General features: G+C 66.4%; 56 protein-coding genes, 1 tRNA gene and 1 pseudogene. 45 read left to right on the forward strand and 13 right to left on the reverse strand.

Annotation, left to right across the window (positions count from 1 at the left end; genetic code table 11):
* The 4 genes and pseudogenes from GVL12_RS26475 to GVL12_RS04815 form a co-directional block, all read left to right on the forward strand.
* Positions 1-185 (forward strand): annotated as a pseudogene (locus tag GVL12_RS26475) (group II intron reverse transcriptase/maturase); the annotation flags it as partial.
* An 87-nt stretch (positions 186-272) separates the two neighbouring features.
* On the forward strand, positions 273-1,196 hold the full coding sequence (locus tag GVL12_RS04805) for an ABC transporter permease (protein ID WP_159911529.1): 924 nt from the start codon (positions 273-275) through the stop codon (positions 1,194-1,196).
* 1 nt (position 1,197) lies between these two features.
* On the forward strand, positions 1,198-2,208 hold the full coding sequence (locus tag GVL12_RS04810; RefSeq protein WP_159911530.1) for an iron chelate uptake ABC transporter family permease subunit: 1,011 nt from the start codon (positions 1,198-1,200) through the stop codon (positions 2,206-2,208).
* Complete coding sequence (locus GVL12_RS04815; protein ID WP_159911531.1) at positions 2,205-2,963, forward strand: ABC transporter ATP-binding protein; 759 nt, start codon at positions 2,205-2,207, stop codon at positions 2,961-2,963. The genes GVL12_RS04810 and GVL12_RS04815 overlap by 4 nt, the downstream gene beginning before the upstream one ends.
* 206 nt (positions 2,964-3,169) lie before the next feature.
* Here the strand turns inward: GVL12_RS04815 and queA are convergent, their stop codons facing one another.
* Entirely contained in the window at positions 3,170-4,273 is a 1,104-nt protein-coding gene (queA, locus tag GVL12_RS04820) for a tRNA preQ1(34) S-adenosylmethionine ribosyltransferase-isomerase QueA (protein WP_159911532.1), read from the reverse strand.
* 134 nt (positions 4,274-4,407) lie between these two features.
* Positions 4,408-5,673, reverse strand: a complete 1,266-nt coding sequence (locus GVL12_RS04825; RefSeq protein ID WP_159911533.1) for an HD-GYP domain-containing protein — start codon at positions 5,671-5,673, stop codon at positions 4,408-4,410.
* A 151-nt stretch (positions 5,674-5,824) separates the two neighbouring features.
* Between GVL12_RS04825 and recG the strand changes: the two genes are divergently transcribed.
* From recG to GVL12_RS04845, 4 genes are all read left to right on the forward strand, one after another.
* Positions 5,825-7,945, forward strand: coding sequence for an ATP-dependent DNA helicase RecG (gene recG, locus GVL12_RS04830; RefSeq protein ID WP_159911534.1), 2,121 nt, complete (start codon positions 5,825-5,827; stop codon positions 7,943-7,945).
* A 100-nt stretch (positions 7,946-8,045) separates the two neighbouring features.
* Positions 8,046-9,011, forward strand: coding sequence for a LysR substrate-binding domain-containing protein (locus GVL12_RS04835; protein WP_159911535.1), 966 nt, complete (start codon positions 8,046-8,048; stop codon positions 9,009-9,011).
* A 127-nt stretch (positions 9,012-9,138) separates the two neighbouring features.
* Positions 9,139-10,041: a 4-hydroxybenzoate octaprenyltransferase gene (gene ubiA, locus GVL12_RS04840; RefSeq protein WP_159911536.1), complete on the forward strand. Its 903-nt coding sequence runs from the start codon at positions 9,139-9,141 to the stop codon at positions 10,039-10,041.
* A gap of 37 nt (positions 10,042-10,078) precedes the next feature.
* A complete protein-coding gene (locus tag GVL12_RS04845) occupies positions 10,079-10,420 on the forward strand; it encodes a hypothetical protein (RefSeq protein ID WP_159911537.1) in 342 nt (113 codons plus the stop codon).
* Positions 10,421-10,453: 33 nt separating this feature from the next.
* On the opposite strand, the gene proC is transcribed toward GVL12_RS04845, so the two are convergent.
* The 3 genes from proC to GVL12_RS04860 form a co-directional block, all read right to left on the reverse strand.
* Positions 10,454-11,275: a pyrroline-5-carboxylate reductase gene (gene proC / locus GVL12_RS04850; RefSeq protein ID WP_159911538.1), complete on the reverse strand. Its 822-nt coding sequence runs from the start codon at positions 11,273-11,275 to the stop codon at positions 10,454-10,456.
* Between the two features lie 156 nt (positions 11,276-11,431).
* A complete protein-coding gene (gene glpK / locus GVL12_RS04855; protein WP_159911539.1) occupies positions 11,432-12,934 on the reverse strand; it encodes a glycerol kinase GlpK in 1,503 nt (500 codons plus the stop codon).
* A gap of 16 nt (positions 12,935-12,950) precedes the next feature.
* Positions 12,951-13,718, reverse strand: a complete 768-nt coding sequence (locus GVL12_RS04860) for a DeoR/GlpR family DNA-binding transcription regulator (RefSeq protein ID WP_159911540.1) — start codon at positions 13,716-13,718, stop codon at positions 12,951-12,953.
* Between the two features lie 222 nt (positions 13,719-13,940).
* Here GVL12_RS04860 and GVL12_RS04865 point away from each other — a divergent pair, with 222 nt between their 5' ends.
* The 20 genes from GVL12_RS04865 (at position 13,941) to GVL12_RS04960 (ending at position 26,316) form a co-directional block, all read left to right on the forward strand.
* Positions 13,941-15,536, forward strand: coding sequence for a glycerol-3-phosphate dehydrogenase/oxidase (locus tag GVL12_RS04865; RefSeq protein WP_159911541.1), 1,596 nt, complete (start codon positions 13,941-13,943; stop codon positions 15,534-15,536).
* 393 nt (positions 15,537-15,929) lie between these two features.
* Positions 15,930-16,298, forward strand: coding sequence for a 50S ribosomal protein L14 (gene rplN / locus GVL12_RS04870; RefSeq protein WP_119558617.1), 369 nt, complete (start codon positions 15,930-15,932; stop codon positions 16,296-16,298).
* 11 nt (positions 16,299-16,309) lie between these two features.
* Complete coding sequence (gene rplX / locus GVL12_RS04875; protein ID WP_119558616.1) at positions 16,310-16,630, forward strand: 50S ribosomal protein L24; 321 nt, start codon at positions 16,310-16,312, stop codon at positions 16,628-16,630.
* 10 nt (positions 16,631-16,640) lie between these two features.
* Positions 16,641-17,180 carry a 50S ribosomal protein L5 gene (gene rplE / locus GVL12_RS04880; protein ID WP_159911542.1) on the forward strand — a complete coding sequence of 180 codons (540 nt, stop codon included), beginning with the start codon at positions 16,641-16,643 and terminating at the stop codon, positions 17,178-17,180.
* A 9-nt stretch (positions 17,181-17,189) separates the two neighbouring features.
* Positions 17,190-17,495 carry a 30S ribosomal protein S14 gene (rpsN, locus tag GVL12_RS04885; protein ID WP_159911543.1) on the forward strand — a complete coding sequence of 102 codons (306 nt, stop codon included), beginning with the start codon at positions 17,190-17,192 and terminating at the stop codon, positions 17,493-17,495.
* Positions 17,496-17,515: 20 nt separating this feature from the next.
* The gene (gene rpsH, locus GVL12_RS04890) at positions 17,516-17,911 is read left to right on the forward strand and encodes a 30S ribosomal protein S8 (protein ID WP_159911544.1); all 396 of its coding nucleotides are present in this window, start codon (positions 17,516-17,518) and stop codon (positions 17,909-17,911) included.
* Between the two features lie 26 nt (positions 17,912-17,937).
* Positions 17,938-18,471 (forward strand): 50S ribosomal protein L6, encoded by a 534-nt coding sequence (gene rplF, locus GVL12_RS04895; RefSeq protein WP_159911545.1) that lies wholly within the window; start codon positions 17,938-17,940, stop codon positions 18,469-18,471.
* 14 nt (positions 18,472-18,485) lie between these two features.
* Positions 18,486-18,848 carry a 50S ribosomal protein L18 gene (gene rplR / locus GVL12_RS04900; RefSeq protein ID WP_235033806.1) on the forward strand — a complete coding sequence of 121 codons (363 nt, stop codon included), beginning with the start codon at positions 18,486-18,488 and terminating at the stop codon, positions 18,846-18,848.
* Positions 18,849-18,863: 15 nt separating this feature from the next.
* On the forward strand, positions 18,864-19,382 hold the full coding sequence (rpsE, locus tag GVL12_RS04905) for a 30S ribosomal protein S5 (protein WP_119558610.1): 519 nt from the start codon (positions 18,864-18,866) through the stop codon (positions 19,380-19,382).
* Positions 19,383-19,393: 11 nt separating this feature from the next.
* On the forward strand, positions 19,394-19,576 hold the full coding sequence (rpmD, locus tag GVL12_RS04910; protein ID WP_119558609.1) for a 50S ribosomal protein L30: 183 nt from the start codon (positions 19,394-19,396) through the stop codon (positions 19,574-19,576).
* An 11-nt stretch (positions 19,577-19,587) separates the two neighbouring features.
* Complete coding sequence (rplO, locus tag GVL12_RS04915) at positions 19,588-20,019, forward strand: 50S ribosomal protein L15 (protein WP_159911547.1); 432 nt, start codon at positions 19,588-19,590, stop codon at positions 20,017-20,019.
* A gap of 23 nt (positions 20,020-20,042) precedes the next feature.
* Entirely contained in the window at positions 20,043-21,362 is a 1,320-nt protein-coding gene (gene secY, locus GVL12_RS04920; protein ID WP_159911548.1) for a preprotein translocase subunit SecY, read from the forward strand.
* Positions 21,363-21,492: 130 nt separating this feature from the next.
* Positions 21,493-21,606 carry a 50S ribosomal protein L36 gene (gene rpmJ / locus GVL12_RS04925; RefSeq protein WP_003050535.1) on the forward strand — a complete coding sequence of 38 codons (114 nt, stop codon included), beginning with the start codon at positions 21,493-21,495 and terminating at the stop codon, positions 21,604-21,606.
* Positions 21,607-21,627: 21 nt separating this feature from the next.
* Entirely contained in the window at positions 21,628-21,993 is a 366-nt protein-coding gene (gene rpsM, locus GVL12_RS04930; protein ID WP_159911549.1) for a 30S ribosomal protein S13, read from the forward strand.
* 18 nt (positions 21,994-22,011) lie between these two features.
* Entirely contained in the window at positions 22,012-22,416 is a 405-nt protein-coding gene (rpsK, locus tag GVL12_RS04935; protein ID WP_159911550.1) for a 30S ribosomal protein S11, read from the forward strand.
* Between the two features lie 89 nt (positions 22,417-22,505).
* The gene (gene rpsD / locus GVL12_RS04940; RefSeq protein WP_159911551.1) at positions 22,506-23,129 is read left to right on the forward strand and encodes a 30S ribosomal protein S4; all 624 of its coding nucleotides are present in this window, start codon (positions 22,506-22,508) and stop codon (positions 23,127-23,129) included.
* Positions 23,130-23,241: 112 nt separating this feature from the next.
* Positions 23,242-24,234, forward strand: coding sequence for a DNA-directed RNA polymerase subunit alpha (gene rpoA / locus GVL12_RS04945; RefSeq protein WP_159911552.1), 993 nt, complete (start codon positions 23,242-23,244; stop codon positions 24,232-24,234).
* Between the two features lie 222 nt (positions 24,235-24,456).
* Positions 24,457-24,846, forward strand: coding sequence for a 50S ribosomal protein L17 (gene rplQ, locus GVL12_RS04950; RefSeq protein WP_159911553.1), 390 nt, complete (start codon positions 24,457-24,459; stop codon positions 24,844-24,846).
* Between the two features lie 24 nt (positions 24,847-24,870).
* A tRNA-Met gene (locus tag GVL12_RS04955) sits at positions 24,871-24,947 on the forward strand.
* Between the two features lie 112 nt (positions 24,948-25,059).
* A complete protein-coding gene (locus tag GVL12_RS04960) occupies positions 25,060-26,316 on the forward strand; it encodes an Hsp70 family protein (RefSeq protein WP_159911554.1) in 1,257 nt (418 codons plus the stop codon).
* Positions 26,317-26,396: 80 nt separating this feature from the next.
* Here the strand turns inward: GVL12_RS04960 and rsmI are convergent, their stop codons facing one another.
* The gene (gene rsmI / locus GVL12_RS04965; protein ID WP_159911555.1) at positions 26,397-27,323 is read right to left on the reverse strand and encodes a 16S rRNA (cytidine(1402)-2'-O)-methyltransferase; all 927 of its coding nucleotides are present in this window, start codon (positions 27,321-27,323) and stop codon (positions 26,397-26,399) included.
* Between rsmI and GVL12_RS04970 the strand changes: the two genes are divergently transcribed.
* The 3 genes from GVL12_RS04970 to GVL12_RS04980 are packed head-to-tail and all read left to right on the forward strand — an operon-like array spanning position 27,323 to position 29,044.
* Entirely contained in the window at positions 27,323-27,733 is a 411-nt protein-coding gene (locus GVL12_RS04970) for a YraN family protein (RefSeq protein ID WP_159911556.1), read from the forward strand. The two genes, rsmI and GVL12_RS04970, sit on opposite strands and share 1 nt — an antisense overlap.
* A 49-nt stretch (positions 27,734-27,782) precedes the next feature.
* Positions 27,783-28,391 (forward strand): SIS domain-containing protein, encoded by a 609-nt coding sequence (locus GVL12_RS04975; RefSeq protein WP_159911557.1) that lies wholly within the window; start codon positions 27,783-27,785, stop codon positions 28,389-28,391.
* On the forward strand, positions 28,388-29,044 hold the full coding sequence (locus tag GVL12_RS04980) for a BON domain-containing protein (RefSeq protein WP_159911558.1): 657 nt from the start codon (positions 28,388-28,390) through the stop codon (positions 29,042-29,044). The genes GVL12_RS04975 and GVL12_RS04980 overlap by 4 nt, the downstream gene beginning before the upstream one ends.
* 100 nt (positions 29,045-29,144) lie before the next feature.
* Here the strand turns inward: GVL12_RS04980 and GVL12_RS04985 are convergent, their stop codons facing one another.
* From GVL12_RS04985 to GVL12_RS05000, 4 genes are all read right to left on the reverse strand, one after another.
* Complete coding sequence (locus GVL12_RS04985; RefSeq protein WP_159911559.1) at positions 29,145-30,047, reverse strand: NAD(P)-dependent oxidoreductase; 903 nt, start codon at positions 30,045-30,047, stop codon at positions 29,145-29,147.
* Positions 30,048-30,243: 196 nt separating this feature from the next.
* A complete protein-coding gene (locus GVL12_RS04990; protein WP_159911560.1) occupies positions 30,244-31,380 on the reverse strand; it encodes a PilT/PilU family type 4a pilus ATPase in 1,137 nt (378 codons plus the stop codon).
* A 48-nt stretch (positions 31,381-31,428) separates the two neighbouring features.
* Positions 31,429-32,097, reverse strand: coding sequence for a Crp/Fnr family transcriptional regulator (locus tag GVL12_RS04995; RefSeq protein WP_200843503.1), 669 nt, complete (start codon positions 32,095-32,097; stop codon positions 31,429-31,431).
* A gap of 34 nt (positions 32,098-32,131) precedes the next feature.
* Positions 32,132-33,175: a type IV pilus twitching motility protein PilT gene (locus GVL12_RS05000; protein WP_159911561.1), complete on the reverse strand. Its 1,044-nt coding sequence runs from the start codon at positions 33,173-33,175 to the stop codon at positions 32,132-32,134.
* Positions 33,176-33,213: 38 nt separating this feature from the next.
* On the opposite strand from GVL12_RS05000, the gene GVL12_RS05005 reads away from it, so the two are divergent.
* Positions 33,214-33,936 (forward strand): YggS family pyridoxal phosphate-dependent enzyme, encoded by a 723-nt coding sequence (locus tag GVL12_RS05005; RefSeq protein WP_159911562.1) that lies wholly within the window; start codon positions 33,214-33,216, stop codon positions 33,934-33,936.
* A 28-nt stretch (positions 33,937-33,964) separates the two neighbouring features.
* Here the strand turns inward: GVL12_RS05005 and GVL12_RS05010 are convergent, their stop codons facing one another.
* Positions 33,965-34,939, reverse strand: coding sequence for a tripartite tricarboxylate transporter substrate binding protein (locus GVL12_RS05010; protein ID WP_159911563.1), 975 nt, complete (start codon positions 34,937-34,939; stop codon positions 33,965-33,967).
* A gap of 582 nt (positions 34,940-35,521) precedes the next feature.
* Here GVL12_RS05010 and GVL12_RS05015 point away from each other — a divergent pair.
* The 5 genes from GVL12_RS05015 (at position 35,522) to GVL12_RS05035 (ending at position 43,416) form a co-directional block, all read left to right on the forward strand.
* The gene (locus GVL12_RS05015; protein WP_235033804.1) at positions 35,522-36,040 is read left to right on the forward strand and encodes a sigma-70 family RNA polymerase sigma factor; all 519 of its coding nucleotides are present in this window, start codon (positions 35,522-35,524) and stop codon (positions 36,038-36,040) included.
* A gap of 1 nt (position 36,041) precedes the next feature.
* Entirely contained in the window at positions 36,042-37,043 is a 1,002-nt protein-coding gene (locus GVL12_RS05020) for a FecR domain-containing protein (RefSeq protein WP_159911565.1), read from the forward strand.
* A gap of 73 nt (positions 37,044-37,116) precedes the next feature.
* A complete protein-coding gene (locus tag GVL12_RS05025) occupies positions 37,117-39,681 on the forward strand; it encodes a TonB-dependent receptor (protein ID WP_159911566.1) in 2,565 nt (854 codons plus the stop codon).
* 13 nt (positions 39,682-39,694) lie between these two features.
* Positions 39,695-41,536: a choice-of-anchor tandem repeat GloVer-containing protein gene (locus GVL12_RS05030; RefSeq protein WP_159911567.1), complete on the forward strand. Its 1,842-nt coding sequence runs from the start codon at positions 39,695-39,697 to the stop codon at positions 41,534-41,536.
* Entirely contained in the window at positions 41,533-43,416 is a 1,884-nt protein-coding gene (locus GVL12_RS05035; RefSeq protein WP_159911568.1) for a choice-of-anchor tandem repeat GloVer-containing protein, read from the forward strand. Before GVL12_RS05030 ends, GVL12_RS05035 begins: the two co-directional genes overlap by 4 nt.
* Before the next feature lie 54 nt (positions 43,417-43,470).
* On the opposite strand, the gene GVL12_RS05040 is transcribed toward GVL12_RS05035, so the two are convergent.
* Positions 43,471-44,811 (reverse strand): glycosyl hydrolase family 79 C-terminal domain-containing protein, encoded by a 1,341-nt coding sequence (locus tag GVL12_RS05040; protein ID WP_159911569.1) that lies wholly within the window; start codon positions 44,809-44,811, stop codon positions 43,471-43,473.
* Positions 44,812-45,115: 304 nt separating this feature from the next.
* Here GVL12_RS05040 and GVL12_RS05045 point away from each other — a divergent pair, with 304 nt between their 5' ends.
* Positions 45,116-46,261 (forward strand): aminotransferase class V-fold PLP-dependent enzyme, encoded by a 1,146-nt coding sequence (locus GVL12_RS05045; protein WP_159911570.1) that lies wholly within the window; start codon positions 45,116-45,118, stop codon positions 46,259-46,261.
* A gap of 20 nt (positions 46,262-46,281) precedes the next feature.
* Positions 46,282-46,692, forward strand: coding sequence for an FKBP-type peptidyl-prolyl cis-trans isomerase (locus GVL12_RS05050; protein WP_159911571.1), 411 nt, complete (start codon positions 46,282-46,284; stop codon positions 46,690-46,692).
* Positions 46,693-46,696: 4 nt separating this feature from the next.
* Here GVL12_RS05050 and norR read toward each other — a convergent pair whose 3' ends face one another.
* Positions 46,697-48,286 (reverse strand): nitric oxide reductase transcriptional regulator NorR, encoded by a 1,590-nt coding sequence (norR, locus tag GVL12_RS05055; RefSeq protein ID WP_159911572.1) that lies wholly within the window; start codon positions 48,284-48,286, stop codon positions 46,697-46,699.
* Between the two features lie 160 nt (positions 48,287-48,446).
* Here norR and hmpA point away from each other — a divergent pair, with 160 nt between their 5' ends.
* From hmpA to GVL12_RS05085, 6 genes are all read left to right on the forward strand, one after another.
* Complete coding sequence (gene hmpA, locus GVL12_RS05060) at positions 48,447-49,610, forward strand: NO-inducible flavohemoprotein (protein WP_159911573.1); 1,164 nt, start codon at positions 48,447-48,449, stop codon at positions 49,608-49,610.
* 121 nt (positions 49,611-49,731) lie between these two features.
* Positions 49,732-50,607 (forward strand): hypothetical protein, encoded by an 876-nt coding sequence (locus GVL12_RS05065; RefSeq protein ID WP_159911574.1) that lies wholly within the window; start codon positions 49,732-49,734, stop codon positions 50,605-50,607.
* The gene (locus GVL12_RS05070) at positions 50,604-52,364 is read left to right on the forward strand and encodes a patatin-like phospholipase family protein (protein WP_159911575.1); all 1,761 of its coding nucleotides are present in this window, start codon (positions 50,604-50,606) and stop codon (positions 52,362-52,364) included. Before GVL12_RS05065 ends, GVL12_RS05070 begins: the two co-directional genes overlap by 4 nt.
* A 149-nt stretch (positions 52,365-52,513) precedes the next feature.
* The gene (locus tag GVL12_RS05075) at positions 52,514-52,993 is read left to right on the forward strand and encodes a hypothetical protein (RefSeq protein ID WP_159911576.1); all 480 of its coding nucleotides are present in this window, start codon (positions 52,514-52,516) and stop codon (positions 52,991-52,993) included.
* Positions 52,990-53,445: a hypothetical protein gene (locus GVL12_RS05080; protein WP_159911577.1), complete on the forward strand. Its 456-nt coding sequence runs from the start codon at positions 52,990-52,992 to the stop codon at positions 53,443-53,445. The genes GVL12_RS05075 and GVL12_RS05080 overlap by 4 nt, the downstream gene beginning before the upstream one ends.
* On the forward strand, positions 53,442-55,190 hold the full coding sequence (locus GVL12_RS05085) for a patatin-like phospholipase family protein (RefSeq protein WP_159911578.1): 1,749 nt from the start codon (positions 53,442-53,444) through the stop codon (positions 55,188-55,190). Before GVL12_RS05080 ends, GVL12_RS05085 begins: the two co-directional genes overlap by 4 nt.
* The last annotated feature ends 46 nt before the right edge of the window (positions 55,191-55,236 follow it).

A 55,236-nucleotide genomic window follows, 5' to 3' on the forward strand; every position in this document is an offset into this window, starting at 1 on the left:
AGCTCAAGCATTGGAAGCGAGGCGGGACCATCTACCGGGAACTCAAGGCGCGGGGGGCGACGCATGACGTTGCAAAGCAAGTGGCGGTCAACGGCCGTCGCTGGTGGCGCAACAGCAATGGGGTCATAAAGATCGTGCTGACGATTGCGTACTTTGACCGGCTGGGAGTGCCAAGATTGTCTTGACCTCAAGCTCTCGAACCGCCCGGTGCGGATCCGCATGCCGGGTGGTGTGGCAGGGGTGCCTCCAAGAATGGAGGCCCCCTATGCCGATTGGCGCTCTGGAGCCTGTCGGTGGGCGTGAGCGATGTGTCGTGGAATACGCTGTGGTCCTCGCAGGAAGACGACATGGTCGCCCAGGTGCTGCTCTACAGCCGCGTGCCGCGCACGCTGGCGCTGATTCTCGCGGGTTCGTCCATGGCCGTCGCCGGGTTGTTGATGCAGATGCTTGCGCGCAACCATTTCGTCGAGCCGTCGACCGTAGGTACGGTCGAGTCCGCCAGCCTGGGCATGCTGATGATGGCGCTGTGGGCGCCCGACTGGTCGGTCTGGGCCAAGATGGGCGTCTCGGCGCTGATGGCGCTGGCCGGCACGGCGCTGTTCCTGGCCGTGCTGTCGCGCGTGAAGCTGCGTTCGGCCTGGATCGTGCCGCTGGTCGGCCTGGTGCTGGCCGGCGTGATCGATGCCGGGGCGATGTTCTTCGCCTACCAGCACGACCTGATCCAGTCGCTGCGGGCCTGGTCCAACGGCGATTTCTCGGTGGTCGTCGACGGCCGCTACGAAATGCTCTGGCTGTCGCTGGGCGTGACGCTGCTGGCCTGTCTGGCGGCCGACCGCTTCACCGTCGCCGGCCTGGGCGAGTCCTTTGCCACCAACCTCGGGCTCAATTACAAGCGCCTGGTCTGGCAGGGCCTGGTGGTGGTCGCCATCGTCACGGCCTGCGTGGTCGTGACCGTGGGCAGCATTCCATTCGTCGGGCTGATCGTGCCCAATGTCGTGCGCCTGATCCTCGGCGACAACGTGCGCCGCAGCGTGCTGTGGGTGGCCGTCGCGGGCGCGGGCCTCACGCTGCTGTGCGATCTGGTGGGACGGCTGGTGATTGCGCCCTATGAAATTCCCGTGGGCACGGTGATGGGCGTGGTGGGCAGTGCGCTGTTCCTGGTGCTGATCGTACGCCGGCGGCAGCGGGTGGGGTGAAATGGAAAATACTTCGCAACTTGCTGCCCCCGCCGCCGGCGCGCAGCCCTGGGCCGGGCGCTGGCATAGGCCGCAGACGCGCCTGGGCCTGCTGGCGCTGCTGGCCGTGCTCGCCTGCCTGGCCTTCATGACCGTGGGCGTGCAGACCGACTGGGCGTTCGTGATCGAGCATCGCGGCGTCAAGCTGCTGACGATGCTGGTCGTGGCCGGCGCGATCGGCATTTCCACGGTGGTCTTCCAGACCATCACCCACAACACCATTCTCACGCCGTCGGTGATGGGGCTGGACGCGCTGTACCTGTTCCTGCAGGCGGTGCTGGTGCTGCTGCTGGGCGCGTCCGGCGTGGTCGCCTGGGGCGTGCTGCCCAAGTACCTGCTGGAAATCGTGCTGATGGTGTTCTTCAGCGTGCTGCTGATGCGCTGGCTGTTCACCGGCCAGGCCAGCAGCCTGCACCTGATGCTGCTGGTCGGCATGGTTGGCGGCATCTTCTTTCGCAGCCTGACCGGTTTTGCGATGCGCATGATAGACCCCAACGAGTTCGCGTCGCTGCAGGACCGGATGTTTGCCAACTTCAACTCCATCCAGCTGCAGTTGCTGTGGCCGTCGCTGCTCTTGATGGCGCTGGGCGCGGGCTGGATCTGGCGCCAGCGCCATGTGCTCGACGTGCTGGCGCTGGGGCGCGACGTCGCCGTGAACCTGGGCGTGGCCTACCAGCGCCAGGTGCTGCAACTGCTGGTCGTGATGGCCTGCCTGGTCGCGGTCTCGACGGCGCTCGTGGGCCCGGTGACTTTCTTCGGCCTGCTGGTGAGCAACATGGCCTACCAGTGGATGGGCACGCGCCGCCACAACTGGGTGCTGCCCGCGGCCGTGCTCTGGGGCTGCGTGCTGCTGCTGGGCGGCCAGGTGATTCTCGAGCAGGTGTTCGCGTTCAATACCGCGCTGTCCATCGTCGTCGAGTTCCTCGGCGGCCTGGTGTTTATTTATTTGTTGATGCGCAAGGGCAAGACATGATTGACGCACGCGATGTGGTCAAGCGCCACGGCAGCACCACGGTGCTGAACGCGGTTTCGCTGCAGATTCCGACCCGGAAATTCACGGCCATCATCGGCCCCAACGGCGCGGGCAAGTCCACGCTGCTGTCGCTGGTCAGCCGGCTGATGCCCATGAGCAGCGGCGCCGTGAGCGTCGATGGCCTCGATGTCGCGACCACCGCCAGCGATGCGCTGTCGCGCGTGCTCGCCATCCTGCGCCAGGACAACCAGTCGGCGCTGCGCCTCACGGTGCGCGATCTCGTGGGCTTCGGGCGCTTTCCGCACAGCAAGGGCCGGCTCACACCCGACGACCTGCGCCATGTCGAGGACGCGCTCGACTACCTGCAACTGCAGCCCCTGGCCGAGCGCTTTCTCGACGAGCTGTCGGGCGGCCAGCGCCAGCGCGCCTATATCGCCATGGTGCTGTGCCAGGACACGCCCTACATGCTGCTTGACGAGCCGCTCAACAACCTCGACATGGCGCACGCCGTGGCGATGATGAAGCTGCTGCGCCGCGCCGTGGACGAACGCGGCAAGACCGTGGTGGTGGTGCTGCACGACATCAACTTCGCGGCCTGCTACGCCGACCACATCATCGCCATGAAGGACGGCGCCGTGGCCCATGAGGGCTCACCGCAGCAGGTGGTGCAGGACCAGGTGCTGTCCGAGCTGTATGGCATCGACGTCACGGTGCATGAGGTCAAAGGGCAGCGCCTCTGCCACTACTTCACTTGAGGCCGTACATCCTTCGACGCGGCCGGCTCAGGAGGAGGGGTCGCCCGTATGACCTTAATGAAGTTGCATAGATCATGAAACTGGCGTGACCCAGCAAGGGGGCAGCGAGGAAGGGCCGCCCCGCACCGAGGCTGCCGTGCCTAGCCGGCCGCCCCCCTCCACCGAAGGTTGAGAGGGGGAAGCGACGTAAGTCGCTCAGGGGGTGCTTACTTTTTTCTTTCCAAAAGCATCGAATCCCCATAGCTGAAGAACCGGTAGTGGTGGGCAATGGCCTGCTGGTACAGCGACATGACCTGGTCGTAGCCGGCCAGCGCGCTGACCAGCATCATCAGCGTGCTCTTGGGCAGGTGGAAATTGGTGACCAGCATGTCGACCACTTCGAAGTTGAAGCCCGGCGTGATGAAGATATTGGTGTCGCCCTGGATGCGCCCGCTCTTGGCCCAGGACTCGAGCGTGCGCACCGTGGTCGTGCCTACCGCGATCACCCGCCCGCCGCGCTGGCGGCAGCGCTCTAGCGCGGCCAATGTGGGCAGCGGAATGTCATACCACTCGCTGTGCATCTGGTGCTCGGCAAGGTTCTCGGTCTTGACCGGCTGGAAGGTGCCCGCGCCCACATGCAGCGTGACGCTTGCGCGCTCCACGCCGCGTTCGGCCAGGCGTGCGAGCACGGCTTCGTCGAAGTGCAGCGCGGCCGTGGGCGCGGCCACGGCGCCGGGCTTGTCGGCGAACACGGTCTGGTAGCGCTGGCTGTCTTCGGCCGCGTCGGGGTCGTTGCCTTCGGACTGCTGGCGCTCGATGTAGGGCGGCAGCGGCAGGTGGCCGTGGCGCTCCATGAGTTCGTAAGGCGTCTCGCCCGCCGGGCCCTGCAGCTCGAAGCGGAACAGCGGGCCGTTCTCGTCGGGCCAGCGGCCCAGCAGGAGAGCGTCGAAGCCGCCGCTGTGGCGGCCATCGCCGCGCAGGCCGCCGCACATGTGGATGCGCGCGCCGGGCAGGGGCTTCTTGCTGACGCGCATGTGCGCCACGACCTGGCCGCCTTCGAGCACGCGCTCGATCAGCAGTTCGAGCTTGCCGCCGCTGGCTTTCTCGCCGAACAGCCGCGCCTTGAGCACGCGCGTGTCGTTGAACACCAGCAGATCGCCGGCATTGAGCAGTTCGGGCAGTTCGCGGAAGATGCGGTGCACCGAGGGGGCGGCGCGGCCGTCGAGCAGGCGCGAGGCGCTGCGTTCGGGCGTGGGATGCTGGGCAATCAGGGGTTCGGGAAGCGCGAAGTCGAAGTCGCTGAGCGTGAAGGCGCGAGGGCTGGAAGACATGCAGTTCTTGAGGGCCGGACAGGGCCCGTTCCAAGGGTCAAAAAAGGAGCCGGAATTGTCGCAAAGAAACGATATGGCCGCAGCCCCTGTTGTCTTTGCGCGCGCCGGGCGACGGGCGCTCGGCGGCTGCAGGTTCAGGCGGCAGCCGCTGCCTCGCTGGGCGCGTGCCCGCGCCACAGCGATTCGAGGTCGTCAAACGGCCAGTCGTCGGGATTCTCGTGCATGGCGATGCGCTCATCGCAGGTGAGGGCGGCGAGGTCGACGATGTAGGGCGTGAGGCGCTGCTGCGTCCTGATCGCGTAGAACACCTTGATGCGCGGGGCGAGCAGCGAAATCTCCGAAGGCTCGATCACCACGGCGAGCAGCTCCGAATGCAGTCGTACCAGCGAGCCCACGGGGTAGATGCCCACGGTCTGCACGAACGCTTCGAACAGCTTGTGGTCCAGATGGGTACGGCTCCACTGCGCCATGCGGCGGATCGCTTCGGCCGGCGGCCAGCCGCGCTTGTAGGGGCGGTTGGAGGTCACGGCGTCGTAGACGTCGCAGATCGCCGTCATGCGCGCCAGCAGCGGAATGCTCTCGCCCGCGAGCTGGTGCGGGTAGCCCGTGCCGTCGATCTTTTCGTGGTGGTAGAGGCAGGCGTCGCGCACCGCCGGGTCGATGTCCATCGACTGCAGCATCTGCCAGCCCTTGGCCGAATGGGTGCGCATGATGGCGAACTCGTAGTCGTCCAGGGGGCCGGGCTTGTTCAGGATCTCGGGGCAGATGCTGGCCTTGCCCAGGTCGTGCAGCAGCCCGGCGAGCGCGGCCTTGCGCACGCTGTGGTCGTCCAGGCCCAGGCGCCGGGCCAGCGCCGCCATCAGCGCGCAGACCGCGAGGCAGTGCAGGTAGGTGTACTGGTCGGCTTCCTTGAGGCGTACCAGGCTGGTCAGCGCGCTGGGGTTGCGTTCTATCGAATCGGTGATGTCCTCGACCAGGCGGTAGACCGGGTGGATGTCCAGGCCCTGGGCATTGCGGGCCTGGGTGAACAGCTGGCTGATCGCCGGGTGCGCGCGCTGGCACAGGCTTGCGGCGCGCTGCAGTTCCTCGTCCATGCTGCTGCGGCTCGTGCCGTGGGCCGAGCGCGGGCGCTCCGGCCGGGCCGAGCGCGCGTTGGGCGGGTCGATGAAGGTCGCGGTGTCGGGGTCGTATACCAGGCAGTCCACACCGGCGGGCACATCGAGGCCCTTGAGCACATCGATCCACACTTCCTGGATGGTGCCGTTGCGCAGCTTGGCCAGTTCCTCCGACGACTTGATCAGAAAACGGCTGCGCCAGAACGGGTGCGCGAGCCATGACCCGCAGAATTCGTGCAGATACATGCCCTGCGAGAGGTGCTGGACATTGAGGCGCTTGAGCATGGGAGCGGGGCGTGAAAGGTAACCTGACGAAATGTGGACCGGCGCATGGTAGCCTTTTTACTCAGACTGTCGTGCCGTTCGCGGTGCGCGGCTTGCGCGCAAGCGTTCCCCTATTGTGCCTTTTCCATTTGACCGAGATTGCCTGCCGTTCATGCCTGTCCCGTCTTCCGCTCCGTCCAAAGCCTCCGCCAGCAGCGCGCAAAAAGCCTTGCTCAAGCTGGGGCTGACGCGTGACATCGACCTGGCGCTGCACCTGCCGCTGCGCTACGAGGATGAAACGCGGATCACGCCGCTGCGCAATGCACGCGACGGCGCCACGGTGCAGATCGAGGCAACGGTGGTCTCCAGCGAAGTGCAGCTGCGCCCGCGGCGCCAGCTCGTGGTGCATGTCGAGGACGGCACGGGCAGCTGCGAGCTGCGCTTCTTCAGTTTCTACCCCTCGCACCTGAAAACCCTGGCCGTGGGCGCGCAGCTGCGCATACGCGGCGAGATCAAGGGCGGGTTCTGGGGGCGGCAGATGATGCACCCGGCGTTTCGCCTGGCCGGCGGCGAGCTGCCGGCCGCGCTGACGCCGGTCTACCCCACGGTCGCGGCGCTGCCGCAGGCCTATCTGCGCCGCGCCATCGCCAGCGCCCTGCAGCGCGCCGACCTGAGCGACACCTTGCCGCCGCACGCCGCGCCGCCCGTGCACCAGGCCTTTGGCCAAGGCGGGCTGCAGCCGCTGTTCAGCCTGCATGACGCGCTGCGGTTCCTGCACAACCCCACGCCCGACGTGGCGCTGGCCACGCTCGAAGACCACAGCCACCCGGCCTGGCAACGCCTCAAGGCCGAGGAATTGCTGGCCCAGCAGCTGTCGCAATACCAGTCCAAGCGCGAACGTGCGCGGCTGCGCGCGCCGGCGCTGGCCTTGCCCCAGGCTGCGCCCGGTGAAGTGTCGCTCGATGCCCAGTTCCTGGCCCAACTGCCGTTCGGCCTGACGCGCGCCCAGCAGCGCGTATGCGCCGAGATTGCGGCCGACATGGCGCGGCCCGTGCCCATGCACCGGCTGCTGCAGGGCGATGTCGGCTCGGGCAAGACCGTGGTCGCGGCGCTGTCGGCCGTGACCTGCATTGCCGCGGGCTGGCAGTGCGCGCTGATGGCGCCGACCGAAATCCTCGCCGAGCAGCATTTCGGCAAGCTGGTCGGCTGGCTGGAGAAAATCCTCGAGCCCCTGGGCAAGAAAGTCGCCTGGCTGTCGGGCGCGCAGAAGAAGAAGCAGCGCACGGCGATGCTCGAACTCGTGGCCAGCGGCGAAGCCGCGCTGGTCGTCGGCACCCATGCGGTGATCCAGGAACAGGTGCAGTTCCACAACCTCGCGCTCGCTGTCATCGACGAGCAGCACCGCTTCGGTGTCGCGCAGCGCCTGGCTCTGCGGCAAAAGCTCGCGCACACCGGGCTGGAGCCGCACATGCTGATGATGAGCGCCACGCCCATTCCGCGCACGCTGGCCATGAGCTACTACGCCGATCTCGACGTCTCGACCATCGACGAGCTGCCGCCGGGGCGCACGCCCATCGTCACCAAGCTGATTGCCGACAGCCGGCGCGACGAAGTCATCGCGCGCATCGCGGCGCAGGTGGCTTCGGGCCGGCAGGTGTACTGGGTCTGCCCGCTGATCGAGGAGAGCGAGGCGCTGGACCTGTCGAACGCCACCGCGACCCATGTCGACCTGAGCGAGGCGCTGCCCGGCGTGATGGTCGGCCTGCTGCATTCGCGCATGCCCACGGCCGAGAAGAAGGCGGTGATGGAGCTGTTCACCGCGGGCGTGATGGGCGTACTGGTCAGCACCACCGTGATCGAAGTCGGCGTCGATGTGCCCAATGCCTCGCTGATGGTGATCGAGCATTCCGAGCGTTTCGGACTGAGCCAGCTGCACCAGCTGCGCGGGCGCGTGGGCCGCGGCGCGGCGGCTTCGGCCTGCGTGCTGCTGTATGCGGTCGGCGACAACGGGCGCCTGGGCGAGACCGCGAAGGAGCGCCTGCGGGCCATGGCCGAGACCAATGACGGCTTCGAGATCGCGCGCCGCGACCTGGAAATTCGCGGTCCGGGCGAGTTCCTGGGCGCGCGGCAGTCGGGTGCGGCCATGCTGCGTTTTGCCGATCTGGCGACCGATATCGCCTTGCTGGAATGGGCGCGCGAGTGCGCGCCGCAGATGCTCGACCGCTTCCCGCAACTTGCTGAACGCCATGTCGCGCGCTGGCTGGGTGGCAAAGCCGAGTATCTCAAGGCATGATATGTAACCGTTGAAATATCAGACTTCGCGACGTCGATATCGGCACTGATGCCAAAGTGCCGCGACAATAGGCGTTCCGCATGGCCCAGGACTACAATTCATGACCCTCACTGAACTCAAGTACATCGTTGCGGTGGCCCGCGAGAAGCATTTTGGACACGCTGCGGAAGCATGCTACGTGTCGCAGCCTACGCTGTCGGTGGCCATCAAGAAACTCGAGGAAGAGCTTGATGTCAAGCTGTTCGAGCGCAGCGCAGGCGAGGTCTCGGTGACGCCCTTGGGCGAGGAAATCGTGCGCCAGGCGCAAAGCGTGCTGGAGCAGGCTGCGGCCATCAAGGAAATTGCCAAGCGTGGCAAGGACCCGCTGGCCGGCGCCCTGACACTGGGCGTGATCTACACCATCGGCCCTTATCTGCTGCCCGAACTGGTGCGCCACGCGATCCAGCGCACGCCGCAGATGCCGCTGATGCTGCAGGAAAACTTCACCGTCAAGCTGCTTGAAATGCTGCGCACCGGCGAAATCGACTGCGCCATCGTCGCCGAGCCCTTCCCCGATACCGGCCTTGCGACCGCGCCGCTGTACGACGAGCCCTTCATGGCCGCCGTGCCGAGCAACCACCCGCTGGCCCAGCAGGAGTCGGTGTCGACCATCGAACTCAAGAACGAAACCATGCTGCTGCTCGGTTCGGGCCACTGCTTTCGCGACCATGTGCTCGAAGTCTGCCCCGAGTTCGCGCGCTACGCGAGCAATGCCGAAGGCATACGCCGCACATTCGAAGGCTCGTCGCTTGAAACCATCAAGCACATGGTGGCCGCGGGCATGGGCGTGACGCTGGTGCCGCGCCTGTCGGTACCGCGCGACGCGCTCGAGAACCATGTGCGCCGCCGCAAGAACGACGAGCCGCATATCCGCTACCTGCCTATCCGCACCGAAGACGGCCTGGTCACGCCCAGCCGCCGCGTGGTGCTGGTCTGGCGCCGCAGCTTCACGCGCTACGAAGCGATTGCCGCGCTGCGCAATGCGGTCTACGCCTGCAATCTGCCGGGCGTCGAACGGCTGTCTTAATAGAGCCCCCCTGAGCCGCTTCGCGGCTTGGGCCGCCCCGGTATCCGGAGCGGAAAGTGCCTGGCTTTTCGTTCAGCCGGGTCTGCGCTACATTGTGACCGGTACGCCTGTTTTCCCACCGGACCCCATGTCACACGCTGCTTCCTCCTCCTCCACACCTCCGCCTGCCGCACCGCGCTCCAGGCTGTCGCTGTATCTCGACCTGATACGCTGGAACCGTCCCGCGGGCTGGCTGGTGCTGGTCTGGCCGACGCTCGCGGCGCTGTGGGTCGCGTCCGAAGGTTTCCCCGGCTGGCATCTGCTGCTGGTGTTCGTGCTGGGCACGGTGCTGATGCGCAGCGCCGGCTGCTGCGTCAACGACATCGCCGACCGTGATTTCGACAGGCATGTGAAGCGCACCACGCAGCGCCCCATCACTTCGGGCCTGGTCTCGGTCAAGGAGGCCATTGTGGTCGGCGTGGTGCTGGCGCTGGTCGCGCTGGGCCTGGTGCTGAGCACGCGCTGGGAAGCGGTCGCCTGGTCGGTGCCGGCGGTGCTGTTCACCATCCTCTACCCGTTCACCAAGCGCTTCTTCTCCATGCCCCAGGCCTTTCTGGGCATTGCGTTCAATTTCGGCATCGTCATCGCGTTTGCCGCCGTGCTCGGCACGGTCACCGCGACCGGCTGGACGCTGTGGCTTGCCAACATGTTCCTGGTGCTGGCCTACGACACCGAATATGCAATGGTCGACCGCGACGACGACCTGAAGATAGGCATGAAGACTTCTGCCATCACGCTGGGCCGCTGGGATGTGAGCGGCGTCATGGTGTTCTTTGCGCTGTCCTGGCTGCTCACGCTCTGGGCGCTCGCGCCCTACGGCCTGGGCTGGCCGCTGGCGCTGGGCATGGCCGCGGCGCTCGCGCAGATCGTCTGGCATTTCACGCTGATCCGCGAGCGCACGCGCGCCGGCTGCTTCGTGGCCTTCAGCAAGAGCCACTGGATCGGCGCCACGCTGTTCGCGGGCGTGGCGCTGGGGTTTGCGTTGCGTTGAAAGGCCTGCCGCACGTCGGCACTTGAAAGGACTCGCCATGGGCCAGAACCTGATCGTCATGCGGTTTCCCGCCGCCGACCGTGCCAGCCAGGCGCTGTCCGAACTGAAGGCGGCCTCGGCGGCCGGTCGTCTGCAGCTGCTTGAGGCCGCGTTGGTGCAGCGCGACGGGCAGGGGCAGCTGCAGGTCGGGCAGCCCGAGGGCCAGCGTTTGCTCGAGGCGCTGCAGGGCAGCGCGTCAGACGCGCTGGCAATGGCCGAGGGCAGCACCTCGCTGCTGGCCTGCGTGCGCGAGTTCAGCGAGCAGGAGGTCGATGGCCTGGCGGAAGGCCTGGGCGCGGAGTTGCTGCGCCGCCCGTTGCCGGCGCCAGCGCAGCGCTGAGGCGGGCGACCAGGGCGTGGCGATCGTGCCCGATCAGCGGCCGAACTCCTCGGCGAGCTCCTTGGCGCGCTGCTCGGCGGCGCGCATCGCGGCGATGAACTGCGCGGGCACGCCGGCTTCCTGCAGATGGGTCACGGCCGCGTGGGTCGTGCCGCCCTTGCTGGTCACGCGCTGGCGCAGCACCTCGGCCGGCTCGCTCGAGCGCGCGGCCAGTTCCGACGCGCCCTGGAAGGTGGCCACCGCGAGTTGGTAGGACTGGTGCGCGCCCAGGCCCATGTCTACGCCGGCCTGGGTCATGGCTTCGAGGAACAGAAACACATAGGCCGGGCCCGAGCCCGACAGCGCTGTGACGGCGTCGAGCTGCTCTTCCTCCTCGACCCACAGGTGCTGGCCCGTGGGTGCGACCACCTGTTCGACCAGTTCCTTGCCCGCGGCGTCCACGGCCGCCCGCGCGAACAGGCCGGTGATGCCCTGGCCGATCAGCGCCGGCGTGTTGGGCATGGCGCGCACGATGCGCTCGCTGCCCAGCCATTGGGCGATGCTTGCCGTGGGAATGCCCGCGGCGACGCTCAGATGCAGGGCGTGGGCGGTATGGGGCGCCACTGCGGCGGCCGCGTCCTTGAAGGTCTGCGGTTTGACGGCCCAGACCACGAGCTGCGCGCGCGCCAGTGCCTCGCCGGCTTCGGCCCTGGCCGTGATGCCGAACTGGCTTTGCAGCGCCGCGCGCGCGGCTTCGAACGGCTCGACCACTTCGATGCGGTCGGCGGCAACGCCCTGGCGCAGCAGCCCGCCAATGATGGCGCTGGCCATATTGCCGCCGCCGATAAAGGCAATGATTGGAGATGTGGTGCTCATGGTCTTGGATCGAAAGAAGAGAAACCTGTAAGAGGATGTCGCGCTGCGCCTTGATGTGGCATGGCTCAGCGCGGGGGCACCGAGCAAGGGCCGCCCCGCAGCGATGGTGCCGTCCCCCTCCACCGAAGGTTGAGAGGGGGAAGCCGCGTAAGCGGCTCAGGGGGTGTAGTCCAATGACGCTTGGGCCACGGCGTGTTCCCAGCGGGCCATCAGTTCCCGGGCGCGCGACTGGGGCAGCGTGGGCATGAAACGGCGTTCGGCAACCCACAGCTCGGTCAGTTCGTCGGTGCTCTGGTAGACGCCCGACGACAGGCCCGCGAGATAAGCGGCACCCAAGGCGGTGGTCTCAACGACCGCGGGCCGGACCACGGGAATGCCCAGCAGATCGGCCTGGAACTGCATCAGCAGGTTGTTGACGCAGGCGCCGCCGTCGACGCGCAGCTCGCTCACGGGCGCGCCGCCGCTCTCGACCGCGTCGCGGCTCATCGCCAGCAGCAGGGCCGCGCTCTGGTAGGCGATGGACTCGAGCGCGGCGCGCGCGATATGCGCCATCGAGCTGCCGCGCGTGAGGCCGGTGATCGTGCCGCGCGCATCGGGCTTCCAGTAGGGGGCGCCCAGGCCGGTGAAGGCCGGCACCAGCATCACGCCGCCCGAGTCGGGCACGCTTTCGGCCAGCGACTGGACCTGGCCGCTGTGCTCTATGGCCTGCAGGCCGTCGCGCAGCCACTGCACCACGGCGCCGCCGATGAACACGCTGCCCTCGAGCGCGAACGCGCGCGTGGCGCTGGTCTGCGCTGCGCTGGTGGTGAGCAGGCCGTTGTGCGAGGTCTGGAAGTTCGCGCCGGTATGCATCAGCATGAAGCAGCCCGTGCCATAGGTGTTCTTGGCCATGCCGGCCTTGAAGCAGGCCTGGCCGAACAGCGCGCTTTGCTGGTCGCCGGCGACGCCGCCAATGGCAATGGACGCGCCCAGCACATCGCTCGCGGTCTGGCCGAAGTCGCTGGAAGACGGCAGCACCTCGGGCATCAGCGACTTGGGAATGCGCAGCAGCGCGAGCAGCTCGTCGTCCCACTGGTTGCTGTGCACGTTGAACAGCATGGTGCGCGACGCATTGCTGACGTCGGTCACATGGCGCTTGCCCTGCGTGAGCTGCCAGATCAGCCAGCTGTCTATCGTGCCGAACGCGAGCTCGCCGCGCTCGGCCGCGGCGCGCGCGCCCGGCACTTCGTCGAGCAGCCACTGCAGCTTGGTCGCCGAGAAATAGGCGTCTATGCGCAGGCCGGTCTTTTGCTGGATGCTGTCGGCATGGCCGCCTTCGCGCAGCTGGGCGCAGGCGGGCTCGGCGCGTCTGTCCTGCCAGACGATGGCATGGTGTATGGGCTGACCGGTCTGGCGGTTCCAGACCACGGTGGTCTCGCGCTGGTTGGTGATGCCCAGCGCGCGCACCTGGCTTGCCGGGATGCCGGCCTGGGCCAGCGCGGCGCGCGCCGTGCTCAGCTGGGTGCGCCAGATTTCCAGCGGGTCGTGCTCGACCCAGCCCGGACGCGGATAGATTTGCGGCAGCTCGAGCTGGGCCTGGGCGACGATGCGGCCCTGGGCGTCAAAAAGAATGCTGCGCGAACTGGAAGTGCCCTGGTCCAGGGCTAGCAGGTAGGTCATGTCGGGAGTAGGGAGGTCATACGGCCACGGTGCATTGCACGCCGGCGTCGGCGAGCAGCGGCGCAATGGCCGGCGGCGGGGGAGCGTCGGTGAACAGGCGGTGGATCTGGGCCAGCGTGGCCAGTTGCACCATGGCCTGGCGCTCGAACTTGCTGTGGTCGGCGGCAAGCCAGACTTCGCGTGACTGGGCAATGATGGTCTGGGCCACCTTGACTTCGCGCAGGTCGAAATCGCGCAGCGAACCATCGGCCTCGATCGCCGAGATGCCGATCAGCGCGATGTCCACCTTGAACTGGCGGATGAAGTCCACCGCCGCCTCGCCGACAATGCCGCGGTCGCGCGAGCGCACCACGCCACCGGCGACAATCACTTCGCAGTCGGTATTGCTGCTCAGGATGGCGGCGACATTGAGGTTGTTGGTGATCACGCGCAGGCCCCGGTGCTGGAGCAGCGCCTGGGCGATGGCTTCGGTGGTGGTGCCGATGTTCAGGATCAGCGAGCAGCCATTGGGCACGGCCTGGGCGACGGCCCGCGCGATGCGCGCCTTGCCGTCGGCGTGCAGGCCCTGGCGCTGGGGGTGGGCCAGGTTCTCGACCGTGGCGCTGGGCACGCGCACGCCGCCGTGAAAGCGCACCAGCAGGCCTGCGTCGGCGAGCTTTTGCACGTCGCGGCGCACGGTCTGCAGCGTCACGCCGAGTGCGATGGCCAGTTGCTCCACCGTGGCGGATTGCTGCTGGCGCACGGCGTCGAGCAACTGGAGTTGGCGGGGGTTGGAGTGGTTCACGCTTCTTCCTGGTGCGAGTTTGGCTGTAGGTTAAAGACTAATTTCGAATCAAAACGCGCTAATGTGAACATGTTATTCACAAAAACGAAACAAAAAGAGCGAAAATTACGCCATTGATTGTGACGCACATTGTTCCCGCCGTTGCGCTGCCCTTGATGGGGGCGTGGCCGCCCGCAGTCTGCGTCGCCCGATTTTCACCCAACCACGCTGCCAATCCCGCTTATGACAACTTCTTCGCTTCCCCTGGACACGGACCGCGCCGCCTTGCTGGCGCGGCTGGCCGAGCCTTGCGTCTACGACCTGGCCGTCATCGGCGGCGGCGCCACGGGCCTGGGCGTGGCGCTGGACGCGGTGGCGCGGGGCTTCAAGGTGCTGCTGCTCGAGTCGCATGATTTTGCCAAAGGCACGTCGTCGCGTGCCACCAAGCTGGTGCATGGTGGCGTGCGCTACCTGGCCCAGGGCAATATCGCGCTGGTGCGCGAAGCGCTGCACGAGCGCACCACCTTGCTGCGCAACGCGCCGCATCTGGCGCAGCGCCTGGCGTTCGTGATGCCATCGTACCGCCTGCTCGACACGCCGTTCTACGGCGCGGGCCTGAAGATGTATGACGCGCTGGCCGGCAAGGCGGGCCTGGGCGCGACCGAGTTCCTGAGCCGCGACAAGACGGTTTCGCTGCTGCCCACGGCGCGCACCCAGGGTCTCAAGGGCGGCGTCAAGTACTGGGACGGCCAGTTCGACGATGCGCGCCTGGCGCTGGCGCTGGCGCGCACGGCCGCGGCCAAGGGCGCGCTGCTGGTCAATTACTGCCCGGCCAAGGAGTTGCTGCATGAAGACGGCAAGGTCGCGGGCGTGGTCTGCGAAGATGCGGAAACCGGCACGGTCTACCGCGTGCGCGCCAAGTGTGTTGTGAATGCAACAGGTCCGTGGGTCGACCTGTTCCGCCAGCTCGACGGCAAGGCGCTGGGCCGGACAGTCAAGCCCATGGTCGCGCCCAGCCAGGGCGTGCACGTGGTCGTGGACCGCGAATTCCTGCCCACCGACCACGCGCTGCTGATCCCCAAGACCGCCGACGGCCGCGTGCTGTTCGCCGTGCCATGGCTGGGCAAGGTGATCCTGGGCACGACCGACACGCCGCGCAACGATCTGGCGCGCGAGCCGCTGCCGTTCCCCGAGGAAGTCGACTTCATCCTGTCGGAAGCCGGCAAGTACCTGGTGCGCCAGCCCACGCGCAGCGATGTGCGCAGCGTCTGGGTCGGCCTGCGTCCGCTGGTCAAGCCCCAGGACGACGATGGCGAGAACACCAAGAAGATCAGCCGCGAGCACACGGTGATGAGCAGCCGCTCGGGCCTGGTCACGGTGACCGGCGGCAAGTGGACCACCTACCGCGCCATGGCCGAGGACGTGCTGCGCGAATGCTTTGCCACGGGCCAGCTGCCCGAGCGCGCGGGCGGCGTCACGGTGAACCTGCCGCTGGTCGGCGCGCCGCTGCCCGGCGAAGTGCTCCAGGGCATGAATGCGCCCCAGGGCCTGCACTCGTACGGCACGGAAGCCGCGGCCGTGGCCGCGCTGCCCGGGGCCGATGTCTGGCTGGTCGACGGCCTGAGCGAAGCCATGGTGCGCTTTGCGGTGCGCCATGAATATGCGCGCAGCGTCGAGGACGTGCTTGCGCGCCGCAGCCGCCTGCTGTTCCTCGACGCCCAGCGCGCGGTCTCGATCGCGCCGCGCGTGGCGGCCTTGATCGAGCAAGAGCTGGGTCGCGATGCGGGATTGGCCGCGTTCCAGTCGCTGGCGTTGCAGTATTTGCCACGCGCACAGTAATGCCAAACCCGTGAGCGCCCGACGCCCGGTTGCTGCGGGTTGCTCACTTTATTAAATCGGGTTTCCAGGCTGCACAAGCCTTGCAAGCTACTGATTTGATAGTGTTTTCGCAGTCCGTAGAGATCGCCGCCGGCCTCTGCTGCCATTGCGCCGCGCCGGCCCGTGCCGACCTGCAACGCAGGGCCGGCAAAATGGCCTAAGCGGTTGACGTGCAAAGGAAATTCTGCGAGAATCGAATGCTTCACGTTTAATGCGTGAGGTTTCTGCCCAGCGGGAAGCGCAGCAAAATGGTTTGCGGCGTGGACGACGGGCCCAAGACTGACTGGCTGGTCGCAGACCCTGAGAAGTAATCTGGGGCTGTTTCCTGAGCTGGTGCAAGTTGGGAATATTGAAATGATCCAAACAGAATCTCGGTTAGAGGTTGCCGACAACACCGGCGCTAAGTCCGTCCTGTGCATCAAGGTGCTGGGTGGCTCGAAGCGTCGCTATGCAAGTGTTGGCGACATCATCAAGGTGAGCGTTAAAGAAGCTGCTCCACGTGGCCGCGTCAAAAAAGGCGAGGTTTACAGTGCAGTGGTCGTGCGCACGGCGAAGGGTATTCGCCGCGCTGACGGTTCGCTCGTTAAATTTGACGGCAATGCAGCAGTTCTGCTCAACGCCAAGCTTGAGCCCATCGGCACTCGCATCTTCGGACCCGTGACGCGTGAACTGCGTACCGAGAAGTTCATGAAGATCGTGTCCCTGGCACCTGAAGTTCTCTAAAGGAAAGTGCAATGAACAAGATTCGCAAGGGCGACCAAGTCATCGTGCTGACTGGCCGTGACAAGGGCAAGCAAGGCGTCGTGGCGCTGCGCAAGGACGATTCCTACGTGTTGATCGATGGCATCAACCTCGTGAAGAAGCACGTCAAGCCAAACCCCATGAAGGGCACCACTGGCGGCATCGTGGAAAAGGCCATGCCTATCCACCAATCCAACGTGGCTATTTTCAATGCAGCTACTGGCAAGGCCGACCGCGTGGGCATCAAGCTCAGCGCCGACGGCAAGCGCGTTCGCGTGTACAAGTCCAGCGGCGCTGAAATCAAGGCGGCCTAAGGGGTAAAACATGGCACGACTGCAAAAACTCTATCGCGAAAAAATCGCGGCTGAACTCAAAGAGAAGTTCGGCTACACCTCCACTATGGAAGTGCCCCGTCTGACCAAGATCACCCTGAACATGGGTGTGAGCGAAGCCGTGGCCGACAAGAAGGTGATGGACAACGCTGTGGCTGACCTGACCAAGATCGCTGGTCAAAAGCCCGTGGTGACCAAGGCCAAGAAGGCTATCGCCGGTTTCAAGATCCGTGAAGGCCAGGCAATTGGCTGCATGGTGACCCTGCGTGGCGTTCAGATGTACGAATTCCTGGACCGTTTCGTCACCGTGGCTCTGCCCCGCGTGCGTGACTTCCGTGGTATCTCGGGCCGTTCGTTCGATGGTCGCGGCAACTACAACGTTGGCGTCAAAGAACAAATCATCTTCCCTGAAATTGAGTACGACAAGGTCGACGCACTGCGCGGTCTCAATATCAGCATCACCACGACTGCGAAGAACGACGAAGAGTGCAAGGCACTGCTCGCCGCTTTCCGCTTCCCGTTCAAGAACTGAGGCAAGCGTATGGCAAAAGTAGCATTGATCCAGCGCGAACTGAAGCGCGAAAAACTGGCAGCCAAGTACGCTGTCAAGTACACCGAGCTGAAGGCCATCGCCGGCGACGCAAAGCGTAGCGACGAAGAGCGTGATGCAGCCCGCCTGGGCCTGCAAAAGCTCCCGCGCAACGCCAACCCTACACGTCAACGTAACCGCTGCGCAATCACCGGTCGCCCACGTGGCACGTTCCGCCAATTTGGTCTGGCACGTGCAAAGATCCGTGAACTGGCTTTCGCAGGCGACATCCCCGGTGTCACCAAGGCCAGCTGGTAAGCAAGCAGGAGAGATTAAACATGAGCATGAGTGATCCCATCGCTGACTTGCTGACCCGCATCCGCAATGCACAAATGGTCGCCAAGACCACCGTGACGGCTCCTTCTTCCAAAGTGAAGATCGCCATCGCACAGGTGCTGAAAGATGAAGGCTATATCGACGGTTTCCAAGTGAAAACCGAAGACGGCAAGGCTGAACTCGAAATCACCCTGAAGTACTACGCGGGTCGCCCCGTGATCGAGCGCATCGAGCGCGTGAGCCGTCCCGGCCTGCGCGTGTACAAGGGCCGTGATGCAATTCCACAAGTCATGAATGGCTTGGGCGTGGCTATCGTTACCACCCCCCAAGGCGTGATGACCGATCGTAAAGCACGTGCTACCGGTGTCGGTGGCGAAGTGCTTTGCTATGTGGCCTAACGTGACATTGAAGGAGAAATACTGAAATGTCTCGCGTAGCAAAAATGCCTGTGACCATCCCCGCTGGCGTGGATGTGTCCATCAATGATGCACAAATCAGTGTCAAGGGCACTGGCGGCACTCTGTCGCTGGCCCAGAACGCACTGGTCACTGTGACCAATGCCGACGGCAAGCTCTCTTTCGAGCCCGCCAACGACTCCCGTGAAGCCAACGCCATGAGTGGTACCCAGCGTCAGCTGGTGAACAACATGGTCACTGGCGTGACCAAGGGTTTCGAGAAGAAGCTGACGCTGGTAGGCGTGGGCTTCAAGGCCGCTGCCTCGGGTTCCAAGCTGAACCTGGCCATCGGCTTCTCGCACCCCGTGAACTTCGAAATGCCCGCCGGCATTACGGTGGCTACCCCGATCCCGACCGAAATCGTGATCAAGGGCGCCGACCGTCAGGTCGTGGGCCAACTGGCCGCTGAGATCCGTGCTGTTCGTCCTCCCGAGCCCTACAAGGGCAAGGGTATCCGCTATGCGGACGAGAAGATCACGATCAAAGAGACCAAGAAGAAATAAGGAGCTGCAATATGTTGACCAAGAAAGAGCAGCGTCTCCGTCGTGCACGTCAGACCCGCATCCGCATTGCCCAGCAAGGCGTGGCGCGTCTGAGCGTGAACCGCACGAACCTCCACATCTATGCGAGCGTGATCTCTGGCGACGGCACCACGGTGCTGGCCAGCGCTTCCACTGCCGAAGCCGAAGTGCGCACGTCGCTCGGCGGCGCCGGCAAGGGTGGCAACGCCGCTGCAGCAGCCGTCATTGGCAAGCGCATTGCTGAAAAGGCAAAGGCTGCTGGTGTCGAGAAGGTTGCATTCGATCGCGCAGGTTTTGCCTATCACGGTCGCGTCAAGGCTTTGGCCGACGCAGCCCGTGAAGCTGGCCTGCAGTTCTAAGCGGAGCGGATAAAAATGGCTAAATTTTCCCCCAAAGTGCAAGACGAAGGTCGTGACGACGGTCTGCGCGAAAAAATGATCGCGGTCAACCGCGTCACCAAGGTTGTGAAGGGCGGTCGTATCCTCGGCTTCGCTGCACTGACCGTGGTTGGCGACGGTGACGGCCGTGTTGGCATGGGCAAGGGCAAGTCGAAAGAAGTGCCCGCTTCCGTGCAAAAGGCGATGGAAGAAGCGCGCCGCAACATGATCAAGGTGTCCCTGAAGAACGGCACGATCCATCACATGGTTAACGGTCACCACGGTGCCGCTTCCGTCATGATGGCTCCCGCTCCCAAGGGTACCGGCATCATCGCCGGCGGCCCGATGCGCGCCGTGTTCGAAGTGTTGGGTATCACGGACATCGTGGCCAAGAGCCATGGTTCCTCCAACCCTTACAACATGGTTCGCGCCACGTTAGACGCCCTGACTCGTTCCACGACCCCCTCGGAAGTGGCATCGAAGCGCGGCAAGTCGGTCGAAGACATCTTCGCCTGATTGGAGTCCACATGACGACGCAACAAACTGTCAAGATTCAACTGGTGCGCAGCCCTATCGGCACCAAGGAATCGCATCGCGCCACCGTTCGCGGCCTGGGTCTGCGCAAGCTCAATAGCATCAGCGAGCTGCAAGACACTCCCGAAGTCCGTGGCATGATCAACAAGATCAGCTATCTGGTCAAGGTCCTCTGAAAGGATTGATGATGGAACTCAATAGCATCAAGCCTGCAGACGGCTCCAAGCACGCCAAGCGCCGCGTTGGTCGCGGTATCGGTTCCGGCCTGGGCAAGACTGCCGGTCGTGGCCACAAGGGTCAAAAATCGCGTTCGGGCGGCTACCACAAGGTAGGCTTCGAAGGCGGTCAAATGCCTCTGCAACGCCGCTTGCCCAAGCGCGGTTTCAAGTCGCATCTGCTGAAGTTCAATGCAGAAGTGACGCTGACTGCCCTCGAGCAACTCGGTCTGGCCGAAGTCGATCTGGCTGCCCTCAAGCAGGCTGGCCTGGTCGGTGAAATCGCCAAAGTCGTGAAGGTCATCAAGAGCGGCGCAATCACCAAGGCTGTAAAGCTCAATGGTATTGCTGCTACAGCGGGTGCCAAGGCAGCTATTGAAGCTGCCGGTGGCAACGTGGCCTGATTAAGTTCTGAAAGAAGACATCCGTGGCTACTAGCGCAGCTCAAATTGCAAAAACCGGAAAATTCGGCGATTTGCGTCGTCGGCTGGTTTTTCTGTTGCTTGCGCTGGTCGTATACCGTATCGGGGCGCATATCCCCGTGCCGGGCATCGATCCAGCGCAGCTGCAGCAGCTGTTCAATGGCCAGCAGGGCGGCATTCTCAATCTGTTCAATATGTTCTCGGGTGGGGCGCTTTCGCGCTTCACGGTGTTCGCACTGGGGATCATGCCGTACATCTCGGCATCGATCATCATGCAACTGATGACCTATGTCGTCCCGACGTTCGAACAGCTGAAAAAAGAAGGTGAATCGGGTCGTCGCAAGATCACCCAGTACACCCGCTACGGCACTTTGGGCCTGGCGATTTTTCAGTCCCTTGGGATTGCAGTGGCTCTGGAAAGCTCGGCAGGACTGGTGCTCACGCCAGGTTTTGGCTTCCGCCTCACGGCAGTCGTCAGCCTGACAGCCGGCACCATATTCCTGATGTGGCTCGGTGAACAGATCACTGAACGTGGTCTGGGCAACGGTATCTCTATCCTCATTTTTGCTGGTATTGCCGCAGGCTTGCCCAGCTCGATTGGTGGATTGCTGGAACTGGTGCGCACCGGAGCGATGAGCATTCTGGCTGCGATCTTCATTGTTCTCGTGGTGGCAGGCGTGACGTATTTCGTCGTGTTCGTCGAGCGAGGGCAGCGCAAGATCCTGGTGAACTACGCACGCCGTCAAGTAGGTAACAAGGTTTATGGTGGCCAGTCCTCGCACTTGCCACTGAAGCTGAACATGGCCGGGGTCATTCCTCCCATCTTCGCTTCCTCGATCATCTTGTTGCCTGCCACGGTGGTGAACTGGTTCAGCGCGGGAGAGTCGATGCGTTGGTTGCGTGACATTGCAGGCGCCCTGACCCCTGGTCAGCCGGTGTACGTGATGTTCTATGCAGCTGCCATCATCTTCTTCTGCTTCTTCTATACGGCCCTGGTCTTCAACAGCCGGGAAACAGCCGACAATCTGAAGAAGAGCGGTGCGTTCATTCCGGGCATTCGCCCAGGTGAGCATACGGCGCGCTACATCGACAAGATCCTGGTTCGCCTGACCTTGGCTGGCGCGGTGTACATCACATTCGTGTGTCTGTTACCCGAGTTCATGATCCTGAAGTACAACGTTCCGTTCTACTTCGGTGGTACATCACTGCTGATTATTGTGGTGGTGACCATGGACTTCATGGCACAGGTGCAGAACTACATGATGTCGCAGCAGTACGAGTCGCTCCTGAAAAAAGCGAACTTCAAGGCTACGCCGGGCACTTGAGAAAAAGTTATGGAGGCTCCGGGCGATGCCAGGGGCCTCCAGCTCAGAGTTAGTAGATTGTCCCGAAATGGGGACGCCACAAGTTCCGTGCAGATTGGCCGGAACGGATGCAAAGTTTTAGGAGAATGAAATGAGAGTTTCGGCTTCGGTCAAGAAAATCTGCCGCAACTGCAAGATCATCCGCCGCAAAGGTGTGGTGCGTGTGATCTGCACAGACCAGCGCCATAAGCAGCGCCAGGGTTGATTGAAAGTATAGAGGACGCATATGGCACGTATCGCTGGCATTAATATTCCGCCGCATCAGCATGCTGAAATCGGCCTGACCGCTATTTATGGTATCGGTCGTACCCGCGCTCGCAAGATTTGCGAAGCATGCGAAATCGCATATTCCAAGAAGATCAAAGATCTGACGGATGGCGATCTCGAAAAAATCCGTGACGCGATTGCACAGTTCACCATCGAAGGTGACCTGCGTCGTGAAACAACGATGAACATCAAGCGTTTGATGGACATTGGTTGCTATCGCGGTTTCCGTCATCGCCGTGGCCTGCCCATGCGCGGCCAGCGCACTCGCACTAATGCGCGTACTCGCAAGGGTCCGCGTAAGGGTGCAGCGGCTTTGAAGAAATAAAGAGATTGAAAGATCACTATGGCTAAATCTCCCGCAAACAACGCATCACAGCGCGTGCGCAAGAAGGTTCGCAAGAACATTTCTGACGGCATCGCTCACGTGCACGCGTCGTTCAACAACACGATCATCACCATCACTGACCGCCAGGGCAATGCATTGTCTTGGGCTTCGTCGGGTGGCCAAGGCTTCAAGGGCTCGCGCAAGTCGACGCCTTTCGCAGCCCAAGTGGCTTCCGAAGTTGCTGGTCGTGCAGCGATTGAACAAGGCATCAAGAACGTCGACGTCGAAATCAAGGGCCCCGGTCCTGGTCGCGAATCGTCGGTGCGCGCTCTGGGTGCCCTGGGCATCCGCATCACTTCCATCTCGGACGTGACGCCTGTGCCGCACAACGGCTGCCGCCCGCAAAAGCGTCGTCGTATCTAATTTTTTATAAGCCCACCGCCACCTGCATGGCTTGGCCAAGCAGGTGGCTCCCGCAATTGTTTTGCGGCAGATGACACAAGGAAGATCACGTGGCACGTTATATCGGCCCCAAGGCCAAACTTTCCCGCCGTGAAGGCACCGACCTGTTCCTGAAGAGCGCACGTCGCTCGATCGCGGACAAGTCGAAGTTTGACACCAAGCCCGGCCAGCATGGCCGCACTTCTGGCCAGCGCACTTCGGACTACGGTCTGCAACTGCGTGAAAAGCAGAAGGTCAAGCGCATGTACGGCATTCTGGAAAAGCAATTCCGCCGCTACTTCGAAGCTGCTGATGGCAAAAAGGGCAACACGGGTGCAAACCTGCTGACGCTGCTGGAAAGCCGTCTGGACAACGTCGTGTACCGCATGGGCTTCGGCTCCACGCGTGCAGAAGCCCGTCAGCTGGTGTCGCACAAGGCGATCACCGTGAACGGTAACTCGGTCAACATCGCTTCCTACCTGGTCAAGGTCGGTGACGTGGTTGCCGTGCGCGAAAAGTCCAAGAAGCAGGCTCGCATCGTCGAAGCCATGCAACTGGCTCAGCAAGTGGGCTTCCCCGCTTGGGTGGAAGTCAGCCTGGACAAGGCAGAAGGAACCTTCAAGAAGGCTCCTGACCGTGACGAATTCGGCGCAGACATCAACGAATCCCTGATCGTTGAATTGTATTCGCGTTGATTTTTCCGGCTAATTTTCGCTAAAACCGTCCCTGAACCGCGAGGCATCGCGGTTTAGGCGCTTCACCAGCCTTACCGGTGTAACGAGCCGGGGGTATTGAGAGGAAGTCTGCATGCAAACCAATTTGCTGAAACCCAAGGCAATCAATGTCGAACAACTTGGCCACAACCGTGCCAAGGTCGCACTTGAGCCGTTCGAGCGTGGTTACGGCCACACGCTGGGCAATGCCCTGCGCCGTGTTCTGCTCTCGTCCATGGTGGGTTACGCAGCGACGGAAGTCACGATTGCCGGCGTGCTCCATGAGTACTCCTCGATCGACGGCGTTCAGGAAGATGTGGTCAACATCCTGCTGAACCTCAAGGGCGTGGTGTTCAAGCTGCACAACCGTGACGAAGTCACGCTGAGCCTGCGCAAGGATGGCGAAGGCGTTGTCACTGCACGTGATATCCAGACCCCGCACGATGTTGAAATCGTCAACCCTGATCATGTGATTGCCAATCTGTCGCAAGGCGGCAAGCTGGACATGCAGATCAAGGTCGAAAAGGGCCGTGGCTATGTGCCGGGCAATGTGCGTCGCTATGGCGATGAGTCCACCAAGTCGATCGGCCGTATTGTGCTCGACGCATCGTTCTCCCCTGTGAAGCGCGTCAGCTACACGGTGGAAAGCGCGCGTGTCGAACAGCGTACCGACCTCGACAAGCTGGTGGTCGAAATCGAGACCAACGGTGCCATCACCGCTGAAGACGCAGTGCGCGCTTCGGCCAAGATCCTGGTCGAGCAACTGGCTGTGTTCGCACAGCTCGAAGGCGGCGATCTGGAAGGCATCACGGGCAGCGCAGCTCCGCGCAACAACGCGAGCTTCGATCCTATCTTGCTGCGTCCTGTGGACGAGCTGGAACTGACGGTGCGTTCGGCCAACTGCTTGAAGGCCGAAAACATCTACTACATCGGCGACCTGATTCAGCGTACCGAAAACGAGCTGCTCAAGACCCCCAACCTGGGTCGCAAGTCGCTCAACGAGATCAAGGAAGTCCTGGCTTCCCGCGGTCTGACGCTGGGCATGAAGCTCGAAAACTGGCCGCCAGCCGGCCTGGACAAGCGTTAAAAAGAGGGGCCAAGGCGGCCCAGCAAATCGATAGATTTGCGCTTGAGACTAGGCGTGTTGCCGCAGACAGTGCAAATTGCACGGCAAGGCAACGCAACGACGTCTCAAGGGACGAATTGGACACTCTGAGCTATAATTTGCATCCCGCCTTTGGGTGGGCAGTGCCTCGGGCAGTACCTGATACGGCTGCCCGATTTAATTAAATATCAAGGAAAAAGCACCATGCGCCACGGTCACGGCCTCCGCAAACTCAATCGCACTTCTTCGCACCGCCTGGCGATGCTGCAGAACATGATGAATTCGCTCATCGAGCACGAAGCCATCAAGACTACCGTCCCCAAGGCCAAGGAACTGCGCCGCGTGATCGAGCCCATGATCACCCTGGCCAAGGTCGACACCGTCGCCAACCGCCGCCTGGCTTTCGACCGCCTGCGCGACCGCGACAGCGTCACCAAGCTGTTCAACGTGCTGGGCCCCCGTTTCAACACCCGTCCCGGTGGCTACACGCGTATCCTGAAGATGGGCTTCCGCGTGGGCGACAACGCCCCCATGGCCTACGTTGAATTGGTGGAACGCACCGAAGAAGTTCAAACTTCCGACGCAGCAGCCTAAATCTGCTGTACAATAACTACATACCGCGCGATGGAGCAGTCTGGTAGCTCGTTGGGCTCATAACCCAAAGGTCGGAGGTTCAAATCCTTCTCGCGCAACCAAACATTCAACGCCCACTTTACAGTGGGCGTTTTTGTTTTTGCGGTCCGCCTTCTCGCTGGCCGCCGCCGGTTCACTTTCTCTGCGCGCACTTCGCTTGCGGCCCTCTGATTGATGACTTCTTCGTTTCCCAGCACCCTTGGCATTGATTTCGGCACCTCCAACTCGGCGATGGCGCTGCGCGTCGCGGGCAGCCCGGCCCGCCTGATTCCCCTCGAAGGCGAGATGCTGGCCATGCCGACGGCCTTGTTTTTTCATGCCGAAGAACTGAGCACCCATTACGGGCGCGATGCGATGGCGCAGTACCTCGAAGGCGAGGAAGGGCGGCTGATGCGCTCGCTCAAGAGCCTGCTGGGCAGCGCGCTGCTGCAGGACAAGACCGTGGTGCATGGCAACCTGGTGAGCTACCAGGACATCATCGCGCTGTTTCTGCGCCAGCTCGCGACCCGCGCCCAGAAGGAACTCGGCCAGATGCCCGAGCGCGTGGTGCTGGGCCGGCCGGTGCATTTTGTCGATGACGACCTTGAGCGCGATGCGCTGGCCGAAAGCGCGCTGCGCGAAGCTGCGCACCGCGCGGGCTTTGCCCAGGTGCAGTTCCAGCTCGAGCCGATTGCCGCGGCGCTCGACTACGAGCAGCGCCTGGACCGCGAGTCGGTGGTGCTGGTGGTCGACATCGGCGGCGGTACTTCCGACTTCACCGTCGTGCGCCTGGGGCCCGAGCGCATTGCGCACCCGGACCGCAGCGTCGACGTGCTGGCGACGGCCGGCGTGCACATCGGCGGCACCGATTTCGACCAGCGGCTCAATCTCGAGCTGCTGCAGCCGCTGCTGGGTTTGCGCCACCATGGAAAAAGCGGGCGCGAAGTACCCAGCCGCGTGTTCTTCGATCTGTCGACCTGGCATCTGATCCAGTGGCTCTACACCGCCAAGGCGGTGCGCGAAGCGCAGGGACTGCGCACCGATTACCAGGACGAGCGCCTGCATGCGCGGCTGATGACGGTACTCGAAGAACGCCTGGGCCACCGCCTGGCCAACACCATGGAGCAGGGCAAGATCGCGGTGTCGCAAAGCGGCGCTGCCCAGACCCTGGACCTGGGCTGGCTCGAAGCGCAGCTGCAGGCCCAGGTCACGCCCGAAGCGATGGACATGCATCTGCAACCCGCGCTGGCGCGCGTCGTCGCCTGCGCCGAGGATTGCCTGCGCCGCGCGGGCGTGCAGGCCCGGGCGCTAGACGCGATCTACCTCACGGGCGGCTCTTCGGCGCTGCGCCCGCTGCGCAGTGCCCTGCGCGCGGCGTTTCCGGATACGGCGCAGGTCGAAGGCGATCTGTTTGGCGGGGTGGCTTCGGGGCTGGCTTATACCCAGGGGTGACAGCGGTCCTGGTTGAGGGCAGGACGTTCATCCTTCAATCCTTCGCCAAGCTCGGCACTTCGGATCAGGACGAACGGGTATCAGTCTTCGTCAGCGCCTTCGCGCTTGATCTGCAGCGCCGCGTCATAGAGCGCGTTGCGCGCCGCGCCGGTGATGTCGGCGGCCAGTCGCACCGCGACCTTGGTCGGCAGTTCGGGGAGCAGCAGGCGCAGCACGCGCAGGCCTTCGCCGCTGTCTTCCTGCAGCGCCACGGGGTGCAGCACGACCACGAATTCACCGCGTGAGCGCTGGGGCGAGCCTTCGAGCCAGGCCGGCAGCTGGTCCGCGGGCCGGGTCACGATTTCCTCGAACTGCTTGGTGATTTCGCGCGCCAGCGTGACGTTGCGCGCGCCCAGAACCGCCAGCGCCTGGGCCAGTTCGCCTATGCGGTGCGGGGCTTCGAGCAGTACGCAGCAGCGCGCCTCGTGCGCGAGCTGCTGCACCTGCGTTGCGCGCTCGGCCTGTTTGCTGGCAAGAAAACCCGCGAACAGGAAACCGCTGCTGGCCTGCGTTGGCGCGACCGCGCCCGCGACGCTGAGCGCGGCCGTGATGCTGCTTGCGCCGGGCAGCGGAATGGTACGCAGGCCTGCGGCCTGCACGGCCGCGGCCAGGCGTGCGCCCGGGTCGCTGACGCCGGGCGTGCCCGCGTCGCTCACGTAGGCCATGCGCTGACCCTGCTGCAGGCGTGCAATCACCTGCTGCGCGGCTTCGGCTTCGTTATGCTGGTGCAGGGCCAGCAGCTGGCTGCCGGGCCGCTCCAGCCCGTAGGAGCGCAGCAGGCCCTGGGTATGGCGCGTGTCCTCGCAGGCAATGCTGTCGACGATCTGCAGCACATGCAGCGCGCGCAGGCTGATGTCGGCAAGGTTGCCGATCGGGGTGGCGACCACATACAGGGCGCCTTGCGGGTAATGTTGCGCCGAGGCTGCGTCGTGGGCAGCGCTCAGCGCAGAGGCGAAAGAGGCACTCAATGGGTTTCCTTAAAAATCCGGGCGCAGCGGGCGCGGCGCCGTCGACCACCCGGCAACTGGGCCAGGCCGGTGAAGACCAGGCGCTGCACTGTCTGCAGGCCGCAGGCCTGCGGCTGGTGGAGCGCAATTATCGGACGCCCGGGCGTGGCGGTGGCGAGATTGACCTCATCATGCGCGATGCCGATGGCACGCTGGTGTTTGTCGAGGTGCGCCGCCGTGGTCGTGCCGGCTATGGCGGCGCGGGCGCGAGCATAGGCGCGGCCAAGCAGGCGCACATTGTGCGCGCGGCCCGGCATTATCTGCAACGCTGGCCGTCAGCGCCGCCTTGCCGCTTCGACGTGGTGCTGATCGACACCGCAGGCCTGCAATGGCTGCGCGCGGCCTTCGACGTCGACGGCCAGGTCGGGTAACCGTGGGATGGCGAAAGGTTTGTAGCCTCGCAGGTATCATCGGGCCTCCATGCTAGAGCAACGTATCCAACAGCATTTCATCGACAGCGCCGACCTGAAGTATCAGGCCGCGCAGGCGTTGAGTCTTCCCATCGCTTCCGCTGTGCAGGCCATGCTGGCCTGCGTGACCAGTGGCGGCAAAGTCCTGGCCTGCGGCTGCGGCCCTTCCGTCACCGACGCGCAGATGTTCGCATCCCTGTGCGTGACGGGGTTCGAGCGCGACCGTCCCGAACTCGCCGCACTTGCCCTGAGTGCGCAAGGAGGGCTGCTGGGCAGCCTGCCGGTGTCGGGCGGCGGCGGCAATGCGCAGCACTATCTGGCCCGCCAGGTGCGTGCGCTGGGCCAGGCCGGGGATCTGCTGCTGGTGCTGTCGGTGACCGGCAACGACCCCTGCGCGCTCGAAGCCGTCGAAGCCGCGCATGAGCGCGACATGATGGCGGTGGTGCTCAGCGGCCGTACCGGCGGCAGCCTGTCGACGCGCATGCGCGAGACCGATGTGCTGATCTGCGTGCCGCATGACCGCGCGGCACGCGTGCGCGAAGTGCATGCATTGGTGCTGCACTGCCTGTGCGATGGCGTGGATGCCCAGTTGTTAGGTGAACAGGAGATGCCTTTATGAAGTTCAAGATCCACCGTGCCGTTTGTTCCTCCCTGGCTGTTGTGCTGCTCGGCGGCGCATTGTCGGCCTGCGTTCCGCTGGTGGTGGGCGGCGGCATGGTCGCGGGCACGCTGGTGGCAGTCGACCGGCGCACGGCCGGCACCCAGGTCGAAGACGAAACCATCGAGGTCAAGGCCGCGAACCGGATTCGCGAGACCCTGGGCGACAAGGCACGCATCAATGTGACCAGCTACAACCGCCAGGTGCTGCTGACCGGCGAGGTGGGCAACGAGACCGACAAACAGACCCTGGGCCGCCTGGTCGAGTCCGTCGACAACGTGCGCGCCGTGGTCAACGAGGCGACGGTCGCACCGTTCACCGCAACGCTGAGCCAGCGCTCGGGCGACACATTCATCACCGGCAAGGTGCGTGCGAGCCTGATGGACGCCAAGGATCTGCAGGCGTCGGCGTTCAAGGTCGTGACCGAGACCAAGGTGGTCTATCTGATGGGCATCGTCACGCCGCGTGAAGCCAAGCGCGCGGCCGAGATCGCGCGCGGCGTCAATGGCGTGACCAAGGTGGTGCGCGTGTTCGAAGTGGTTTCGGAAGATGAACTGGCGCGTTACGAGCCCAAGCAGGTGCCGGTCACGACCGACGCTTCGCCGTCGCTTTGATGGCGTAAGCCTCTCCAAAAAACAGCCGGCAATGCCGGCTGTTTTTTCTGCGGGGCTGGGTGTTTACCGTTCGCCCCAAGGCAAAAACGCGGTGTGGGGGTTATTTCAAGCGCTTGATCAGGCTGGAGGTATCCCAGCGGCTGCCGCCCATCTGCTGCACGTCGGCGTAGAACTGGTCGACGAGCGCGGTGACCGGCAGGCGTGCGCCGTTGCGGCGCGCTTCGTCGAGCACCAGGCCCAGGTCCTTGCGCATCCAGTCGACGGCAAAGCCGAAGTCGAATTCGTCGGCGACCATGGTCTTGCCGCGCTGGTCCATCTGCCAGCTCTGCGCCGCGCCCTTGCCTATGACGTCGAGCACCTGCGCCATGTCCAGGCCGGCCTTGCCGCCAAACGCAATCGCTTCGGACAGGCCCTGGATCAGGCCCGCGAGGCAGATCTGGTTGACCATCTTCGCGAGCTGGCCCGCGCCGCTGTCGCCGAGCAGCGTGCAGGCGCGCGAGAAGGCCATGGCCACGGGCTGGATGCTGGCAAAGGCCGCGGCATCGCCGCCGCACATCACCGTGAGCTGGCCGTTCTGGGCGCCGGCCTGGCCGCCCGAGACCGGCGCGTCGATGAACTGCAGGCCCAGGGCCTGGGCCGCGGCATTGAGTTCGCGCGCGACTTCGGCCGAGGCCGTGGTGTGGTCGACAAAGACCGCGCCGGGCTGCATGCCCGCGAGCGCGCCCTGCGCGCCGAGCACCACCGAGCGCAGGTCGTCGTCATTGCCGACGCAGCAGAACACGATATCGGCGCCTTCGGCGGCTTCGCGCGGGGTGGCGGCGTGGCGCGGCGCAGCGGTGTCGGCGTACTCGGCGCACCACTGCGTGGCCTTTGCGGGGCTGCGGTTGTAGACCGTGACGCGGTGGCCGGCACGCGCGAGGTGGCCGGCCATGGGGTAACCCATCACACCCAGACCCAGGAAGGCCACGGAGCGTGAAAGAGTGGTATTCGAGAGATTAGACATAAGTTATCAAATTTCAGATGGGAAAAGGTCCGAACGTAGGCAAAGCGTATCCATAGTGCCATCACTGCTAGCGGCCTCTGAAACTGGCGTGCTCCAGGTCAGGGGCACCGAGCAAGGGCCGCCCCGCAGCGATGGTGCCGTCCCCCTCCACCGAAGGATGAGAGGGGGAAGCGGCGCCAGCCGCTCAGGGGGTGCCTTAAACGATAGCGAAATGCTCTGTGCCTGACGATAGGTCGAGGTTGCGCGCGCGCTGGCTGTTGAGCTTGATGTTCAGGCGCAGGTCATTGACCGAGTCGGCATTGCGCAGCGCGTCTTCGTAGGTGATCTGCTGGGTCTCGAACAGATCGTACAGCGCCTGGTCGAAGGTCTGCATGCCCAGGTCGCGCCCTTTCTTCATGATTTCCTTGATCTCGGCGACTTCGCCCTTGAAGATCAGATCGGAAATCAGCGGCGTGTTGAGCAGCACTTCCATGGCCGCGACCCGGCCCTTGCTGTCCTGCTTGGCGATCAGCCGCTGCGAGACCATGGCGCGCAGGTTCAGCGACAGGTCCATCAGCAGTTGCTGGCGCCGCTCTTCGGGGAAGAAGTTGACGATGCGGTCGAGCGCCTGGTTGGCGCTGTTGGCGTGCAGCGTGGCCAGGCACAGGTGGCCGGTTTCGGAGAACGCGATCGCGTGCTCCATGGTCTCGCGATCGCGGATCTCGCCCATCAGGATCACGTCGGGCGCCTGGCGCAGCGTGTTCTTGAGCGCGGCTTCCCAGCTGTCGGTGTCGAGGCCGACTTCGCGCTGGGTGATGACGCAGTTCTTGTGCGGGTGCACGAATTCGATAGGGTCCTCGACGGTGATGATGTGGCCGAACGAGTTCTCGTTGCGCCAGTCGACCATTGCCGCGAGCGTGGTCGACTTGCCCGAGCCCGTGGCGCCGACCAGGATGCACAGGCCGCGCTTGCACATCGCGATTTCCTTGAGCACCTGCGGCACGCCGAGCTTGTCGATGGTCGGCACCGTCATCGGGATGGTGCGCATGACCATGCCGATGCGCCCCTGCTGCATGAAGGTGTTGACGCGAAAGCGCCCTATGCCCGCGGGCGAGATCGCGAAGTTGCTTTCCTTGGTGCGCTCGAAGTCGGCGATCTGCTTGTCGCTCATGATCGAGCGCGCGAGCGTCAGCGTGTGCAGCGGCGTCAGCGGCTGGGGCGAGACCTTGGTGATCTTGCCGTCGACCTTGATGGCCGGCGGAAACTCCGCGGTGATGAACAGGTCGCTGCCGTTGCGGCTGACCATGAGCTGGAGCAGATCGTTGATGAATTTACTGGCCTGGTCTCGTTCCATGGGATTCTCCGGTGACTGGGGCAGTGCCTGCGCCAGAATGCGATGGGGCTAGGGCGATTGATGGCCCAGGCGGCTGCTCACGGCCCGCAGGCGCACCGAGAGCTTGCGGGCCAGGATGGCGATCAACTGGGCGGCGAGCGCGGGATCGTGCACCAGCATGTCGTCCAGGGCTTCGGCGCTGAGCACCGCGAGTTCGCTGTCCACCAGCGTGGTGCAGCTCGAGAAGCGCTGGCCGCTGTCGAGCAGCGACATTTCGCCGAGCAGGTCGCCCGGCCCGGTTTGCGCCAGGCGCAGCGTTTCGCCCCAGGGCTGGCGGCGATTGACGACCAGCTCGCCGCTGAGCACCACCACCATGAAGTTGCCGTACTCGTCCTGCAGGATGACGTCGCGCTGGGCCTTGACGGCCGCGAAGTGCAGATAGCGCTCCATGCGCGCCAGCGCTTCGGGCGTGAGCGTCGACAGATGGCGGTCATGCGCCCACAGCGCCTGCAGCGTGCGCAGCGCGGCGCGCGCCGACAGGGGCCGCGCGCCGAGCTCGACGGCGCGCGCTTCCCAGGGCACGAGCGGGCCCTGGTTGCCCTGGTGCCAGGCGGTGGCGAAGAACGCCGACTCGGCCTCCTGGCGCAAGGCCTCGGCTTGCTGCGTCTGGCGCAGCCGCTGCAGGATGCGCATCACCGCGCGCTCCCGGCGCCGACCTGCGGGTGGCGGGCGTGGCACGGACGCAGGGGCGAAGTCATGGTTGCCAGGGGGTTCAACCGGGGAAGTTGTCCGGAATCTTGGCCTTGCCGCGCGCTTCGGCCGCGCTGATGATGTTGCGGCGCACCAGGTCGGTGAGGTTCTGGTCCAGCGTCTGCATGCCGACGTTCTGGCTGGTCTGGATGGTGGAGTACATCTGCGCGACCTTGGCTTCGCGGATCAGGTTGCGGATGGCGCTGGTTCCGAGCATGATTTCGTGCGCGGCGACGCGGCCCGTGCCGTCCCTGGTCTTGCACAGGGTCTGCGAAATGACGGCCTGCAGCGACTCCGACAGCATGGCGCGCACCATTTCCTTTTCCTCGGCGGGGAAGACGTCGATGATACGGTCTATGGTCTTCGCGGCGCTCGAGGTGTGCAGCGTGCCGAACACCAGATGGCCGGTTTCCGCGGCCGTCATCGCCAGGCGTATGGTCTCGAGGTCGCGCATTTCGCCGACCAGGATCGCGTCCGGATCCTCGCGCAGCGCCGAGCGCAGAGCGGCCGCGAACGAATGCGTCATCGGCCCGACTTCACGCTGGTTGATCAGGCATTTCTTGGAGTCGTGGACGAACTCGATAGGGTCCTCGACGGTCAGGATATGGCCGTACTCGGTCTCGTTGAGGTAGTTGACCATGGCCGCGAGCGTGGTCGACTTGCCCGAGCCCGTGGGCCCGGTCACGAGCACCAGGCCGCGCGGCTTGAGCGCGAGTTCGGCGAAGATCTTGGGCGCGTTGAGCTGCTCGAGCGTCAGGATCTTGCTGGGAATGGTGCGAAACACCGCGGCCGCGCCGCGGTGCTGGTTGAAGGCGTTGACGCGAAAACGCGCCAGGCCTTCGATCTCGAACGAGAAGTCGATTTCCAGGAATTCATCGTAGACCTTGCGCTGGGCATCGCTCATGATGTCGTAGATCATCGCGTGCACGGTCTTGTGGTCCAGTGCGTCGACATTGATGCGCCGCACGTCGCCATGCACGCGGATCATGGGCGGCAGGCCCGCGGAAAGGTGCAGATCGGATGCCTTGTTCTTGACGCTGAACGCCAGCAATTGGGTGATGTCCACGAAAGGCCCTTTGTCGTTTGGTACGCTTGTCGGTGATTATGACAATGATTGGTAACAACCTCCAACAGATCCGCGCGCGCCTGGACCAGGCCTGCGTGGACGCCGAACGCGCGCCGGGCAGTGTCGCGTTGCTCGCCGTTTCCAAGACGTTCGGCCCCGACGCGGTGCGCGAGGCTGCGCTGGCCGGCCAGCAGGATTTCGGCGAGAACTACATCCAGGAAGCGGTCGAGAAGATCGCCATCCTGCGCGAGATGGCCTGGCCGCCGGGGCAGGCACCGCTGCGCTGGCACTGCATAGGCCCTATCCAGAGCAACAAGACGCGGCTGGTGGCCGAGCACTTCGACTGGGCGCACAGCGTGGACCGGCTCAAGATCGCGCAGCGCCTGTCGGACCAGCGGCCCGAGGGCATGGCGCCGCTGCAGGTCTGCCTGCAGGTCAATCCCGACGGCGGCGCGGCCAAGTCCGGCGTGCCGCCCGAGGAAGCGCTGGCGCTGGCCCAGGCGGTGGCGCTGCTGCCCAATCTGCAGCTGCGCGGGCTGATGGCGATCCCCGAGGAAGGCGCGGACTTCGCCGCCCAGTACGCGGTGCACCGCCGCATGCGGCAACTGTTCGACACCATCGCCGCGAGCGGCGCGCCGGGCCTGGCCGCGTTCGATACGCTGTCGCTGGGCATGACAGCCGACCTCGAGGCGGCCGTGCACGCGGGCAGCACGCTGGTGCGCGTGGGCCGCGGAATCTTCGGCGGGCGCGCGCCGCGCTGAACACGTGGGCGTGCGCGCGGCGCGTGTCTCACTCGAGCGCTATGCGCTGGCTGCGAATCAACGGGTGCCAGCGCGCGGTTTCCGCGCGCACCAGCTCTTCGAAGGCCTGGGGCGTGCCGGCCACGGGCTCCAGGCCTAGATCGGTGTACCTGGCGTGCACTTCGGGCCGCTGCAGCGCGGCCGCGATGGCCTGCTGCAGCGCCGCCACGGTGTCAGCGGGCGTGGTGGCGCGCACCGCGACGCCGATCAGGGCCGTGGCCTGCATTTCGGCCAGGCCCAGTTCCTCGAAGGTGGGCACGTCGGGCAGCAGCGGGTGGCGCCGGGTGTCGGCCACGGCCAGCGCGCGCAGCTTGCCGGTCTTGAGAAAGCCGCTGGCGGGCGCGTAGTCGCTCATCACGGCCGGGATCTGCCCGCCGACCAGATCGCTGAGTGCCGGCGCGGAACCGCGGTAGGGAACATGCGTCATGGACAGACCGGCCTGCTTCTTGAGCAGTTCCATCGCCAGGTGCTGCGGGCTGCCTGCACCGGCCGAGCCGTAGCTCAGGCGTCCCGGGCCGCGGCGCGCTTCGGCGAAAAAGGCCTGGACGTTGCGCGCCTGGCTGCCCGGGCCGGCCAGCAGGATCATCGGTGTGCGCGCCAGCAGCGTGACCAGGGCCAGGTCGCGCGCCGGCGCGTAGCTCAGGTTCTTGTAGAGCGCGGCGTTGAAGACCAGCGTGCCGTTGTCCACGTTGAGCAGCGTGTGGCCGTCGGGCGCTGCGCGCAGCAGGTCGGCGACGGCGACCGCGCCGTTGCCTCCGGGCTTGTTCTCGATCGCCACCGACTGCTGCAGCTCCAGGCCCAGGGGCTGGGCGACGACGCGCGCCATGAAGTCCGATCCGCCTCCGGCCGGGTAGGGCACCAGCCAGCGCAGCGGCTGGGTGGGAAAGTCCGCGGCCCGGGCTGCAGGCAGCGCGGCCAGCAGGCCGGTACAGATCATCAGCGCAAGCGCCATTCGCTTCTTCATGGAATCTCCTTGGAGGGGGCAGCGCGCAGACCGATGACAGCATTCCTGCTCCAGGGCCTGGGCGTAGCGGCGGCCGTGGGACAGCGCCGGCGCCCGTCCGCGGCCAGCAGCGGATCGCGCGCCAGGGCGGTGGGAGGCGGGTCGGCAAGGGGGTGTCGTATAGGTGGGCGCTGGATGGGTCATGTCATACCCAGCGGTATATATTGAACACCAGATTCGCGCCTTCCCCATCGTAGTCGGTCAAGGCGAACCCGGGCGCCGATGCCCGGCAGGTGCTGGACGATGCGGGGTTCCGCGCGCAGGCGGTGTTCGGGCGACGCCAGGGCCGCCCCGGCGAGCGGATCGTTGCGCTGGGCCGAGAGGGCAGACCGTGGTCATGGACGCCGAATGCGACCCACGCACCGCAGAGATGGATGCCGTCGAACGTCTGGCGGCGATTTCCCGCCAGTGGCGGAGCGTGCCCAAACGCATGCCCCTTCCGCATTCTTTGCAATGGCCGCTACAATGCGATTAATTCTCATTTGAGTTGTTTCGGCCGGCTTCTACGGTGCGGGGCAGCTCGCCCGAATGGAGCCTCCCGCCGTGTCCACCTTACCGCCGCAGCCCTCCAGTGTTCCCGCCGTCGAGGCGCTTTACGTCGAGCATCACGGCTGGCTGCAGATGTGGCTGCGCAAGAAGCTGTCGAATGCGGCGGATGCCGCGGACATCGCACATGACACTTTCGTGCGCGTGCTGGCCTCGCGCAGCAGGACCCGCATTGCCGAGCCGCGGGCCTTTCTCACCACGGTGGCCAGGGGCCTGGTGATCGACACCTGGCGGCGCCAGGAAATCGAGCGCGCCTACCGGGAGGCGCTGTTGCGCCAGCCCGAGCAGTTCGCGCCGTCGCCCGAGGCGCATCTCGTCATCGTCGAGACGCTGGCACGCATAGACCAGTTGCTCGACGGCCTCAAGCCCAAGGTGCGCACTGCCTTCCTGCTGGCGCAGATCGAGGAGATGCACCATGGGGCGATCGCCGAACGCATGGGCGTGAGCGCGCGCTCGGTCGACCGCTACGTCGCCGAGGGGCTGTACCACTGCCATATCGCGCTGAGTGCCGCCTGACATGCTGCCCAGGCCCGCTGCCGCCCAGTCCCTGCCCGTCCGCCAGGCCTTTCTCTGGATGGCCCGGCTGCAGTCGGGCAGCGCCGATGCCCGCATGCACCGCGCGTTCGAGCAGTGGCGCAGCGCCCACCCCGAGCATGAGCGCGCCTGGCTGCGCGCCCAGGAGGTCGGCCAGGCGCTGCAGGCGGATTTTCGCGCCCTGTCCGGCGGCGCGGGCCAGGCGTCTTTCGACGCCCTGCAGACCGGCGCGCAGCGGCTGAGCCGCCGTCGGCTGCTGGCCAAGCTCTCGATCGGCGCCGCCACCGTGGCCCCGGTTGCCTGGCTGACGCATGAAATCGCGCCGTGGCAGCGCCTGTCGGCGGACTTCGCCACGGCCAAGGGCGAGCGGCGCACCGTGACGCTGCCGGACGGCACGGCGCTCTCGCTCAATACCGATAGCGCCGTGCAGCTGCGCTTCGATGGATTGCAGCGCCTGCTGGTTCTCACGCGCGGCGAGATCGCGCTGCGTTCCGGCGCCGATGCTGCGGCATCGACGTGGCGACCGCTGCGCGTGCAGACGCGCGACGGCCTGTTCGAAGCGCTAGGCACGCGTTTCGTCGTGCGGCTCGCGCCCGCCTTCAGCCTGCTGGTGGTCGAGGAGGGCGCGGTGGCGATGCAGCCCGCGCAGGCTGCGCCGGATGACGGGCGCACTGTTGCGCGTGCCGGCGCCATCTACCGGCTCAGCGCAAGCGGCGCCGTGCCGGCCGACACGGGCGGCCTCGACCCGACGGGCTGGACCGATGGCGCGCTGGTGCTGCGCGACATGCGGCTTGCCGATTTCCTGACCGAGGTCGGTCGCTACCGCCGTGGCCACGTGGGCTGCGACCCGCGCGCGGCCGCGTTGCGGCTGTCTGGCGTCTACCGGCTCGACGATACGGAGCGGTTGCTGGCGGTCCTGCCCAGCGTCCTGCCCGTGCGCATCGACTACCGGACCCGTTTCTGGGTGCAGGTGTCGATGCGCTGAAAATTTTTTCATTTTTCTGTCGAAATCTGGCGTCCCGTTCGGCATGGACAGGACATACGCCTTTTCTATCGCCATGCCTCCTCTTCACTCCCCGCCCGCCCGCTTGCGGCCCGCCGCGCTGGCTGTCTGCCTGCACGGCGTGCTGTGCTTGCCTGTCGCAGGCCTGACCCAGGTCGTCGCACCGCCCCCTGCGCCGGCGGCGGCGCAGCTCGCCGATGCCGGCGCGCGTGCCTACCAGCTCGTGGCCGGACCGCTGGACGACACGCTCAACCGCTTCGCGCGGCAGGCCGGCATCACGCTGTCGTTCACGCCGCAGCAGGTCACGGGCCTGCGCAGCCGCGGGCTCGAGGGGCGCTTTTCCGTCGAGACGGGCCTGGCCGCGTTGCTGGCGGGCTCCGGCTACGTGGCGCGCGCGCAGGCCCCCGGCCATTACGTGCTGCAGACCACGCAGCGCGCCACCAGCGGGGTCACGCCGGCGAGCGATGCACCGGCCGTGACGCTGCCCCTCACCACCGTGACGGCCCGGCGCGACCGGCGCCAGGAGGTCTTCGACACGCCCGGCTCCCTGGCCGTGGTGACGCGCGAGGACATAGACCGGCTGCCACCGCGCAACACCTCCGATGTGCTGGCCGACGTGCCGGGCGTCTACACCTCGCAGGGCCGCCAGAGCCCCGGCGTATCGGTCAACCTGCGCGGCATGCAGGACTTCGGCCGGGTCAACGTGATGATCGACGGCACGCGGCAGAACTACCAGCAAAGCGGCCACGGCTCCAATGGCGCGGTCTACCTCGATCCCGAGCTGCTGGGCGGCGTGGACATCACCAAGGGGCCCAGCTCCACGGTGGGGGGCGCGGGGATGATCGCCGGCACGGTCAACTTCCGCACGCTGGAGGCCGAGGACCTGATAGGGGACGGCCGCAGCAGCGGCTCGCGGGTCAACACCACCACCGGCACCAACGCCTATGATTTCTCCGGCAGCCTGGCCGGCGCGTGGCGCCTGGGCGAAGACGGCAGCCTGCTGGCGGCGGTCGGGCGCAAGAAGGTCGGGCAGTTCGACTGGGGCAAGCGCAACTACCGCCCCGCGCTGCAGGACATGGCGCCGACCTCGCTCATGACGGGCCAGGACCAGTGGTCCGCATTGCTCAAGGCCACCACCCGGCTGACGCGCGACCAGGAACTCAAGCTGAGCTACATCGGGCTGGACGCGCGCTTCAGCGAAGGCGCGCGCACCGCGGACGAAATCGCGACGGCCAGCCGCAACCAGGTGCGCAGCGACACCGTGCTGCTCAACCACCACTGGACCCCGGACTCGCCACTGGTCGACCTGCGCTCCAGCCTCTACTTCACCCGTACCCAGACCTACCAGCAGCGCGAGGCCAGCACCTCGCTGGACTACGGCGCCTTCCAGATCCAGTACGAGACGAACACCGTCGGCGCCACCGTCGAGAACACCGCGCGCCTGAAGACCGGGGCGATGGGCGCCCTCGTCAAGACCGGAGGGGAGTTCTTCCACGACTGGACGCGTCCCCAGGCCCAGCCGCAAGGCGACGGCCAGTCGCTGTGGTTCACCGGCGCGACGCCCGAAGGCCGGCGCACCGTGGCGAGTGCTTTCTCGGAACTCACGCTGCTGTACGGAGACTGGCTCGAAGCCAGCGCCGGCCTGCGCTACGACTGGTACGGCCTGCAGGGCGAGGGCCAGATGTACGTGGGGCGCATCGCCAACCCCGCGGGTGTGCGGCCACCCCATACGCTGGTCTACGGCAACTTCGACGTCGACCGCCACGCAGGGGCCTTCGCGCCCAAGCTGAGCATCGCTGCGCGCCCTATCGATCGCCTGCAGCTCTTCGCCAGTTACGGCCAGGGTCTGCGGCCGGCGGCCATCACCGAATCGCTGATGTGGGGCATGCACGTGGGCAACCTCTTTCCCTACTACCCGAACCCGGGGCTCAGGGAAGAGCGTTCGCGCAATGCCGAGATCGGTGCCAATCTGATGTTCGACGGCCTGCTCGCCCGAGGCGACAAGCTGCGCCTGAAGACGGCATGGTTCGACACCCGTGTGGAGAACTACATCGCGCAGGCGCGGATCATGTCGCCGATCAGCGTGGCCGGCGGCGGCACCGGACCGATGGCCTTCGTCAACCTGCAGGATCCGACGCGCTTTCGCGGGCTGGAGCTGCAGGCCGAGTACGACGCCGGGCCGGTCTTCGCATCGCTCTCCTACACCCGCACGCTGATCGACACCGGGCGCGGCGGCTACGATCCGTTTCCGCTCGGCAGCCTGGTCGGCTTCCCGCCCACCAGCCTCGGCCAGTCGAACGGCGCCGACATCTGGTACGTGCTGCCTCCCGCGCGCCGGCTGATGCTGGGCGGCGGCGTCAGGCTGCTCGAGCGCAAGCTCACGCTCGGTGCCCGGTTGCGCGACGAGCGCCCCGCACACAACCGCAGCCAGTGGATCACGGCCGATGCGACGCCGTGGCGCGTCTACGACCTCTGGGCCGCCTATGAGCTGAACCCGCAGACCACCGTGCGGCTGGCGCTCGAGAACGTGCGCGACGACCACTACATCGAGATGAACGGCACCAGCTACATGGCCGGGCCGGGCCGAACGGTGCTGCTCTCGATGACTTTCAAGTTCTGAACGGAAACCTCCCATGCGCAAGCTGCCCATCCGGGCCATGGCCCTGTCCGCCATGGCCTCACTGTCCGTATTCACCGCGCTGGGCTTTCTGCCCGCCGCCGCACAGACGGCGGTCGCCGACGTCCGTGTCAACCACATCACCTCGTTCCACACCTACGGCGCCGCGGCATTGCCACGCGTCTCCGACCCGACGCCGCCGCTGCATGCGGCCAACGGCCAGCTCTACGGGCTCACGTCCAGCCTGTGGGGGCGCGCGGACCCGAGCGTCTATCGCCTGCCGCCGACGCCGGCGCACTACCAGGTCGAATACCTCGACGCCACCCAGCGCAGCCAGATGCGCCAGTTCTCCGGCCGCCTGGTCCAGAACAGCCGGGGCGAGCTGTTCGGCCTGTCGTTGCCGTCGAACGACAGCCAGGGGCAGACTGCCGGCGGCGTGCTGCGCGCGGAATTCGACGGCACCCACCTGTCCATCCTCGACGCCACGCTGGGGCAGTTGAACAATCCGGTGGGCTCCCTCGTGGTCGATGCGCAGGACAACCTCTACGGCCTGGACGCGGGCCCGGCGGGCCACGGGCGGATCTTCCGGGTCGACGGCGACGGCCGCTTCAGCACCGTCCACAGCTTCGACGCGCCGCCGCTGGCCCAAGGCGACACCGGCAGCTCCCGCCAGCCGGTGTGGATCGCGCTGGGCAGCGACGGTGCGCTCTATGCCAGTCTGCTGTCGTGGTGGCAGTGGACCCAGCCCATCGCGGGCGGCACGCGCACCATGAGCCGCCGTGCCTCGTCCTTCTATCGCATCGACGCGCCCGCGGCGGGCGGGGCTGCGCAAGCGCTGATCGAGCTGCCCGAATCGCAGCTGCTGATCGAGGCGCCGCTGACCGGCACGGATATGCGCCCGGGCAGCGCCTTTGTCGAAGGCGCGGACGGCTACCTCTACGGCAGCGCGGAGCAGGCACTGTTCAGGATGCGGCGCGACGGCCAGGACCTGCGCGTGCTGCACCGCTTCGCTGCCAGCGAGAGCGACACGGCACGGCTGCCCGGGCAGGGCATGCGGCCGCTCGGTGATCTGGTGGTGGCTGCCGATGGCAATGTCTACGGTACGACCTATCTCGGCGGTGCCAGCAAGAGCCCCATCGACGCCGGCAGCGACGCGGCCGGCCACAGCGCCCCGACCTTCGACGGCACGCTGTTTCGCATCGTGACCGCGCGCATCGGTGACGCCGATGGCGGCTTCCAATACCTGCACTCGTTTCGCAAGAGCGTCGATGGAAAGATGCCGATCGGCCTGTCGAAAGGCCGCGACGGCAAGCTCTACGGCGCGAGCCAGTACGGCGGCCAGCCCTACATCGATTTTGTCGGGCGCGAGCAGGCGGACGACAACAAGGGCACGGTTTTCCAGGTCGACCTGCAGGGCAATGTCCCCTCGGCCAGCGTGACGCTGACGGTGGACCCGCCACTGCTCGCGCCCGGCGCCACCGCCACGCTGGCCTGGACCAGCAGCGGCGCCTCGGCCTGCGTGGCCAGCGGCGGCGTCGACGGCTGGGCGGGCAGCCGGCAGGCGCAGGGCAGCTTCCTGGTCACGCCGGCGAGCGGCCTCTATTACTTCACCCTGACCTGCCAGGACGACCTCAAGGGCGGGCAGGTCGTCACCGACCCCGTGGTGCTGCGCGTCAACGCGCAGGACACGGTGCAGGACAGCAATTCGACGAGCTACGGCAATGGCGGCGGCGCTGCACCGGCCCTGCTGCTGGTCGCGCTGTGCGGCCTGCTGATCGTGCGGCACCGGCTGCGCAGGCAGCCGGGGGCCATCCGTCCGGCTTCGACCCCTTCCCCTTCACACCCGAGGAAATCATGAACCCAGTCCTTTCGAAACGCCGCAGCTGGCGGCATCTCCTGAACTGCGCAGGCGCGAGCGCCGCACTGGCGTGCACCGTTGGCGCGTACGGGCAAGGCAGCGCGATCGGCAGCGAGGCCTGGAAGCCGACCGTGCTGGTCCGCTTCACCGGCATGTCGGGCGCGCAGCCCGGCGCCGCGCCTATCACGCCGCCCGTGGTCGGCATGCAGGGCGCGCTGTACGGCGTCACGCGCAGCGGCCAGGCCAACCTCGGTGCCTACAGCCAGTTGCTGCAGGGCGTGGCCTACCGCGTGGACCCTTCCAGCGCAGGCAGCTACGCCTTCGCGCCGCTGGGCGACATCGGCGCCAACATCGGCACCCTTGTGCGCAATGCGTCGGGCCTGGTGTATGGCGCATCGTCGACCTCCGCCATCGACCCGGCGCAGATCAGCGGCGTGGGCATGCTGTTCAGCCTGGATGCTTCCGGCGCCACGCTGGCGGCGCCGCAGCAGATCGCGTTTCCGGCGATAGGCGGCCCCGTGGCGCCGCAGCGCTTCAAGCCGCGTGGCCAGATGGCGATCGACGCCGTGGGCAGCGTGTACATGTCGGGCGGCGTGGGCACGAGCAGCTGCGCCAGCACGAACAACTATGGCAACACGTTGTGGCGCATGGATGCCGGCGGCAGCTACGCGCGGCTGGTCGACTTCTGCACCTTCAAGGCGGGCTCGGGCGCCACCGAAGTCCATCCCAAGGGCGGCGCGCCGGTCGCCCTGGTGTGGAGCGAGGCGCAGCAGGCGCTTTACGGCGTCTCGGCCATCACCGCCCCGGGCGAGCACCCCGGCATTCCGGGGGGCGACAGCGCCAGCGGCGTGCTGTTCCGGATCGCCAAGGCCGCGCTCGACGCAGGCCCCGTGGCGGACGACGTCGAGATCCTCCATGTGTTCGCCAGGAACCGCGACGGCCTGGTGCTGGGCGGCGAGAGCGCGCAGACCGCCTTGCTGGAAGACGGCGACTGGCTCTACGGCACCACGCAGACCGGCAGCGCGGCAGGCGGAGCGGTATGGCGCATCCGCAAGTCGGACGCGGACAGTTTCACGCTGATCCACCGCTTCCGCGCCGCCAGCGTGGCCGACGACGGCGCGCAGCCCTTCGGTCCGCTGGTACGCGCCGCGGACGGCAACATCTACGGCACCACGGCCCTCGATGCGAGCCTGATGTCAACGGCCGATGGGAGCGCCATCGGTGCCGGCAGCCTGTTTCGCGTGAAGACCGACAGTGCGGGCGACCGTGCGGCGGATGCGGTCGAGGTGCTGCATCGCTTCGACTTCGAGACCGAGGGCGGACGGCTGGTCGGGCTCAGCGCAGGGGCCGTCGCCAACGGCGTGCAAAAGCTCTACGGCGCGAGCAACGCGGGCGGCCAGCCCGGCAACGACCGCCTGGCGGTGGGCGATGCCCTTGGCTACGGCACCGTGTTCTCCATCGACGTTGCGCTGCCCACGGTGGGCTTCACCACGGCGCTGGCGGCGTCCGCCAGCACGGCCCGCGTCGGCGACACGCTGAGCCTGACCTGGGCCACGCAGAACGCAGCGAGCTGCACCGCCGGTGGCGACAACGGCGGCACCTGGAGCGGTGCGCAGCAGACCACCGGCAGCCAGGTGCCGCTGTCCGCCGTGCTGGGCCAGTTGGGCGTCAACACCTTCACGCTGCGCTGCGAAAGCGTCAACGGCGGGCCGGCCGCGACCGGGACGGTGTCCGTCACCGTCGAGGCGGCGACCCCGGTCACGCCCACGGCGCCCGAGACCGGCAATGGTGGTGGTGGTGGCGGCGGCCCGCTGAGCCTCTGGCTGCTGGCTGCGCTGGCCGCCATCGGCCTCGCACGCCGTGTCGCACGGCGCGGTTGATTCTCCAGCCGCCAGGCGCTGCCGGAAAACGGCCTGCGGGCCTGGGCGGCCTGGTTACGGCGCTGACGGCGTGAGCGTCAGCAGCGCTGCGCTGTTGGCGCCCATGGCCAGCAGCAGCTGGCCGTTGCTGTCGGCCTCGAGGATTTCGCCGTAGGCCGTGCCCAGGGGCCGGCCGTCGCGGCTGCCGTCGAAGGTCTGGCCCGCAAGGCGCAGCGGGTCGGACGTGGTGAGCCGTGTGACCACGGCCTGGCGCAGGCCCGCAGGCAGCTGCACGGCGACCGTGCCCTGGGTGCTCGGCTCCTGGTTGATCACCGCGACCCGCACCGTCTGGTTGCGCGCGTCGCGCACGGCCCAGGCCTTGATCCGCGCGCCGCTCTCGAGCTGCGTCTGCAGCCACTGGCCTTGCGCACCCGCGAACTGCGCAAAGAACAGCATGCCGTAATACTGCGGCTCGACGGCCTGCAGCGTGCCTTCGGTATTCCACAGGTCGCTGCGCAGGTTCACGCCGGCCACGCCCCATTGGGCGTAGTCCATCAGCATATGGGCGGTGCCGAGCGCGCTCTCGAAGCCCAGGCCCGCACCGGGGCCGGCCGTGCAGCGCCGGCTGCCCTGGGGGGGCGCGGCGTGCGCCAGCTGCTCGACGGCTGGGCAGTCGTTCGCGCCGCGCGCGGTCTCCAGCGTGAACGTGCCCGCAGGCAGGTCGGCGTAGAGCCGGCGTGCCGGCGCGTCCGGGCTCACGCCAAGAATGAAGCGCGTGGGCAGATCGCGCGCCAGCTGCACCAGCGGGCGCAGCATGGCCGGTGTGGCCGGGCCACCGCCACTGCTGCTGTCCATGCGGATAGACAGCGGCCCGCTCCCGTAGTTCTGCAGTTTGCGCAGCAGCTTGCGGTAGCTGGCATTGACCGGGCCCGTGGCCGGATCACCCATCAGTTGCTGCGCCTGGCCTGCGTCGTGCGCCAGCCCGAGAAAGTCCGCAGCAATGCTGGCGCCCGTGGCTGGCTCGGCTATGCGCAGCCTGGCCAGCGGTTCGTCGTCCGGCAGCACTTCGACGGTCACACTGGCGGTGATCGGCGCGCCGCTGGGCGCGGGGCCGCTGAGCGTGTAGGTGGTGGTCTGGGCCGGGCGCACGAGCACGGCGCCGGGCGGCGTGGCCGTGAGGCCGCTCATGCGCAAGCTGGTGCCCAGCGGCGCGTCCCACGACAGGCGCACGCTCTGGCCGGCCTCTATGCGTGGCGGCTGGGCCGTGAGCGCGGGCGTGGTGTAGGTCGGCGGCTGCGGGATCTGCTGGCAGCCGGTCAGCAGCGCCGCGGCGGCGAACGTCCAGCCCAGGCCGTGGCGTGTAGCGGAGGGAAGCGACGCGCGGGCCGTGGTCTGCAGGGGGAGGGTGTTCGACATGGTCTATCCGTTGGTCCGGTCGCCGTGGGCAGCGGGGCCGGACGATGATCACAAAGCGCGCAAAAAAGCCGCAGGCGGGTTTTGCGCAGGGCTGCCTGGCATTGTGGGCCGGGTCTGTGACAGAGGCTGTACGACAGTGCCGCATCCGCAGGCTTGCCGGCCGGCGCCACGCCCGTGGCCGGGGCTGGCGAGCGCAAAGGCCCATGCTAAGCTGTGATTTCACTTTTTGTCGCTTTGCGCCTGCATGGCCGGCCCGCCAGCAGGGAGACGCGCGGCACCGACCGAACTACTCCAGGAAACTTTCATGCCAGGACTTTTGCCAGAGATCGATCCCGACGGACTGCTCGAGTTCTCGGTGGTCTATACCGACCGCGCGCTCAACCATATGTCCCAGCGTTTCGTCGGCGTGATGCAGGACATTCTCGGCACGCTCAAGCAAGTCTATGCGGCCGAAACCGCGGTGCTGGTGCCGGGCAGCGGCACCTTCGGCATGGAGGCCGTGGCGCGCCAGTTCGCCAATGGCGAGAAAGTGCTGATCGTGCGCAATGGCTGGTTCAGCTACCGCTGGACGCAGATCTTCGAGGCCGGCGGCTTTGGCCTGGGTGGCGGCGCCGTGGTCTGCAAGGCGCGCAAGCAGGGCGAAGGCGCGCAGGACCCTTGGGCGCCGTGCGCGGCCGAGGTGGTGGCCGAGGCCATACTGCACGAAAGACCCAAGGTGGTGTTTGCCCCGCATGTCGAGACGGCGAGCGGCATCCTGCTGCCCGACGACTACCTGCGCACCATCGCCGATGCCGCGCATGCGGTCGGCGCGCTGTTCGTGCTCGACTGCGTGGCGTCGGGCGCGATGTGGGTAGACATGCGCAAGACCGGCGTGGATGTGCTGATTTCCGCGCCGCAAAAAGGCTGGAGCAGCTCGCCTTGCTGCGCCATGGTGATGCTCAGCGCACGCGCGTGTGAAGCCATAGAGCAGACGCAGAGTTCGAGCTTTGCCTGCGACCTGAAGAAGTGGATGCAGATCGCCGAAGGCTACGAAAAAGGCCAGCATGCCTACCACGCAACGCTGCCCACCGACGCGCTGCTGCGCCTGCGCGATGTGATGCTCGAGACCCGGGCCTATGGCTTCGAGGCCGTCAGGCAGGAACAGATCGCACTGGGAGCCAAAGTGCGCGCGCTGCTGGCGGCGCGCGGTTTCCCCAGTGTCGCGGCCCCGGGTTTCGAGGCGCCGGGCGTGGTGGTCAGCTACACCACCGACCCGGGCATACAGAGCGGCAGGAAGTTTCTCGAGGTCGGCCTGCAGACCGCGTCGGGCGTGCCGCTGATGTGCGATGAAGGGCCGGACTTCAAGACCTTTCGCATCGGTCTTTTCGGCCTGGAAAAGTGGCACCATGTGGACCGCACCGTGGGCCACCTGGGCACCGCGCTCGACAAGCTGGGCATCCCTGCCGTCTGATACGTCTCCAAGGAATTTTGATGAACCGACTGATTCCCGCCGCGCTGATCGCGGCTGCATTTTTCGCCGCAGCCGCCCAGGCCGCCGAGCCCGTCACCACGGCCAGCGGCCTGGTCTATCAAAGCCTGACCGAAGGCACGGGCGCGAGCCCACAGGCGCGTGACACGGTGCGCGTGCACTACCGCGGCTACTTTCCCGATACGGGCAAGGAGTTCGACAGCTCGATTGCGCGCGGCCAGCCCATAGACTTTCCGCTCAATGGCGTGATCCCCTGCTGGACCGAAGCGCTGCAGAAGATGAAAGTCGGCGGCAAGGCCAAGCTGACCTGCCCGGCGTCGATTGCCTACGGCAGCCGCGGCGCGGGCGGCGTGATTCCGCCAAATGCGACCTTGAACTTCGACGTCGAGCTGCTCGCGGTCAAGGGCAAGTAAACCGTCAGGGCTGCATGCAGCCCAGGCGTTTTGCGAGGCGTTGCAGGTTGGCGCGGTCCATGTGCAGCGCGCGCGCGGCCGCGGCCCAGTTGCCCTGGTGCTGCGCCAGGCTTTGCTCGATGCTGCGGCGCTCGAAGGCTTGGACGGCGGCGCGCAGCCCGGTGTCTTCGGGTGCGATGGCCGGCAGTTGCGCGGGCGCAGGCGCGGCCGGCAAGGCGTCGCCCGCTCCGGGCCAGAGGTCCTGCAGGGTCACCGTGAGCACGCGCGGGCGCCTGCCCTGGCGGCTCAGCGCCTTGAGCACGCCGCGGCTGATCAGGTGCTCGAGTTCGCGCACATTGCCGGGCCAGGAATAAGACAGCAGCGCCGCTTGCGCGCCGGCGTCTAGCCGTACCGTGCCCAGCTCCGCGCCCGACGCGACCGCGCCCAGCCGTGAACGGTTTTCCTCGAGAAAATAGCCGCACAGCAGCAGAATGTCGCTGCCGCGCTCGCGCAGCGGCGGCACCTGCAGCGGGTAGACGCTGAGCCGGTGGAAGAAGTCGGCGCGCATGCGGCCCGAGCGCACGGCTTCTTCCAGCGGGCGGTTGGTCGCGGCGATCACGCGCACGTCGACGCGGTGTTCGCGGTCCGAGCCCAGGCGCTGCAGCTGTCCGCTTTGCAGCACGCGCAGCAGCTTGGCCTGCACGGCCAGCGACAGCTCGCCGACCTCATCGAGAAACAGCGTGCCGCCATCGGCGCGCTCGAACTGGCCCTGGCGCTCGCCCACGGCGCCCGTGAACGCACCGCGCACATGGCCGAACAGCTCGCTTTCGACCAGCGCGTCGGGCAGGGCCGCGCAATTGACGCTGACCAGCGGCCGGCCCGCGCGCTGCGACTGGGCGTGCACCGCCTGGGCGACGAGTTCCTTGCCGACGCCGGTCTCGCCCGTGATCAGCACGTTGAGCTCGCTGGGCGCGACCAGCGCGATGTCCTTTTGCAGCTGCCGCAAGGCCGGGCTCTGGCCCAGCAGCGGGCGGCGCGCATGGTCGGGCAGCGCGGCCTGGCGGTAGCTTTCGGCGCGCGAGCGTTCGTCCTGCACGCTTTGCGCGAGCTGGCGCAGGCGCTGCGCGGCCGCGACCGTCGCCGCCGCGAGGTTGCTGAACGCCTGCAGGGCTTCGAGATGGGCAGGGTCGGCAAACCGGCCGGGAGCCAGCGCGTCCAGCGTCAGCAGGCCCCAGGTGCTGCCGCCGACCACGAGCGCGCAGCCCATGCAGTCGTGCACTTCGAGCGGCCCCGCGTGCTCGACCAGGCCGTCGTACGGGTCGGGCAGCGGGCTGTCGGGCGCGAAGCGCAGCGCCTGGCCATGGGCCAGCAACTGCGCCAGCCGCGGGTGCTCGGCGACGCGAAAGCGCCGGCCCAGCGTGTCGCTGCTCAAGCCGTCGATGGCCACGGGCGCGAGCACTTCGCCCTGCAGGCGCAGCAACGCCACCGCATCGCAGGGCAGCAGCGTGCGCAGCGCTTCGAGCAGACGGCGGTAGCGTTCGCGCTCGGGCAGGTCCTCGGCGAGGTCGGCGACCAGAGGGACGAGGCTGCGCAACAGGCTGTGGGTGTTTGTCATTTTGACTCTTTTATGTGTCGAATTGACCTGTTTTTCTTGATGTCAAATTGACGCATGAAGCGCCAAGTCATTGATTCTAAGGGGGGAGGTGCCTGGCATGCAGATTGCAAACCCATGGGCATCCGGGGCAGCGCCTGCCCCTGCATTCCCAGGAGTTTCCATGCTGACTGCCGAGCAACGTGCCATTGTCCAATCCACCGTCCCCCTGCTGGAAAGCGGCGGCGAAGCGCTGATCACCCATTTCTACCAGCGCCTGCTGGGCGAGCATCCCGAAGTGCGCGCGCTGTTCAACAGCACCCACCAGCAAAGCGGTGCCCAGCCGCGCGCGCTGGCGTTCAGCGTGCTGATGTATGCCAAGCACATCGACCGGCTCGAGAACCTGGGCAACCTGCCCGCGCAGATCATCAACAAGCATGTGGCGCTGCAGGTGCAGCCCGAGCATTACCCCATCGTCGGGCAATGCCTGCTGGCGTCGATACGCGAAGTGCTGGGCGCCGAGATCGCCACCGATGCGGTGATCGATGCCTGGGCCGCGGCCTACCAGCAGCTCGCCGACATCCTGATCGGCGCCGAAACCCAGGCCTATGACCGCAACGCCAGCGCTGTGGGCGGCTGGCGCGGTGCACGCGCGTTCCGCGTCGCGCGCAAGCAGGTCGAAAGCACGGAAATCACCTCGTTCTATCTCGTGCCCGTCGATGGCGGCGCGGTGATGGCGCATCTGCCGGGCCAGTTCATCGGCCTGCGCATCGTCGTCGATGGCCAGGAGCAGCGCCGCAACTATTCGCTGTCGGCGCTGGCCAATGGCCGCGAACTGCGCATCAGCGTCAAGCGCGAAGCCGCCGGCGTGGTCTCGCGCCATCTGCACGATGCGGTGCGCGAAGGCGATGTGCTCGACATTTTCCCGCCGGCCGGCCATTTCACGCTGGCCGAAAGCGACAAGCCGCTGGTGCTGATCAGCGGCGGCGTGGGCATCACCCCGACGCTGCCCATGCTCGCCGCGGCGCTGGGCAGCCAGCGCCCCGTGGTGTTCATCCACTGCGCGCGCACGCCCGAAGTGCAGGGCTTTCGCGCGCGCATCGATGCGCTCGCGCTCAAGCACCCGCAGCTGCAATGCCATTACTGCTATGACGAGGCGGATGCTGCGCCCGCCCGCATGGACGCCGAGCAACTGGGCCGCTGGTTGCCTGCATCGCGCGATGTCGAGGCCTATTTCTGCGGGCCCCAGCCGTTCATGTCGGCGGTGCTGCAAGGCCTGCGCGCGCTGGGCGTGCCGCCGGCGCAGACGCATTACGAGTTCTTCGGTCCGACCCAGGCACTGGCGTAGGCGCCGCGCGGGCAAGAAATTGCCGGCGCGCCCATGGTCCTGACGGCATCTCGCCCGGCTTGAAAAAGCGGGGTCGGCGCCGGGCGCGCGCGGGCGCGCAACGCGAGCATTCAGGGTAGGTATGAATGATATTGCCGACCTTGCTCCCTCACTTTGCAGCCTGCTCCAGCGCCAGGGCGGCGACGCCGCATCTGGCGCTGCCGACCGCGGGGCACTGCGCTGCGCGCTCGATGGCGGGCGCTGGATAGGGCTGCACCTTCAGGCCGAGCAGCAGCGCTGGCTGGTAGGCGTGGGCTGCGCGACGGACAGGCTCGAAGAAGGCGTTCGGGCCCGGTTCGAAGAAGCGCTGCTGCGCGTGGGCCATGAAAGCCGCTGGGGGCTGCAGCAGACCGGCCTGGGCGATGGCCAGGACGTCGAACTCGTGGATTGCGACTTTCCTGCTGCGCCCGCGCAACTGACGGCCGCCGCCGTCGAAGACCAGCTGCAGATGCTGCTGGCCGGGCTGGACGCGCTGGCCACAGGCCGGCCCGCGCTGCCTGGCGCGCCGCAGCCGCGCAGCGGCACCATGGCCTGCGGCTGCGCCCAGGCGTTCAACGCGCGCATGCAGGCCCTGGACGCGTCGCGCCCGCCGGGCAGCACTGCGGCGCAGGACCTGCTGCTCGAGGAGCAGTTGCCGGTGCGGATTTCGCTGCACCCGCGCAGCCACCATTGGGTGCTCGAAGCGTTTGTCGGCAATGCGGGCGCGCTGGCCGGGCCGCTGCGTCGCAGCCTGGTCTCGGCGCTGCTGCTGATCAACGGCGCGGTGCTGGGCGGGCGGGCCCTGGTCTGCAGCCTGGACGGCAGTGATCGCGTGGTGGTGATCAGCCGCTGGCACCCGGACTGGGCCGTGCGCACGCCCTTGCTGGCCTGGCTGGACTACAGCACGCGCCAGGCGCGCCGCATCCGCGCGGCGGCCGCGGCCATCGCCATGCAGGACGAGGCCGGGAGTCGATCGTGAATGCGCTGGCGCGCGCAAGTGCCTTGCCCGCGCCTGGGGGGCCGTTGCCGGCGCGCGGCGTTGTGGCGGGCGCATGGCGCGGCCTGCGCTCGCTGTTCGCGCCATCGCCCGCGCCGCGCGTGCTGACCACGGCGCAGCTCATCAACCAGCAGGAGGCGCTGCAGGCGTCGCTGGTGGCGGCGATGAACGAGGCCGGCGAGCAGGTCGCGCCGCAGTGGCGCCAGGCGTTCGCGGCGCGCGCCGCGGCCATGGTGAGCGACGTCGTGGCCGACAGCATGTACCCGGTGCACAGCGCAATGATCCGCAGCCGCGCGCATACCGTGGACTGGGCGCTTTTCCAGGCCGCAGCGCAGCGGGCCGGACAATGGGTGCAGCGGCACCGGAAGGTGGCGCTTTCCATGCAGCCGATGTGGGACCCCGCACCCCATCTGCAGAGGCTGGCGTCGGGCCGTATCCTGGTGCTGCGCGCGGCGCCGGCGATCGAGAGCCTGGTGCTGGCCGGCGGCGGCGTGCGCGGCGTGGCGAATGCACCGGCGCTGCGCGCGCTCGACAACCTGGGCCTGCTGCCTGCGTTGAAGCAGGTGGTCGGCAGCTCGGCGGGGGCGATGACGGCGGTCCTGCTCGCAGCGGGTGTTTCGCCCAAGGAATTCCAGCAGCTGTTGAACGGCACGGACGTCATCTCGCTGCTGACCACGCCCGCGGACTTTGCGCGCAACTACCCAGGCGTGCGCTTCGCAAGCCTGGGCTTCGATGCGGGTGCGGTGGTGCAGACGCTGGACCGGATGGTGGCGCTATCGGCTGCGCGCTACCTCGATGGCCATTGGGCGCAGATCACGCGCCAGCCGCAGTGGGCGCGCTTCACCGCCGCGCAGCAGCAGCGCCTGGACCTGCTGCGCCGCCCGGACTTCAGCGCGCCGCGCACCGGCCTGATGCTGACTTTCGGCGATCTGCAACTGCTGCACCAGCTTGATCCGGCACGCTTCAAGGCGCTGGTGGTGACCGGCTGGAACCAGTCCGACAAACGCCTGGCCTACTTCTGCGAACAGACCCGTCCCGACATGCCGCTGGCGCTGGCAGGGCGCATTTCCATGGGCATTCCCGGCCTGTTCGCGGACGTGAAGATCGCGCAGCAGGGACAGGTGAAGCGCTGGTCCGACGGCGGCGTCGGCAGCAACCTGCCCTCGGAGGTGGTTTTCCGCGGGCTCGGCGGCCAGGCGCTGCAGGAGGCGCATGCCAGAACGCTGGTGATGGCCTTCGTCGACGAAGGCCGGACCCACGCCGCGATGCATGGTCCACCGGGCCCGTACCTGCCGGCGGTGAACCCGGTCGTGACCTTGCTGTCCGGCAATCCACAGTTCCCGCAGGCCGTGCACGCGGACCAGCGCAAGCTGCATGCGGCCGGGCTGCACGTGATGCCGGTCGCCCATGGCGATCTGGGGGTCGCCTCTTTCCTGGCGGGGGCCGACCGGGTGGCGCGCGCCAAGACCGAGGCACTGGACCAGGCGCTGGTGTTCATCGCGCAGAACCGGCACAACTTTCGCCATGACCTTGTGGACGACGTACAGGCCGCGGCACAGCTGCTTTCGCCGGCCGAGCAGGATGCGTTCCTGGCCCGGCCGCAGGGCAGCGTGACGCTGCTCGACACCGACCTGCGCGCCGCCATCCTGGCGCAGCGCACGGCGCCGGGCGCCGACGCGGCGCAGCGGGCAGCGGCGCTGGACTGGGCGCGCAGGGATGCGATGCGTGCAGCGACCTGACATGCGCGCGCGCCGCCCCGTTCGCCACGGCGTCCAGGGCCTGGGTGGAACTCTGGCATGCATTGCGTTACGTACCAGGGACTCAGGGCAGGAACGTTGGCGCTTTCGCGCAGCGAGACGGCCAGGGGCCAACGCATTGCAAGGCGCGCATGAACGATCTGGGTCATATTTCAACGCAGCTGTGGGAGCTTTTCCGTTGCGGCACCGTGCCTGACGAGCTGATCGCAGGGGGCACACTGCGCTGCGCGCTGGACGACAGGCGCTGCATACAGCTGCGTTTTCAGTCCCGGCAGCAGCGCTGGCTGCTGGGCGTCGACCAGATGATAGACACGCTAGGCGAGGACAGCCAGGCCCGGTGCCAGGAAGCGCTGCTGCGCGTGGCACACGCCAGCCGCTGGACGGCGCAGCAGGTCGGCGCGCTCGACGCTGAAGGCGGCATCAGCCTCGTGGACTGCGATTTTCCCGGGACGCCGCAGCAGGCTGCAGCGCTCGCGGACGCCACGCTGATAGAAGGCCGTCTCGCGGCCCTGCTGCACCGGCTGGAAACGCTCACGGCACGCGAGACGCCCGCGTCCAGCGCCGCGCCAGCGTCTTCGGCCATCGATGACAACTCCTGGCGCAAAGCATGACCGATCACTCCACCGCCATGAGGTCGGCGTTCAGCGCGCAGATGCAGGCGCTCGACTCCCAGCGCGCGCCCGGCAGCGAGCAGCCGCTGGAACTGCTGCTCGATGACGGCTTGCCGCTGCGCGTGACGCTGCATCCCGACAACCGGCATTGGCTGATCGAGGCCTATGCCTACGATGCGGTCGCCATCCATGGGCCACTGCGCCGCAGCCTGGTCAGCACGCTGCTGCAGATCAATGGTGTGGCGCTCGACGGCCAGCAGATCCTCTGCACGCTGGATACCAGCGATCTGGTGGTGGTGATGACGCGCTGGCGGGGCGACGGGGAGGGCGCTGGGTGCGATTTCCTTTCCTGGCTCGAATACACCGCGGCCCAGGCGCGCCGCATCCGCGAAGCCGTGCGTGCCATTGCCATGCATGGTGAAGAACTCGACTGGCAGATGGTGGCCCCATGAGTATCGGACCCATGCCCGTGGGCGCTGCTGGCGGTGGCCCACCCAAGTTGCCGATGCCCCCGTTGACGCCGGCGCGGGTCACGTTCATACAGGCTGTCTTCAACGCATTGAAGGCCTTGTTCGTGGCCAGACCGGGAGCGCTGCCGCTGACGCCGCAGGCCATCTACGCGCGCATGCAGATCCTGCGGGCCGAGCTTCTGACGGCGATGGACAATTCCTGCGCGGCGATGCCGGCGCAAAGCCGCCAGGCGTTCGCGTCGCGTGCCACCGCCATGGTCAACGATGTGCTGGTCAACTGCATGACATCCGTGCTCGACGAGCTCGCCCACAGATCCGGGGGGGATGTGAAGGAAGCGACGTTCCGCAAGGCCGCAGCCAACGCGCGGCTTTTCGTGCACCGGCACCTGCAGGTCGCGCAGGGCATGGAGCGGCAAAGGCTGCACACGCCCGAGGTCCGCTCGGTCTGGGTGGAAAACCCGGGCGGGCCCTATCTGCCCAAGGTCCAGCGCATCGTCGTGGTTCGCGCGGCGCCGCCTATCGAGAATCTGGTGCTGCGCGGCGGCGGCGCAAAAGGCATTGGCAATCCGCCCGCGTTGCGGGCGCTGGAGAATCTGGGCAAGCTGTCGGAGCTGAAAAGAGTGGTGGGCACTTCGGCGGGGGCATTGACGGCGGTGTGCCTGGCTTGCGGCATGTCGGCGGCGGCGTTCCAGCGGCTGTCCAACGACACCAGCATGCTGTCTTTGCTGTCTTCGCCCGGCAACTTCCAGCAGCGCTACCCGCAGGTGCAACTGGGGTGGATAGGCTTTGGCGCGGGCCAGGCGCTCGAGACGCTGGACCGGGCTTCGGCCGGCTCGGTCACGGGCTACCTCAGGGGGCACTGGGAAGAGGTGGTGGCTACGCCGCAATGGAGCAGCCTGAGCGCGGCGGACCAGGCACGCCTGGCCAGCCTGCGTGACCAGGACTTCGAGCAGTCCCCGCGCACGGGGCAGATGATCACTTTCCATGACCTGCATCTGATGCACCAGCTGGCGCCGGCCCGGTTCAAGGAGCTGGTGCTGACCGGCTACAACACGGACCGCAAGGAAACCACCTATTTCTCCGCCGCCAGCCACCCCGCCATGCCGGTGGCGCTGGCCGGGCGCATTTCCATGGGCATTCCGATTTTCTTCAAGCCGGTGAGGATGGAAGTGGACGGTGAGATGCAGTCGTTTGTCGATGGCGGCGTGGGCACCAATATGCCTTCGGAAGCCATTCTGGAGGGGCTGCACGGCAAGCAATTGGAGGAGGTGATGTCCAGGACCTTGCTCATGACCTACGACGAGCAAGGGGAGGCCTATTCCATCATGCATGGCAGCCCGGCCGAGCGCAAGATAGCGTCGGGCGGGCTGCCAAGCTACTTTACCAACGAACGCCTGGATGCCGAAAAAATCCACTTCTCCGGCGTCAATGTGCTGCCGGTGTTCCATGGAAAGCTCGGTACGTTCTCGTTTGCCGCCTCCAGGAGCAGCGTGGAGCAGGCGCAGACCCAGTCCATGCTCCAGACGCTGGAATACATAGACACCACGATGGCCCAGACACGCCATGATCTGGTGACGGACGTGGCCGCGGCCGCGCGCCTGCTGTCGGCCGACGAACGCAACGCCTTCCTGCAGGAGCATGGCGACAATGACGATCCGCTGCACGCCGCGCTGTGCAGAGAGATCCGTGCGCAGTCGCTGCCGCCTGCTGCTGCTGCTGCGTCCTAGCCGGGCTGCGTGCGCACGATCGCTGGCGCGTGGTAGGGTTGCATGC

The organism is Pantoea sp. 18069, from assembly GCF_902706035.1.
GTDB lineage: Bacteria > Pseudomonadota > Gammaproteobacteria > Burkholderiales > Burkholderiaceae_C > Comamonas.

Excerpts from the sequence above, each read along its gene's own strand:
- rpsN (WP_159911543.1), top strand. The coding sequence starts at position 17,190 with ATGGCAAAAGTAGCATTGATCCAGCGCGAACTGAAGCGCGAAAAACTG.
- GVL12_RS04985 (WP_159911559.1), bottom strand. The coding sequence starts at position 30,047 with ATGTCTAATCTCTCGAATACCACTCTTTCACGCTCCGTGGCCTTCCTG.
- GVL12_RS04815 (WP_159911531.1), top strand. The coding sequence starts at position 2,205 with ATGATTGACGCACGCGATGTGGTCAAGCGCCACGGCAGCACCACGGTG.
- rpsE (WP_119558610.1), top strand. The coding sequence starts at position 18,864 with ATGGCTAAATTTTCCCCCAAAGTGCAAGACGAAGGTCGTGACGACGGT.
- GVL12_RS05005 (WP_159911562.1), top strand. The coding sequence starts at position 33,214 with ATGACAATGATTGGTAACAACCTCCAACAGATCCGCGCGCGCCTGGAC.
- GVL12_RS05025 (WP_159911566.1), top strand. The coding sequence starts at position 37,117 with ATGCCTCCTCTTCACTCCCCGCCCGCCCGCTTGCGGCCCGCCGCGCTG.
- rpmD (WP_119558609.1), top strand. The coding sequence starts at position 19,394 with ATGACGACGCAACAAACTGTCAAGATTCAACTGGTGCGCAGCCCTATC.
- norR (WP_159911572.1), bottom strand. The coding sequence starts at position 48,286 with ATGACAAACACCCACAGCCTGTTGCGCAGCCTCGTCCCTCTGGTCGCC.
- GVL12_RS04865 (WP_159911541.1), top strand. The coding sequence starts at position 13,941 with ATGACAACTTCTTCGCTTCCCCTGGACACGGACCGCGCCGCCTTGCTG.
- rplF (WP_159911545.1), top strand. The coding sequence starts at position 17,938 with ATGTCTCGCGTAGCAAAAATGCCTGTGACCATCCCCGCTGGCGTGGAT.
- GVL12_RS05030 (WP_159911567.1), top strand. The coding sequence starts at position 39,695 with ATGCGCAAGCTGCCCATCCGGGCCATGGCCCTGTCCGCCATGGCCTCA.
- rpmJ (WP_003050535.1), top strand. The coding sequence starts at position 21,493 with ATGAGAGTTTCGGCTTCGGTCAAGAAAATCTGCCGCAACTGCAAGATC.
- rplQ (WP_159911553.1), top strand. The coding sequence starts at position 24,457 with ATGCGCCACGGTCACGGCCTCCGCAAACTCAATCGCACTTCTTCGCAC.
- GVL12_RS04960 (WP_159911554.1), top strand. The coding sequence starts at position 25,060 with ATGACTTCTTCGTTTCCCAGCACCCTTGGCATTGATTTCGGCACCTCC.
- rpsK (WP_159911550.1), top strand. The coding sequence starts at position 22,012 with ATGGCTAAATCTCCCGCAAACAACGCATCACAGCGCGTGCGCAAGAAG.
- GVL12_RS05075 (WP_159911576.1), top strand. The coding sequence starts at position 52,514 with ATGAACGATCTGGGTCATATTTCAACGCAGCTGTGGGAGCTTTTCCGT.
- rplN (WP_119558617.1), top strand. The coding sequence starts at position 15,930 with ATGATCCAAACAGAATCTCGGTTAGAGGTTGCCGACAACACCGGCGCT.
- rpsM (WP_159911549.1), top strand. The coding sequence starts at position 21,628 with ATGGCACGTATCGCTGGCATTAATATTCCGCCGCATCAGCATGCTGAA.
- rpsH (WP_159911544.1), top strand. The coding sequence starts at position 17,516 with ATGAGCATGAGTGATCCCATCGCTGACTTGCTGACCCGCATCCGCAAT.
- GVL12_RS05085 (WP_159911578.1), top strand. The coding sequence starts at position 53,442 with ATGAGTATCGGACCCATGCCCGTGGGCGCTGCTGGCGGTGGCCCACCC.
- hmpA (WP_159911573.1), top strand. The coding sequence starts at position 48,447 with ATGCTGACTGCCGAGCAACGTGCCATTGTCCAATCCACCGTCCCCCTG.
- rpoA (WP_159911552.1), top strand. The coding sequence starts at position 23,242 with ATGCAAACCAATTTGCTGAAACCCAAGGCAATCAATGTCGAACAACTT.
- proC (WP_159911538.1), bottom strand. The coding sequence starts at position 11,275 with ATGAGCACCACATCTCCAATCATTGCCTTTATCGGCGGCGGCAATATG.
- GVL12_RS05010 (WP_159911563.1), bottom strand. The coding sequence starts at position 34,939 with ATGAAGAAGCGAATGGCGCTTGCGCTGATGATCTGTACCGGCCTGCTG.
- GVL12_RS05045 (WP_159911570.1), top strand. The coding sequence starts at position 45,116 with ATGCCAGGACTTTTGCCAGAGATCGATCCCGACGGACTGCTCGAGTTC.
- GVL12_RS04970 (WP_159911556.1), top strand. The coding sequence starts at position 27,323 with ATGGGTTTCCTTAAAAATCCGGGCGCAGCGGGCGCGGCGCCGTCGACC.
- GVL12_RS04810 (WP_159911530.1), top strand. The coding sequence starts at position 1,198 with ATGGAAAATACTTCGCAACTTGCTGCCCCCGCCGCCGGCGCGCAGCCC.
- GVL12_RS05040 (WP_159911569.1), bottom strand. The coding sequence starts at position 44,811 with ATGTCGAACACCCTCCCCCTGCAGACCACGGCCCGCGCGTCGCTTCCC.
- glpK (WP_159911539.1), bottom strand. The coding sequence starts at position 12,934 with ATGACCTACCTGCTAGCCCTGGACCAGGGCACTTCCAGTTCGCGCAGC.
- rplX (WP_119558616.1), top strand. The coding sequence starts at position 16,310 with ATGAACAAGATTCGCAAGGGCGACCAAGTCATCGTGCTGACTGGCCGT.
- rplE (WP_159911542.1), top strand. The coding sequence starts at position 16,641 with ATGGCACGACTGCAAAAACTCTATCGCGAAAAAATCGCGGCTGAACTC.
- GVL12_RS05035 (WP_159911568.1), top strand. The coding sequence starts at position 41,533 with ATGAACCCAGTCCTTTCGAAACGCCGCAGCTGGCGGCATCTCCTGAAC.
- GVL12_RS04835 (WP_159911535.1), top strand. The coding sequence starts at position 8,046 with ATGACCCTCACTGAACTCAAGTACATCGTTGCGGTGGCCCGCGAGAAG.
- GVL12_RS04825 (WP_159911533.1), bottom strand. The coding sequence starts at position 5,673 with ATGCTCAAGCGCCTCAATGTCCAGCACCTCTCGCAGGGCATGTATCTG.
- GVL12_RS05050 (WP_159911571.1), top strand. The coding sequence starts at position 46,282 with ATGAACCGACTGATTCCCGCCGCGCTGATCGCGGCTGCATTTTTCGCC.
- GVL12_RS05080 (WP_159911577.1), top strand. The coding sequence starts at position 52,990 with ATGACCGATCACTCCACCGCCATGAGGTCGGCGTTCAGCGCGCAGATG.
- GVL12_RS04845 (WP_159911537.1), top strand. The coding sequence starts at position 10,079 with ATGGGCCAGAACCTGATCGTCATGCGGTTTCCCGCCGCCGACCGTGCC.
- GVL12_RS04975 (WP_159911557.1), top strand. The coding sequence starts at position 27,783 with ATGCTAGAGCAACGTATCCAACAGCATTTCATCGACAGCGCCGACCTG.
- GVL12_RS05065 (WP_159911574.1), top strand. The coding sequence starts at position 49,732 with ATGAATGATATTGCCGACCTTGCTCCCTCACTTTGCAGCCTGCTCCAG.
- GVL12_RS04990 (WP_159911560.1), bottom strand. The coding sequence starts at position 31,380 with ATGGAACGAGACCAGGCCAGTAAATTCATCAACGATCTGCTCCAGCTC.
- recG (WP_159911534.1), top strand. The coding sequence starts at position 5,825 with ATGCCTGTCCCGTCTTCCGCTCCGTCCAAAGCCTCCGCCAGCAGCGCG.
- ubiA (WP_159911536.1), top strand. The coding sequence starts at position 9,139 with ATGTCACACGCTGCTTCCTCCTCCTCCACACCTCCGCCTGCCGCACCG.
- rplO (WP_159911547.1), top strand. The coding sequence starts at position 19,588 with ATGGAACTCAATAGCATCAAGCCTGCAGACGGCTCCAAGCACGCCAAG.
- GVL12_RS05020 (WP_159911565.1), top strand. The coding sequence starts at position 36,042 with ATGCTGCCCAGGCCCGCTGCCGCCCAGTCCCTGCCCGTCCGCCAGGCC.
- GVL12_RS04980 (WP_159911558.1), top strand. The coding sequence starts at position 28,388 with ATGAAGTTCAAGATCCACCGTGCCGTTTGTTCCTCCCTGGCTGTTGTG.
- queA (WP_159911532.1), bottom strand. The coding sequence starts at position 4,273 with ATGTCTTCCAGCCCTCGCGCCTTCACGCTCAGCGACTTCGACTTCGCG.